The 55,004-nt window shown below is 70.2% G+C and carries 56 protein-coding genes and 1 pseudogene (1 of these 57 only partly in view); 33 read left to right on the forward strand and 24 right to left on the reverse strand.

All coding sequences use genetic code 11. The features are described from left to right. The first annotated feature begins 307 nt into the window (after positions 1-307). The 4 genes from AB0E02_RS01855 to AB0E02_RS01870 all read left to right on the forward strand — a co-directional run bounded on the left by AB0E02_RS01855 (position 308) and on the right by AB0E02_RS01870 (position 5,150). Positions 308-721, forward strand: a complete 414-nt coding sequence (locus AB0E02_RS01855) for a hypothetical protein (RefSeq protein WP_362134866.1) — start codon at positions 308-310, stop codon at positions 719-721. Positions 722-766: 45 nt separating this feature from the next. After that, positions 767-2,608 (forward strand): peroxidase family protein, encoded by a 1,842-nt coding sequence (locus tag AB0E02_RS01860; RefSeq protein WP_362134868.1) that lies wholly within the window; start codon positions 767-769, stop codon positions 2,606-2,608. A 215-nt stretch (positions 2,609-2,823) separates the two neighbouring features. Further along, positions 2,824-3,588, forward strand: coding sequence for an alpha/beta hydrolase (locus tag AB0E02_RS01865; protein WP_362134870.1), 765 nt, complete (start codon positions 2,824-2,826; stop codon positions 3,586-3,588). 95 nt (positions 3,589-3,683) lie between these two features. Beyond that, positions 3,684-5,150 (forward strand): membrane-associated oxidoreductase, encoded by a 1,467-nt coding sequence (locus AB0E02_RS01870; RefSeq protein ID WP_362134872.1) that lies wholly within the window; start codon positions 3,684-3,686, stop codon positions 5,148-5,150. 49 nt (positions 5,151-5,199) lie between these two features. Here AB0E02_RS01870 and AB0E02_RS01875 read toward each other — a convergent pair whose 3' ends face one another. Next, on the reverse strand, positions 5,200-6,063 hold the full coding sequence (locus AB0E02_RS01875) for a helix-turn-helix transcriptional regulator (protein WP_362134874.1): 864 nt from the start codon (positions 6,061-6,063) through the stop codon (positions 5,200-5,202). 237 nt (positions 6,064-6,300) lie between these two features. On the opposite strand from AB0E02_RS01875, the gene AB0E02_RS01880 reads away from it, so the two are divergent. Together AB0E02_RS01880 and AB0E02_RS01885 are read left to right on the forward strand one after the other, a co-directional pair. Beyond that, a complete protein-coding gene (locus tag AB0E02_RS01880) occupies positions 6,301-7,395 on the forward strand; it encodes an aldo/keto reductase (protein ID WP_362134876.1) in 1,095 nt (364 codons plus the stop codon). 31 nt (positions 7,396-7,426) lie between these two features. Beyond that, complete coding sequence (locus AB0E02_RS01885) at positions 7,427-7,723, forward strand: putative quinol monooxygenase (protein WP_362134878.1); 297 nt, start codon at positions 7,427-7,429, stop codon at positions 7,721-7,723. Positions 7,724-7,860: 137 nt separating this feature from the next. Here the strand turns inward: AB0E02_RS01885 and AB0E02_RS01890 are convergent, their stop codons facing one another. After that, complete coding sequence (locus AB0E02_RS01890; protein WP_362134880.1) at positions 7,861-8,454, reverse strand: hypothetical protein; 594 nt, start codon at positions 8,452-8,454, stop codon at positions 7,861-7,863. A gap of 223 nt (positions 8,455-8,677) precedes the next feature. Between AB0E02_RS01890 and AB0E02_RS01895 the strand changes: the two genes are divergently transcribed. Continuing rightward, positions 8,678-9,436, forward strand: coding sequence for a dienelactone hydrolase family protein (locus AB0E02_RS01895; RefSeq protein ID WP_362134882.1), 759 nt, complete (start codon positions 8,678-8,680; stop codon positions 9,434-9,436). Between the two features lie 188 nt (positions 9,437-9,624). Here AB0E02_RS01895 and AB0E02_RS01900 read toward each other — a convergent pair whose 3' ends face one another. Further along, positions 9,625-10,236, reverse strand: coding sequence for a hypothetical protein (locus tag AB0E02_RS01900; protein WP_362134884.1), 612 nt, complete (start codon positions 10,234-10,236; stop codon positions 9,625-9,627). 244 nt (positions 10,237-10,480) lie between these two features. On the opposite strand from AB0E02_RS01900, the gene AB0E02_RS01905 reads away from it, so the two are divergent. Both AB0E02_RS01905 and AB0E02_RS01910 read left to right on the forward strand, forming a co-directional pair. Continuing rightward, entirely contained in the window at positions 10,481-10,831 is a 351-nt protein-coding gene (locus tag AB0E02_RS01905) for a hypothetical protein (RefSeq protein WP_362134886.1), read from the forward strand. A gap of 439 nt (positions 10,832-11,270) precedes the next feature. After that, positions 11,271-13,178 carry a GAF domain-containing sensor histidine kinase gene (locus AB0E02_RS01910; RefSeq protein WP_362135542.1) on the forward strand — a complete coding sequence of 636 codons (1,908 nt, stop codon included), beginning with the start codon at positions 11,271-11,273 and terminating at the stop codon, positions 13,176-13,178. Between the two features lie 296 nt (positions 13,179-13,474). On the opposite strand, the gene AB0E02_RS01915 is transcribed toward AB0E02_RS01910, so the two are convergent. Continuing rightward, positions 13,475-14,221, reverse strand: coding sequence for a response regulator transcription factor (locus AB0E02_RS01915; protein ID WP_362134888.1), 747 nt, complete (start codon positions 14,219-14,221; stop codon positions 13,475-13,477). Between the two features lie 448 nt (positions 14,222-14,669). Here AB0E02_RS01915 and AB0E02_RS01920 point away from each other — a divergent pair, with 448 nt between their 5' ends. Together AB0E02_RS01920 and AB0E02_RS01925 are read left to right on the forward strand one after the other, a co-directional pair. Then, positions 14,670-15,962 carry a globin domain-containing protein gene (locus AB0E02_RS01920; RefSeq protein WP_362135545.1) on the forward strand — a complete coding sequence of 431 codons (1,293 nt, stop codon included), beginning with the start codon at positions 14,670-14,672 and terminating at the stop codon, positions 15,960-15,962. A gap of 513 nt (positions 15,963-16,475) precedes the next feature. Further along, entirely contained in the window at positions 16,476-16,916 is a 441-nt protein-coding gene (locus AB0E02_RS01925) for a pyridoxamine 5'-phosphate oxidase family protein (RefSeq protein ID WP_362135547.1), read from the forward strand. A gap of 196 nt (positions 16,917-17,112) precedes the next feature. Here AB0E02_RS01925 and AB0E02_RS01930 read toward each other — a convergent pair whose 3' ends face one another. After that, positions 17,113-17,385, reverse strand: coding sequence for a hypothetical protein (locus AB0E02_RS01930; protein WP_362134890.1), 273 nt, complete (start codon positions 17,383-17,385; stop codon positions 17,113-17,115). A 1,211-nt stretch (positions 17,386-18,596) separates the two neighbouring features. Here AB0E02_RS01930 and AB0E02_RS01935 point away from each other — a divergent pair. Beyond that, a complete protein-coding gene (locus tag AB0E02_RS01935; RefSeq protein ID WP_362134892.1) occupies positions 18,597-19,382 on the forward strand; it encodes a serine protease in 786 nt (261 codons plus the stop codon). A 280-nt stretch (positions 19,383-19,662) separates the two neighbouring features. Here the strand turns inward: AB0E02_RS01935 and AB0E02_RS01940 are convergent, their stop codons facing one another. The 4 genes from AB0E02_RS01940 to AB0E02_RS01955 all read right to left on the reverse strand — a co-directional run bounded on the left by AB0E02_RS01940 (position 19,663) and on the right by AB0E02_RS01955 (position 23,932). Then, positions 19,663-20,418, reverse strand: a complete 756-nt coding sequence (locus tag AB0E02_RS01940) for a (2Fe-2S)-binding protein (protein WP_362134894.1) — start codon at positions 20,416-20,418, stop codon at positions 19,663-19,665. A 335-nt stretch (positions 20,419-20,753) separates the two neighbouring features. Next, positions 20,754-22,046: a HAMP domain-containing sensor histidine kinase gene (locus tag AB0E02_RS01945; RefSeq protein ID WP_362134896.1), complete on the reverse strand. Its 1,293-nt coding sequence runs from the start codon at positions 22,044-22,046 to the stop codon at positions 20,754-20,756. Next, complete coding sequence (locus AB0E02_RS01950) at positions 22,043-22,708, reverse strand: hypothetical protein (protein ID WP_362134898.1); 666 nt, start codon at positions 22,706-22,708, stop codon at positions 22,043-22,045. The genes AB0E02_RS01945 and AB0E02_RS01950 overlap by 4 nt, the downstream gene beginning before the upstream one ends. A gap of 804 nt (positions 22,709-23,512) precedes the next feature. Next, on the reverse strand, positions 23,513-23,932 hold the full coding sequence (locus AB0E02_RS01955) for an ester cyclase (protein WP_362134900.1): 420 nt from the start codon (positions 23,930-23,932) through the stop codon (positions 23,513-23,515). 106 nt (positions 23,933-24,038) lie between these two features. On the opposite strand from AB0E02_RS01955, the gene AB0E02_RS01960 reads away from it, so the two are divergent. Continuing rightward, a complete protein-coding gene (locus tag AB0E02_RS01960; protein ID WP_362134902.1) occupies positions 24,039-24,710 on the forward strand; it encodes a TetR/AcrR family transcriptional regulator C-terminal domain-containing protein in 672 nt (223 codons plus the stop codon). Between the two features lie 395 nt (positions 24,711-25,105). Next, the gene (locus tag AB0E02_RS01965) at positions 25,106-25,513 is read left to right on the forward strand and encodes an SgcJ/EcaC family oxidoreductase (protein ID WP_362134904.1); all 408 of its coding nucleotides are present in this window, start codon (positions 25,106-25,108) and stop codon (positions 25,511-25,513) included. Between the two features lie 197 nt (positions 25,514-25,710). Here the strand turns inward: AB0E02_RS01965 and AB0E02_RS01970 are convergent, their stop codons facing one another. Both AB0E02_RS01970 and AB0E02_RS01975 read right to left on the reverse strand, forming a co-directional pair. Then, entirely contained in the window at positions 25,711-25,905 is a 195-nt protein-coding gene (locus AB0E02_RS01970) for a hypothetical protein (RefSeq protein ID WP_362134906.1), read from the reverse strand. A gap of 335 nt (positions 25,906-26,240) precedes the next feature. Beyond that, positions 26,241-26,711 carry a hypothetical protein gene (locus tag AB0E02_RS01975; protein WP_362134908.1) on the reverse strand — a complete coding sequence of 157 codons (471 nt, stop codon included), beginning with the start codon at positions 26,709-26,711 and terminating at the stop codon, positions 26,241-26,243. A gap of 34 nt (positions 26,712-26,745) precedes the next feature. On the opposite strand from AB0E02_RS01975, the gene AB0E02_RS01980 reads away from it, so the two are divergent. Together AB0E02_RS01980 and AB0E02_RS01985 are read left to right on the forward strand one after the other, a co-directional pair. Beyond that, positions 26,746-26,955 (forward strand): hypothetical protein, encoded by a 210-nt coding sequence (locus AB0E02_RS01980; RefSeq protein WP_362134910.1) that lies wholly within the window; start codon positions 26,746-26,748, stop codon positions 26,953-26,955. A gap of 449 nt (positions 26,956-27,404) precedes the next feature. Beyond that, on the forward strand, positions 27,405-28,319 hold the full coding sequence (locus AB0E02_RS01985) for a GNAT family N-acetyltransferase (RefSeq protein WP_362134912.1): 915 nt from the start codon (positions 27,405-27,407) through the stop codon (positions 28,317-28,319). Between the two features lie 209 nt (positions 28,320-28,528). Here AB0E02_RS01985 and AB0E02_RS01990 read toward each other — a convergent pair whose 3' ends face one another. Beyond that, positions 28,529-29,224 carry a haloacid dehalogenase type II gene (locus tag AB0E02_RS01990; protein WP_362134914.1) on the reverse strand — a complete coding sequence of 232 codons (696 nt, stop codon included), beginning with the start codon at positions 29,222-29,224 and terminating at the stop codon, positions 28,529-28,531. Between the two features lie 85 nt (positions 29,225-29,309). Between AB0E02_RS01990 and AB0E02_RS01995 the strand changes: the two genes are divergently transcribed. Next, positions 29,310-29,867, forward strand: a complete 558-nt coding sequence (locus AB0E02_RS01995; RefSeq protein ID WP_362134916.1) for a CGNR zinc finger domain-containing protein — start codon at positions 29,310-29,312, stop codon at positions 29,865-29,867. A 142-nt stretch (positions 29,868-30,009) separates the two neighbouring features. On the opposite strand, the gene AB0E02_RS02000 is transcribed toward AB0E02_RS01995, so the two are convergent. After that, entirely contained in the window at positions 30,010-30,588 is a 579-nt protein-coding gene (locus tag AB0E02_RS02000; RefSeq protein WP_362134919.1) for an SRPBCC domain-containing protein, read from the reverse strand. Positions 30,589-30,735: 147 nt separating this feature from the next. Here AB0E02_RS02000 and AB0E02_RS02005 point away from each other — a divergent pair, with 147 nt between their 5' ends. Next, entirely contained in the window at positions 30,736-31,143 is a 408-nt protein-coding gene (locus AB0E02_RS02005; RefSeq protein WP_362134921.1) for a helix-turn-helix domain-containing protein, read from the forward strand. A 179-nt stretch (positions 31,144-31,322) separates the two neighbouring features. Here AB0E02_RS02005 and AB0E02_RS02010 read toward each other — a convergent pair whose 3' ends face one another. Then, complete coding sequence (locus AB0E02_RS02010; RefSeq protein ID WP_362134923.1) at positions 31,323-31,847, reverse strand: hypothetical protein; 525 nt, start codon at positions 31,845-31,847, stop codon at positions 31,323-31,325. A gap of 223 nt (positions 31,848-32,070) precedes the next feature. On the opposite strand from AB0E02_RS02010, the pseudogene AB0E02_RS02015 reads away from it, so the two are divergent. The 4 genes and pseudogenes from AB0E02_RS02015 to AB0E02_RS02030 all read left to right on the forward strand — a co-directional run. Beyond that, a pseudogene (locus AB0E02_RS02015) lies at positions 32,071-32,196 on the forward strand (DNA-binding response regulator); the annotation flags it as partial. Positions 32,197-32,357: 161 nt separating this feature from the next. Further along, on the forward strand, positions 32,358-33,503 hold the full coding sequence (locus AB0E02_RS02020) for a DUF4185 domain-containing protein (RefSeq protein ID WP_362134925.1): 1,146 nt from the start codon (positions 32,358-32,360) through the stop codon (positions 33,501-33,503). A gap of 188 nt (positions 33,504-33,691) precedes the next feature. Next, a complete protein-coding gene (locus tag AB0E02_RS02025; protein WP_362134927.1) occupies positions 33,692-34,300 on the forward strand; it encodes a TetR/AcrR family transcriptional regulator in 609 nt (202 codons plus the stop codon). Next, positions 34,297-35,355: an EamA family transporter gene (locus AB0E02_RS02030; RefSeq protein WP_362134929.1), complete on the forward strand. Its 1,059-nt coding sequence runs from the start codon at positions 34,297-34,299 to the stop codon at positions 35,353-35,355. The genes AB0E02_RS02025 and AB0E02_RS02030 overlap by 4 nt, the downstream gene beginning before the upstream one ends. Before the next feature lie 69 nt (positions 35,356-35,424). Here AB0E02_RS02030 and AB0E02_RS02035 read toward each other — a convergent pair whose 3' ends face one another. Further along, positions 35,425-36,249, reverse strand: a complete 825-nt coding sequence (locus AB0E02_RS02035; RefSeq protein WP_362134931.1) for an ABC transporter permease — start codon at positions 36,247-36,249, stop codon at positions 35,425-35,427. Then, on the reverse strand, positions 36,246-37,166 hold the full coding sequence (locus tag AB0E02_RS02040) for an ATP-binding cassette domain-containing protein (protein WP_362134933.1): 921 nt from the start codon (positions 37,164-37,166) through the stop codon (positions 36,246-36,248). The genes AB0E02_RS02035 and AB0E02_RS02040 overlap by 4 nt, the downstream gene beginning before the upstream one ends. 208 nt (positions 37,167-37,374) lie before the next feature. Between AB0E02_RS02040 and AB0E02_RS02045 the strand changes: the two genes are divergently transcribed. Further along, entirely contained in the window at positions 37,375-38,550 is a 1,176-nt protein-coding gene (locus AB0E02_RS02045) for a sensor histidine kinase (RefSeq protein WP_362134935.1), read from the forward strand. Continuing rightward, on the forward strand, positions 38,547-39,212 hold the full coding sequence (locus AB0E02_RS02050) for a response regulator transcription factor (protein ID WP_362134937.1): 666 nt from the start codon (positions 38,547-38,549) through the stop codon (positions 39,210-39,212). Before AB0E02_RS02045 ends, AB0E02_RS02050 begins: the two co-directional genes overlap by 4 nt. A 114-nt stretch (positions 39,213-39,326) precedes the next feature. Here the strand turns inward: AB0E02_RS02050 and AB0E02_RS02055 are convergent, their stop codons facing one another. Further along, positions 39,327-40,154 (reverse strand): LysR family transcriptional regulator, encoded by an 828-nt coding sequence (locus AB0E02_RS02055; RefSeq protein WP_362134939.1) that lies wholly within the window; start codon positions 40,152-40,154, stop codon positions 39,327-39,329. 156 nt (positions 40,155-40,310) lie between these two features. Here AB0E02_RS02055 and AB0E02_RS02060 point away from each other — a divergent pair, with 156 nt between their 5' ends. Together AB0E02_RS02060 and AB0E02_RS02065 are read left to right on the forward strand one after the other, a co-directional pair. Next, positions 40,311-40,805, forward strand: coding sequence for a hypothetical protein (locus AB0E02_RS02060; RefSeq protein ID WP_362134942.1), 495 nt, complete (start codon positions 40,311-40,313; stop codon positions 40,803-40,805). Then, positions 40,798-42,513, forward strand: coding sequence for a multicopper oxidase family protein (locus tag AB0E02_RS02065; RefSeq protein ID WP_362134944.1), 1,716 nt, complete (start codon positions 40,798-40,800; stop codon positions 42,511-42,513). The genes AB0E02_RS02060 and AB0E02_RS02065 overlap by 8 nt, the downstream gene beginning before the upstream one ends. Before the next feature lie 65 nt (positions 42,514-42,578). Here AB0E02_RS02065 and AB0E02_RS02070 read toward each other — a convergent pair whose 3' ends face one another. After that, positions 42,579-43,073 (reverse strand): GNAT family N-acetyltransferase, encoded by a 495-nt coding sequence (locus AB0E02_RS02070; RefSeq protein ID WP_362134946.1) that lies wholly within the window; start codon positions 43,071-43,073, stop codon positions 42,579-42,581. A gap of 96 nt (positions 43,074-43,169) precedes the next feature. Between AB0E02_RS02070 and AB0E02_RS02075 the strand changes: the two genes are divergently transcribed. Next, a complete protein-coding gene (locus tag AB0E02_RS02075) occupies positions 43,170-43,787 on the forward strand; it encodes a TOPRIM nucleotidyl transferase/hydrolase domain-containing protein (RefSeq protein ID WP_362134948.1) in 618 nt (205 codons plus the stop codon). A gap of 51 nt (positions 43,788-43,838) precedes the next feature. Here AB0E02_RS02075 and AB0E02_RS02080 read toward each other — a convergent pair whose 3' ends face one another. Beyond that, entirely contained in the window at positions 43,839-44,843 is a 1,005-nt protein-coding gene (locus tag AB0E02_RS02080; protein WP_362134951.1) for a helix-turn-helix domain-containing protein, read from the reverse strand. A gap of 101 nt (positions 44,844-44,944) precedes the next feature. Between AB0E02_RS02080 and AB0E02_RS02085 the strand changes: the two genes are divergently transcribed. Further along, entirely contained in the window at positions 44,945-45,988 is a 1,044-nt protein-coding gene (locus tag AB0E02_RS02085; protein WP_362134953.1) for an NAD(P)H-binding protein, read from the forward strand. Between the two features lie 107 nt (positions 45,989-46,095). After that, positions 46,096-46,935: a patatin-like phospholipase family protein gene (locus AB0E02_RS02090; protein WP_362135549.1), complete on the forward strand. Its 840-nt coding sequence runs from the start codon at positions 46,096-46,098 to the stop codon at positions 46,933-46,935. A gap of 40 nt (positions 46,936-46,975) precedes the next feature. On the opposite strand, the gene AB0E02_RS02095 is transcribed toward AB0E02_RS02090, so the two are convergent. Continuing rightward, positions 46,976-47,314 carry an STAS domain-containing protein gene (locus AB0E02_RS02095; protein WP_362134955.1) on the reverse strand — a complete coding sequence of 113 codons (339 nt, stop codon included), beginning with the start codon at positions 47,312-47,314 and terminating at the stop codon, positions 46,976-46,978. Positions 47,315-47,533: 219 nt separating this feature from the next. Between AB0E02_RS02095 and AB0E02_RS02100 the strand changes: the two genes are divergently transcribed. Beyond that, complete coding sequence (locus AB0E02_RS02100; RefSeq protein WP_362134957.1) at positions 47,534-47,878, forward strand: helix-turn-helix domain-containing protein; 345 nt, start codon at positions 47,534-47,536, stop codon at positions 47,876-47,878. 38 nt (positions 47,879-47,916) lie between these two features. Here the strand turns inward: AB0E02_RS02100 and AB0E02_RS02105 are convergent, their stop codons facing one another. The 4 genes from AB0E02_RS02105 to AB0E02_RS02120 form a co-directional block, all read right to left on the reverse strand. Continuing rightward, a complete protein-coding gene (locus AB0E02_RS02105) occupies positions 47,917-48,990 on the reverse strand; it encodes an acyl-CoA dehydrogenase family protein (RefSeq protein WP_362134959.1) in 1,074 nt (357 codons plus the stop codon). Between the two features lie 111 nt (positions 48,991-49,101). After that, positions 49,102-50,154 carry an acyl-CoA dehydrogenase family protein gene (locus AB0E02_RS02110; RefSeq protein ID WP_362135551.1) on the reverse strand — a complete coding sequence of 351 codons (1,053 nt, stop codon included), beginning with the start codon at positions 50,152-50,154 and terminating at the stop codon, positions 49,102-49,104. Next, entirely contained in the window at positions 50,154-51,332 is a 1,179-nt protein-coding gene (locus AB0E02_RS02115; protein ID WP_362134961.1) for an acyl-CoA dehydrogenase family protein, read from the reverse strand. The genes AB0E02_RS02110 and AB0E02_RS02115 overlap by 1 nt, the downstream gene beginning before the upstream one ends. After that, positions 51,332-52,222, reverse strand: coding sequence for an enoyl-CoA hydratase (locus tag AB0E02_RS02120; RefSeq protein WP_362134963.1), 891 nt, complete (start codon positions 52,220-52,222; stop codon positions 51,332-51,334). The genes AB0E02_RS02115 and AB0E02_RS02120 overlap by 1 nt, the downstream gene beginning before the upstream one ends. 110 nt (positions 52,223-52,332) lie before the next feature. Between AB0E02_RS02120 and AB0E02_RS02125 the strand changes: the two genes are divergently transcribed. The 3 genes from AB0E02_RS02125 to AB0E02_RS02135 form a co-directional block, all read left to right on the forward strand. After that, positions 52,333-53,508 carry an acyl-CoA dehydrogenase family protein gene (locus AB0E02_RS02125; protein WP_362134965.1) on the forward strand — a complete coding sequence of 392 codons (1,176 nt, stop codon included), beginning with the start codon at positions 52,333-52,335 and terminating at the stop codon, positions 53,506-53,508. An 82-nt stretch (positions 53,509-53,590) separates the two neighbouring features. Next, a complete protein-coding gene (locus tag AB0E02_RS02130) occupies positions 53,591-54,376 on the forward strand; it encodes an SDR family oxidoreductase (protein ID WP_362134967.1) in 786 nt (261 codons plus the stop codon). Positions 54,377-54,426: 50 nt separating this feature from the next. After that, on the forward strand, positions 54,427-55,004 hold the 5' portion of the coding sequence (locus tag AB0E02_RS02135; protein ID WP_362134969.1) for a TetR/AcrR family transcriptional regulator. It continues 10 nt past the right edge of the window; only the first 578 of its 588 coding nucleotides appear in the window; its start codon is at positions 54,427-54,429; the stop codon falls past the right edge of the window.

Here is a 55,004-nt window from a genome sequence, read left to right on the forward strand (position 1 = left end):
CGAGGGACGGTTCGGCGCGGGTCCGGTGCAGCGCTGCCTGTGGACGTCATCAGGGCTGCCTGTGGACGCCCTCGGTGACGGCCTCCTGATGCAGTTCAATCCGGAATCAACTTCCTTGCCCGGCCTTCGAGGTGCGCGCATATGACCGCCCCCATACGCTGGCATCAACGGCACATCGATGTGCAGGTCGCTGTCGCATCGAGGTGTATGTCCGGATGCTGAGTGTGGCTCCGCTGCCGGCTCTCGTGCCCGGCAGTCGCCGAAGCCACGGCGTCCCCCAGCCACGGCGTCCCGCAGGGAGATCCCCATGGCCAAGAGATGCACCCCGGCCAAGCGACCGGCCCACCGCCCGGCCTCGGTCCACGCACTGGCCGGAATCCGGCTCTTCAACGGAATCACCGGCCTGCTCACGCCGTCCGTGCTCATCCTGCGCCTCGACCCGGACCACGAGCCCAGCCCCGCGGCCGTCTACGCCTTCCGGCTCTTCGGGATCCGCACGGTCCTGCTCGGGCTCGCTCTGCTGACCCACGACGGCGACCGGCTGCGCGAGGACCTGCGCGAGGGGGTCCTCATCCACGGCAGCGACACCCTGACCGCCGCGATGCTCGGCATCCGCGGCCAGGTGCCTGCGCGCACCGCCGTCCTGACCACGCTCATCTCGGCCACCAACACGGTCCTGGCCGCCACCGGCGGGTGCGCCGGGAAGAGCGAGCGGAAGTGACCAAGGGGCAGGCCTCCTGACCAGTACCGAGCAAGGAGCACTGCGATGGGTATGCAACGACGCACCACCTCCCGGCGACCGTCCGCCGGATACCGAAACTCCCTCCCGTGGCGGGTCGTCACCGGCATCTCCACCGTCGTCGACCGACGCATCGGCTGGGACAAACTGCCCGTCCTCCCGGGCCTGTTGACGCTTTTCGGGCTACGCGTCAAGCTCCGCCAGAAGAACCTGCACGACACCACCGCACTGCCGTCCGTCCATCGCCCCGACCCCGCACCACCGGCACCGAGCCACCGGGTCAACCGAACCGCCGACGGCAGCCACAACGACCTCGGCGAGCCGCGCATGGGCATGGCCGGGAGCCGCTTCGGCCGCAACATCCCGCTGGACCGCATCGCGCCGGCCACGGCCGAGTCCGTCCTCTCCCGGCCGAACCCGCGAGAGGTCAGCCGGGCACTCCTCACCCGCCACGAAATGACCCCCGCCGACTCGGTCAACTCCCTGGTCACCGCCTGGCTCCAGTTCATGATCCGCGACTGGTTCAGCCACGGTACGAGCCCGACGGAACGCCCCTGGGAAGTGCCGCTCGTGGACGACGACCCCTGGCCGGAGCGCCCGATGCGGATCATGCGGACACCGGACGACCCGACCCGGGACCCCCAGGCCCCCGCCGGGACACCCGACACCCGCGTCAACGTCTCCTCCCACTGGTGGGACGCCTCGCAGATCTACGGGTCCAGCGCGGAGGAGCAACGGAGGCTGCGCACCGGCCAGTTGGGCAAGCTGCACCTCTGGAACAACGGCAAGTCCCCTTCATCCCTGGACCCGGCCACCGACCCGTCGCTCGTTCCCGGCTTCTGGCTGGGCCTCGCCATGATGCAGAACCTCTTCGCCCACGAGCACAACGCGATCTGCGACCATCTGCACGCCACCTATCCGTCGTGGGGTGACGAGGAGCTGTTCCAGCGTGCCCGGCTCGTCAACGCCGCGCTGCTCGCCAAGATCCACACCGTGGAGTGGACGCCTGCCGTGATCAGCCACCCCACCACCGTCAAGGCGCTGCGGGCGAACTGGTGGGGCCTCGCCGACGAGCGCGTTCACGACCTCTTCGGCCGGATCAGCGACAGCGAGGTCATCAGCGGCATCCCCGGCGGCCGGACCGACCACTACGGCGTCCCGTACGCGCTCACCGAGGAGTTCGTGGCCGTCTACCGGATGCACCCCCTCGTCCGGGACGAATGGCATCTGCGCTCCGCCACGGACGACGCCACTCTGGGCGAGCGGACCTTCCGGGAGATCGCCGGCCCGGAGGCGCTGAAGGTCCTGGAAACCGTGCCCATGGCCGATCTCCTCTACAGCTTCGGAACGCTCCACCCCGGCCTGGTGACCCTGCACAACTTCCCGAAGTTCCTGCAGGAATACGAGCGTCCCGACGGGCATCTGCAGGACCTGGCCGCCACCGACATCCTGCGCAGCCGGGAACTGGGCGTCCCCCGCTACAACGAGTTCCGCCGGCTGCTGCGGTTGAAGCCCGTGGAGAGCTTCGAGGAGCTGACGGACAACCCGGAGTGGGCCAGGGAGATCAAGCAGGTCTACGGGGACGACATCGAAAAGGTCGACCTGACGATCGGCATGTATGCGGAGAAGCTCCCCAAGGGATTCGCCTTCAGCGACACGGCATTCCGCATCTTCATCCTGATGGCCTCCCGCCGGCTGAACAGCGACCGCTTCTTCACCGAGTACTACACGCCCGAGGTGTACTCCAAGGCCGGTATGGCCTGGATCGACGACAATTCCATGGTCACCGTCCTGCTGCGCCACCACCCGGAACTGCGCACCGCCCTCGCAGGCCTGAACAACGCATTCGTCCCCTGGCACACGGCCTGACTCCGCGCCGCCTCGCAGAGACCGGCTCGGAAAACGGGTTGGACGGCGTGAGGTCGGTTGGTAGCGTGCGGCAGACCGTGACACCGTCCGAGGAGGTGAGACCCATGAACGCTGTATCGACGTGGGTGCTCCCCCTCTCCGTCACGGTCGGGCGATAGACGTAGGTGTCGCCGGGAGTGCCCCCACACCAAGGCACTCCCGAAAGGCAACACCTCATGAATTCACTACAGTTCACCGCGGAAAAGACGTCGAACGGCGTCGTCGAACGCGACTTCACCGTCGGCGACATCCCCGGCGTGCTCTGGTCGCCCGCATCCGGCGCCGAGCGCGCGCCCCTGGTATTGCTGGGCCACGGCGGCGGCACGCACAAGAAATGGCCGGCGATGACGGGCCGCGCACACCTCCTCGTGACCCGCTGCGGCTTCCACGTCGCCTGCATCGACGCGCCCGGTCACGGCGACCGGCTGCGTACCGCGCAGGACGAGCAAGAGATCGCCGCGATGCTGGCGGCGCGGGCGGCGGGCGAGCCGGAAGGCCCCATCGTCGTCCGCTACAACGCCCACCTGGCGGAGCGTGCCGTGCCCGAGTGGCAGGCGACCCTGGACGCCCTCCAGGACCTTCCGGAAATCGGCGCCGAAGGACCGGTCGGCTACTTCGGCCTCAACATGGGCACCGCGATCGGGGTGCCGTTCGTGGCGGCCGATCCCAGGATCACCGCCGCGGTCTTCGGCCTCCACTGGCCCGATGCCCTGGCCGAGACGGCGGAGCAGATCACCGTCCCGGTCGAGTTCGCCATGCAGTGGGACGACGAGCACATCCCGCGCGAGTCAGGTCTGGCACTGTTCGACGCCTTCGCCTCGACGGAGAAGACGCTGCACGTCAACCCGGGCAAGCACAAGGAACTGCCCCGGTTCGAGGCCGACAGCGCGGTCCGCTTCTTCGCCCGGCACCTCGGCCGAGCGGTCACTTCGGTGGCCTGAGGTGAGCGGTATCGGCGTCCGGCCCGTCGGCCGGGCGCCGATACCGGCCCCGTACGGCAGTTGACAGCCCGAACACCCCACGTCAGAGTCCCGACGTGAGCCAGACCAACGATCTGACGCCGCCCGAGGAACGTATATGGCGGGCCTTTCCGCGCGGCGGGTCCGTCGACTTCCGTGCCGCCGAGAACGAGGATCCGGCCCTCGGCGACACCTGGGGCGCCGAGCGGAGCGTACGGGCGAGTGTGCTGCGGGCGCTGCTGCTCAAGGCCCCGCGGGAGGACGGGGAAATAGCCGCGCTCAAGATCAAGGGAGCACGGATCACCGGCGTACTGGACCTGAAGTACGCCACGATCGACGCCGCCGTCCGGCTGAGCCACTGTCACTTCGACGGCGTTCCCGACCTGTACGGAGCCCAGCTGCGGCAGCTCAATCTGAGCAAGTCCGTGCTGCCGGGCCTGACCTCGGCGGCCTTGCGGGTCGAGGGCGTCCTGCGGATGACGGGCTGCCGTATGCGGGGGCCGGTGCGGCTCGGTGGGGTGCAGATCACCGGGGCGCTGTTCCTGGAACGGGCGGAATTCACCGCACCGGACGACTCCGAACCGGTCCTACAGCTCAACCAGGCCACGATCGGGGACGACTTGTGGGCACCGGAGATGCGCGCGCACGGCCAGGTACGGCTCACCGGCGCCTCCGTCGCCGGACGGATCAACCTGCAGGACGCCGAGTTCACCACCCCCGACGGCACCGCGCTGGACGCGCAGAACCTCAACGTGGGAGGCCATGTACGGGCGCGGTGTCTACGCGCGCAGGGCCGCGTCGAGCTCCGCGGCTCCCGCATCTCGGGCCGTCTCGACCTGCTCCACGCCCACCTGTCGCATCCGGGCGACACGGCACTGCGGGCGAGCAGTTGTGTCATCGGTGAACTCTGGCTGCGCAGGGGCGACCGCATCGAGGGCGCCCTGAATCTACGGCGTTCTCATATAGAGATCCTGACCCTGGAACCGGAGATGCTGCCGGACCAGGTGTTTCTCAGCAATCTCCGGTACACCGTCCTCGCCCCGCACGAGCCCGCCGAACGCCGACTGCCGATGCTGGAGCGGGACGGCGAGCGCTACGACCCGCACGGCTACGAGCAGTTGATGGCCGCCTACCGCCACGTCGGTGACGACGACGCGGCCCGGCTCGTCCAACTCGCCAAGCAGCGCCGCCGACGCACCACGCTCATCTGGTACGGACGGCTGTGGGGATACGTCCAGGACGCCACCGTCGGCTACGGCTTCCGCCCCTTGCGCGCGGCGGTCTGGCTGCTGTCCCTCATGGCCATCGGATCGATCGCGTACGGCCTGGACCATCCACGCCCCGTCAAGGCGGACGAGGCCCCCGACTTCAACCCCGTCTTCTACACCCTCGACCTGCTCCTGCCGATCATCAACTTCGGCCAGGAGTCGGCGTTCGCCCCTGCCGGCTGGCACCAGTGGCTGTCGTACGCCCTGATCATCACCGGATGGATCCTGGCGACGACGATCGTCGCAGGCGTGACCCGCACGGTCAGCCGCCAATGACCCCTATCGGCCGAGGTGCCTCAGCATTCCGACGCTTCCCGATCGCGGTTCAACGCACCGGTGCACTTTCCCGAGCCCACGCGGACAGCAGGTGGAGGGCGGTCTCCGAGGGAGAGCCCTCGTCCACCGTGTGGGCAATCAGGGCCTGGTCCGGGTCGTCGGGAAGGCGCAGGGTTTCGAAGCCGAGATCCAGCTTGCCGACCACGGGGTGGAGGTAGGTGTACCGCCCGTGGGTCTTGTCCTTGAGCTGGTGCTCCGCCCACGCTTCCCGGAACTCGGGGCTGGCGGCGGAGAGTTCGTCCAGCAGGCCCACCGTGCGCGGGTCATCCGGATGGCGTCCGGCATCAAGTCGAAGATAGGCGGCCACATCGCTGGCCTTGCCGCGCCAGTCGGCGTACAGGCTGCGCATCCCCTCGTCCAGGAACACCAGGCGGGCCAGGTTCCGCTGCCGCGGTGGCAGGGCTCCGAAATCGGTGATCAGCGCTGCGGCAAGGCGGTTCCAGGCCAGGACATCGGTGTTCCGGCCGACGATGTAGGCCGGCACATCGCCTGCCGAATCCAGCAACCGGCGCAGCCCGGGCCGGACCTGCTGGGGCTGGGCGGCCGCTTCCGTACGGTCCGATGCGGACCAGGGGCGTGCCAGTCGGTAGAGGTGCTCGCGCTCCACGGTCTCCAGGCGCAGGGCGCGTGCGACCGCGTCCAGGACCGCCTCGGAGAAGTGCAGGGTCCGGCCCTGTTCCAGCCGGACGTAGTGGTCCACGCTCACCCCGGCCAGCTGGGCCAGTTCCTCCCTGCGCAGCCCGGGGACCCGGCGACGGCCTCCGTAGTGCGGCAGTCCCAGGTCCTCCGGTTGCAGCCGGGCGCGGCGGGATCGCAGGAACTCGCCGAGTTCGGCACGTCTGTCCAATGGCATGGGGCAAGTATCCCCGCACCGCCCTCGCCGGCAGCCCTTCAAGCCTGGTCATGCCGTGCCCAGGCACCGGCCGGCCCTGGGTGGGGCGCCCGCGGACGACCACAGTGGTGAGCACCGGAAGGGTTCCGGTCCACCGAGTGCTCAGGGCACCCGGTGATCCGCTCTCACGGGAAGTTCTCCGACATGCCAGCCCACAGCGACATGACAACCCACAGTGACATGACAACCCACAGTGACATGACAACCCACAGCGACATGACGACCCACAAGGACATGCCAACGCCCAACGACCTGCCGACCGTTCCCCTCGGCAGCACGGGCATGGACATCACCCGCCTCGGCTTCGGCTCCTGGGCGGTGGCGGGCTCCGGATGGCACTTCGGCTGGGGCGCCACCGACGACGCCGAGTCGATCACCGCGATCCGCCACGCGATCGATTCCGGTGTCAATTGGATAGACACCGCCGCCGTGTACGGACTCGGTCATGCCGAGGAACTGGTCGGCAAGGCCGTCGCCGGCCTGCCCGAGGCCGAGCGCCCGTACCTCTTCACCAAGGTCGGGCTGGTCTGGGACCCGGCCGCCCCGCAGGCCGCACCCCGCCGGACCATGCAGCCCGACAGCGTGCGCCGTGAGGTCGAGGACTCGCTGCGCCGCCTCGGCGTCGAGCGCATCGACCTGTACCAGGTGCACTGGCCGGACACCGGCGAGTCCCTGGAGTACGCCGGTGACGGCAGCGGCGCCGTCTCGCCGAACGCCACACCGTTGGAGGAGTACTGGCAGGTCATGGCCGATCTCAAGGCCGAGGGCAAGGTCCGCGCGATCGGACTGTCCAACCACTCGCCCGAGCAGCTTCAGGCAGCCGAACAGATCGCCCACGTCGACGTCATCCAACCGCCGTTCTCGGCCATCAACCGCTCGGCCGCACCCGAGATTGCCTGGGCCCGCGCCCACGACACCGGCGTGATCGTCTACTCCCCGCTCCAGTCGGGGCTGCTCACCGGCGCTTTTTCCGCCGAGCGTGCCGCGAACCTGGCCGCCGATGACTGGCGCTCCGCCCACCACGACTTCACCACGGGGCTGGCAGCCAACCTCCGTCTGGCCGATGCCCTCCGTCCCGTCGCCGAGCGGCACGGCGCCACGGTCGCCGAGGTGGCCCTCGCCTGGGTCCTGGCCTGGCCCGGGATCACCGGCGCCATTGTCGGTGCCCGCAAGCCCGGCCAGGTCGACGGCTGGGTCGGCGCAGGCGCCGTGCGTCTGTCCCGGGCCGACCTCGACGAGATCACCGACGCGATCACCCGCTCCGGCGCGGGAACCGGCCCCGCCCGCCCGTAACCGTCCACCGCACGCAAGGAGACAACCCACCATGTCCCTCATCGTCGTCGCAGAGTGCCTGGCCGAGCCCGGCCAGGAGGACCGACTGCGCACCGCCTTGGAAGCAATGATCGAACCCTCTCTGGAGGAACCCGGCTGCCTCGCCTACCGGCCCTACACCGACCTCAACCAGCCCGCGCGCATGGTGATCGTCGAGGAATGGACGGGCCCCCAGGCCCTCGCCGAACACTTCACCACCCCGCACTTCCACCACGTGAAGCAAGTGCTGGACCTGATCCTCGCCGAGCCGATGAGCATCCGGAAGCTGACCACCGCCGCTGGCGAATGACGTGCTGCCGGGCATGGGGGTCATGCCCGGCTGGGCGCGGAGCGTGGCGGAACCTTCGGCGCGGCCGACTGCCCACACCACCGTGCGCCGGTGCCGTCCGTCCGGGCTCACGCCCGCCGCCACCCCCGCCACCCCCATCACCCGACGGCCTCCTCCTCGCCCTCGTCCCCTTCCCCGTCCTGATGCATGTCCATGTCCACGTCCATGCGGCGGAACTCCTCATACACAGCCGTCCCCGGCTCCGCCACGTACACGTCGAAGCCCGACCAGTCGGTGTCGTAGAACTCGCGGAAGAACAGGTTGGCGATGCTGTCGTTGATCTCGACACCGGTCACCTGGAGGGCCGGTATCCGGAACGGCTTCTCACGCGGCCAAGGCTCGTCGCCCTCGTCGTCCAGGTGGATGTCGATGCCGAGCAACGGAAGGTCGTCCGAGGCGAAGGTTTCGGCGTCGGCCAGATAGAGGTGGTCGTAAGGCAGGTCGTGGCCGGTGTAGGGAGCCGCAGCGAGCACCAAGTCAGGAAGCAGGCCGCGGTACTTCTCCTTATCGACCGGAGTGACGTACGAGACGGCACGGTCGTAGGCGCAGACGTCCTCCGAGCCTTCCTCGTGGGTGACCGGCGTCTCCAGGGCCCGCAACAGCCGATCCCAGCCGGCGGGGTCGGTGAAGTCGGTCCGGAGAACGGGTGCGGCATCCGTGCGCGGCAGCTTCGGCATGTGATGAGGCTTCATGTGGTGGACCATAAGGCGGGGCACTGACAGTGCGGGGGGCGCGCGACCCGGCCTGGCGCCGCCGCAGGGCGCGTGATGATCATTGTGATACCTTCGGCGTCGCCGTGCACCACTGCACATTTGAGGAGGTGAGTCCGATCAACACTGTGACACGTCGGGACTCCCTCCTTCGCATGGCCTAGGGAGCGCCCGCGCCAGGCATCCCGAAAGGCTTGAAACGCTGATGCGCTTCACCTCCCAGACGTCGTCGGACGGCGTCACCGAACAGTTCTTCACCCTCGACGAGATCCCTGGCGTGCTGTGGACGCCGGAAGCCGCCCGCGGTGCTCGTCCCCGCCCCCGCCCCCTGATCCTGCTGGGCCACGGCGGCAGGCAGCACAAGACCGCCCCTGGCACCGTGACTCGCGCCCGCCACTACGCCGCCGCGGGTTTCGCCGTCGTCGCGATCGACGCACCCCACCACGGCGACCGGCCCAAGAACGAGCAGTTCGGCCGGATCGCGGCCAGGATGCGGGCCGGTATGGCCGCCGGTGAGGATCCGGGCGCGCTGGTCGCCGGCATGCACAGCTATCTGGCCGGTCAGGCCGTCGCGGACTGGCAGGCGGTCCTGACTGCGGTCCAGCGCCTCGACCAGGTCGGCGACGGCCCGGTGGGCTACTGCGGCATGTCGATGGGCTGCGGACTGGGCATCCCGCTCATCGCCGCGGAACCGCGGATAGGCGCCGCGGTGTTGGGCTTGCTCGGCGTGCAAGGACTGGCCGAGGACGCCGCGCGGATCACCGTGCCGGTGCAGTTCCTCGTCCAGTGGGACGACCAGATGGTGCCGCGGAACCAGAGTCTGGCGTTGTTCGAGGCCTTGGCCTCGGCCGAGAAGACGCTGCACGCGAACCCCGGCAAGCACGGTGAGGTGCCGTCGTTCGAAGTCGACGGCTCGCTGCGGTTCTTCGCACGGCACCTGAGCGGTTCTTCGCACGGCACCTGAACTGACACGAGGCCGTAGTGCTCGACGCGCCGGCCGGAGCTCGTCCCCGGCCGGCCGGCACGTCCGGTCGGCCGGGACCGTTCGCCACCACCAGCAGCGACCGTCATCACCGACAGGGACCGTCATCACCGATAGGGATCGCCATCACCGATAGGGATCGGGATCGCCATCCCTTGGCAGGAGCCCCCTCACTGGTAGGGGCCGCCCCGGTAGAACCTGCTCCCGGCCGAACGCGGCCGGTCGTCTCTGCGATGCGCGGCGTCGGAGCGCCCATCCGGCGTCGAGCGTGCGGCAAGAGCGCGCAACCGCCCCAATCCGGCCAGGACTTCGGGGCGGTTGTCGGCCCGCTTCAGCCACACAGGGAGCCGGGGGAACATCGCCATCGTCGGCGAAGCGGTGTGTTGCCGCAGCACGGCGGCGACGTAGGCGGCCAGCTCATCGATGTGCTCCTCGTTGTACGCCCACAGGATGTGCCCGACACAACGGGTCTGCAGCCACAGCGGCTGCCGGAAGAACGGATCCTCGGTGCCCCCGAGCGCCGCGCCGACGAGCGCGGAGCCCTGCACCTCGGCTTCCCATTCACCGGTGGCCCCGCATGCCGCGCACACGAGACGGCGCGGCATGAACATCAGCTCACTGAAGTACCGAGGTGCCTCAAGGTCCGGTCGGAGTACGACGATTGCACGGCCGCCGCACCGCGGACACACCACCAGAATCCGGCCGGCGAACTGCGCCAGCCACCGTCCCGTATCGATGTGACGTGCCGGACCGCTCGACTCAGACTCCATGCCGAGCACCATGGCACATCCCCCAGCAGTCCATTTGGCCGGCCACCTGTCCTGATGGCCTGATGGCCTGATGGTCAGGTCAGGGCAGGTCAGGTCAGGGCAGGTCAGGCAGGTTCAGGTCAGGTCAGCAGGTGGCCGGATCCGGGTATGCGTCCGGGGGCAGATTGTGGAGCACGGAAGCATTGAGTACGTGCGCTCTTCGACTTGAGTAGGAGCCACCATGTCCGGGTGGCGCGGGCGGGCCAGGATGGCGACCATGACCGCACCCGACCCCCATGCCACTGACGCACCCGTTGCGGCGCCTGACCCGTTCGCGCCGTCCACATCGGCAGTGCGCGTGTTCGCCGCCCTCGGCCTCCTGCTGCTCGTCGTTGCCTACGGGGCGTTCTTCATCATCGTGATGAACCAGGCCTACAGCGGCGACGGGGCAAGCGGGCCCCTGGTGGGTCTCGCCCAGGGGGCGATGGGCCTGTCCGCAGTCGTGGGGTTGTTGGCGCTTGCTCTGCCCAGCGAGGGGATGAGCTACGCGGCGCGACGAGGAGCCGTTTGTCTGCAGTACGCGCTGGCCTTCGCAGGTCCCGCGCTGGCTGCTGTCGACTTCGCCTAGGTGTATTGATCAAACCGAGCGGCTGTTAACAACGCTCGTGATCAATCCACCTAGGGCAACGAACGGTCGGTGCCGGGAAGGGCCATGGACACGGGGGAGACCGGCCCTTCCCGACACATACATCTTCAGTCGGGGACCCTTACTGCCTCCAGGGCCGAACGGCCCACCTGCGCCCCGCAACCGGCCCTCGGCGGCGGGGCGTTCGGCCCCCATTGCGGGGCCCAGTGCGGCCCCCATTGCAGCCGCATTACGGAGCCCCGTTGCGGGCCCCTCCGGATGGCCGGTCGGCGCCGGTGCCCGGCGGTGCTGCCGTGCTGATCACGTACGCTGCCGCGCAGACGTACGGGATCTTTGGAGCAGCACGGTCATGTCGGAATCGCAGCAGTACGCACCGGTCGCGAGCAGTCCGCGCGGGCCCTGGCTCCACGAGCCGGACCGGATGCGCAGCCTGCTCGACGCCGTGATGGGCCTGGGCCGGGGGCTCGAACTCCCGCAGGTGCTCAGGGGCATCGTGGAGGCGGCGGTCACCCTCACCGACGCGGAATACGGGGCGCTCGGCGTGGTCGGGGACGGTCAACTGGCGCAGTTCCTGCCCGTTGGGATGTCCGACGAGCTCATCGGGCTGATCGGCCGGGCGCCGTGCGGCCGCGGCATCCTCGGGGAGCTGATCCGCAACCCGTCGCCGCTGCGGCTCACCGACCTCACCAGACATCCGCACAGCTATGGGTTTCCGGCCAACCATCCGCCGATGCGGACCTTCCTCGGGGTGCCGGTCCGGGTCCGCGACGAGGTGTTCGGCAATCTCTACCTCACGGAGAAGCGGGGCGGCGGATCGTTCGACGCGGATGACGAGGCGGTATTGACCACGCTGTCCACCGCGGCGGGAGTGGCGATCGACAACGCCCGCATGTACCACGAGAGCCGCCGCCGCGAACGGTGGCTGGAGGCGCTGGGCGAGATCACCCGCAGTCTGCTGTCCGGCACCGACGCCGACGAGGTGTTGCGACTGATCGCGGAGCGCGCGCAGGAGGTCGCCGGCGCGGACAGCGCGGCGGTCCTGCTGCCGGTTTCCCCTCCCTCGCCCTCGCCCTCGTCCCCTCCTTCGCCCTCGGAGCTGGTCCCGCCCTCGTCCTCGTCCTCGCCTTCTTCCGCTCCTCCGCTCTCGTCCCCTCCCTTGCCCTCGGAGTTGGTCCCGCCCTCGCCCTCGCCCGCGTCCTCGTCCGTGGACCAGCTGACGGTGGCGGTGGCGTGTGGAACGGGGGCGAGCCGGATCCTTGGGTTGCCCGTGCCGGTTGACGGTTCGCTGCCTGGGGCGGCCGTCCGCAGCGGCCGGCCGGTGGTCACTGCCGACCTGCGGGCCGACCCCCGGGCGTACCCGCTCGGCCGGGGCCCTGTCGGGAACGGGGCGGTGCAGGCGTCCGCGGGGGAGGTGACGCCCGTAGGGGAGGAGACGCCCGTGGCTGCGGAGGCGTCCAAGCGCGAGGAGGCGTCCAAAGGTGAGGAGACGTCCAAAGGCGAGGAGCTGAACGGCGGGGCCCTGAGCAGGGAGCCCGCAGAGGTGGACGGGCCGGCGGTCGCCGTCCCGCTCCAGGTGGATACCGGCCGGGGTGCACTCCGGCTGAGCCGCCTGGCCGGGCGGCCCGCCTTCGACGACGCCGAGGTCACCCTGATATCGGGCTTTGCCGACCAGGCCGAGATCGCTCTGGAACTCGCCCGCCGACGGGCCGAGTCGGTGGAACTGACGGTCCTCCACGACCGTGACCGGATCGCCCGAGATCTGCACGACCTCGCCATTCAGCGGTTGTTCGCCACCGGCATCACGCTGCAGAGCGCGACCCGACTGATCGACCGCCCGGAGGCCGCCGAACGGGTCGGCCGCGCGGTCAACGACCTGGACACCACCATCAAGATCATCCGGTCCACCATCTTCGGATTGCGTACCACTGGGGAGGCCACGGACGGCCGTGGTCTGCGTCGCGATCTGACCGAGACCGTGCAGCGGGCGGCCGGTCCCCTCGGCTTCACCCCGGCGCTGCGGATCGACGGTCCGGTGGACGCAGCGGTCCCCGAGGACCTGACCGGCCACCTCGTGGCAGTGGCCGCCGAGGCCCTCAGCAACGCCGCCCGGCACGCCCAGGCCCGCCACCTGGACGTGCTGTTGTCGGTGACGGCGGGCACGGTGACGCTGGTGGTGACGGACGACGGGGTGGGCGTCGGCGACGCACCGCACACCGGAGGGCTGGCCAACATGCGGTCCCGAGCCGAGATGCACGGAGGCCGGCTGACTGTCGAACGGCCGGAGGGCGGCGGCACCCGCATCGTCTGGCGGGTACCGCTGCCCGCCTGAGCCGATCCGTTTCCGCTGTCGCTCCGAACGGGCCGATCCGTTCCCCTCGCCGGTCCGACCGAGCCGATTCCGTTCCCCTCGTCGGTCCGACCGAGCCGGTCGGGGCCTGCCGTCGGCCCGAGTGGGCCGATTCGTTCCCGTTGCCGGTCCGTTCCCCTCGCCGGTCCGCCTGAGCCGGTCGGGTCCTGCCGTCAGTCCGACTGAGCCGATCCGTTCCCGTTGTCGTCCCGATGGAGCCGATCTGGCCCCGTTGCCGGTCCGGCTGAGCGCCCCGGCCCCGCCGTCCGGTGCCGCGGTTACGGTCGCGGTGCCCTCAGCCGTTCGACGACCATCGCCGCCTGGACCCGGCGGCCCACCCCCAGCTTGGAGAGGATCGCGGACACCCGGTTCTTGACCGTCTTCTCCGACAGGAACAGCCGGTCGGCGATCTGGCGGTTCGTCAGCCCGAGGCCGATCAGGTCCAGCACTTCCCGTTCGCGCGGCGAGAGCCGGTCGAGTTCGGACGCCTCCGTCCCCCTCCCCGTCACCGTTCCTGTCCCCGTCTCCGCGCCGGCCGACTGGCTCCGGCCCGGGGCGCGTAGTCGCTCCATCACCCGCTTCGCGGTACGCGGATCCAGCATCGACTGCCCCGCCGCCACCGTACGGACCGCGTGCACCAGCGCAGGGCCGTCGATCTGCTTGAGCACATAGCCGGCCGCCCCGGCCATGATGGCGTCGAACAGTGCCTCGTCGTCGTCGAAGGACGTCAGCATCAGGCAGGCAAGATCAGGGACGCGGGCCCGTAACTCCCGGCAGACTTCGATGCCTTCGTGGTCGCTGGCGGGCCCGTCGGTGCCGCCCAGCCGGACGTCGAGGACGGCCACCTGCGGCCGGACCGCCGGCACCCGGGCGAGGGCCTGCCGGGCGTCCCCCGCCTCCCCGACAACCACGATGTCGTCCTCCGCCTCCAGCAGGTCCCGCACACCGCGGCGGACGACCTCGTGGTCGTCGAGGATGAAGACGCGCAGCGGCGCCTCCGGTGCGCTGACGGGCGTGGCGGTCACAGGGGCGGGGACGGTGGGGGCGGGCGTAGCGGTGACAGGGGTGGTGTGGGCAGGCGTGGTGGGAGCAGGGTGAAGGGGCTGCTGGTTCATGCGCTCTCGCTCTGTGGTTCTCGCGGATCGGCGGGACACGGGATCGGCGGGGCACGAGGGTCCCGACCACGAGGTTCGTCGGGCCCGGTGGCCGGCGCAAGGGCCGAACGACCCTGGGGAGCGGGGCGCTTCGGGCACAGCACCGCGTTGCGATACTGACGCCCCCGTTCAGGAGGTCGATCCCATGCCGCAGTCCTACCAGCCCGCGCGCCCCGCTCCGTCCGCGCGTCCCGCTCCGTCCGCCCGTCCCGCTCCGTCCGCCCGTCCCGTTCCGTCCGCCTCGTCCGGACGGTCAGCCCTAGGTACGGTGGGTACCGTCGGCGGCGAGTACCACGCCCTGCTCGCCCGGCACGACGCGATGCGGCTGCGGCGGCGCATCCTCGGTCAGGGCCGGGCACCTGCGCACGACTTAACGCCCGCCTCCTACGACGGTGCCGCGGACCAGCGGCTGATCACCCAGTACCTCGATCTGGTCACACCCTTCGGCGACCTGATCGCCCGCCTCTACGACGAAATGTTCGCCCGGTGGCCCTACTTGCGGTCGCTGTTCCCGGCGTCCATGGACTTCCAGCGTGCGCATCTGGCCCGCGCCTTCTGGTACTTGATCGAGAATCTGCACCGTCCCGCCGAGGCGGCCGCCTACTTCCGGCAGCTCGGCCATGACCACCGCAAGCTCGGGGTGCGCCCGGCGCACTACGAGGCGTTCGAGACCGCGCTGTGTGTGGCGCTGCGGCGCACCGCCGGGCCCCGCTGGATCGAGGCGGTGGAGGAGGCGTGGGTGCGGATGGTGCGGTTCGCCGTGGCGTCGATGGTCGAGGGCGCCGACGCCGCACTTGCCGAACCCCCGTCTTGGCACGGCACGGTGATCGCCCACGAGCGGCGCCGCCCGGACCTCGCGGTACTGTGGGTCCGACTGCACGAGCCGTACCCGTACCGGGCCGGCCAGTTCGCGGCGGTCGAGTCCCCGCTGAGGCCGCAGGCGTGGCGACACTATTCCTTCGCGTCGGCGCCGGGGCTCGACGGCGAGGTGGTCTTCCACGTCCGGCGGACCGGCCCCGGCGGGGTCAGTGAGGCGCTGGTCGACGGCACCCGGGTCGGTGACACCCTGCGCCTGGGCCCGGCGCACGGCACGATGACGCTCCAGGACGAGGACCGATCCCGGGATCTGCTGATGGTGGCGGGCGGCACCGGCTGGGCGCCGATCAAGGCCCTGCTGGAGGAGTGGGCGGGCCGTCGCCGCGGGGCCGACGGTCTTCCGCCGCGCCCGGCCGGCCGGGTCCACCTCTTCGTGGGCGCCCGTAGTCGCGCCGAGCTCTATGACGCCGCGGCGCTGAACCGATGGGCGGCACGGTACGACCGGCTGCGGGTGGTTCGGGTGCTGGACGAGGACGTCGTTGTTCCGGGCAACGAAGGCTCGCTGGCCGGGTACGGCCCGACCCCGCACGAGCACGCCGTCCCGGGGAGCGCCGATCCGTCGGCCGGGTACGGCCCGCTGGCCGAGGCGGTGGCGCGGGACGGGCAGTGGTCGCCTCACCTCGCCTTCGTCAGCGGTCCGGCGGCCATGGTCGGCGCCACCGTCGCGCGGCTGACCGCGGCCGGTATGTCGGCCGACCACATCCGCCACGACCCGGTGCCGGATCGCATCCGTTGACCCAGCCGCCCGGCCGCTGCGCGTCGTACCCGGGCAGCTGCAGAGGGGCAGTGAGCGGAGCGGCAGACGGGCGGCGAGCGGAGCGGCAGAGGGTCGTTGACTGGAGCGGCAGAGGGACCGGTGACTGGAACGGCAGACGGAACGGTGACTGGAGCGGCGGGGCGACGCCAATCGATGGACGCCAATCGGAGTGATGCCAACCGGGGGTGATGCCAACCGGGGTGATGCCAAGCGGACCGGAGAGTCGCGCGCTCCCGAGACGGGCCGAACGGCCCCTGGCGGGCGGCCGCCGGGAGCCTTCTACTGGCCGGCAGCCCACTGCATCAGCAGCGTCAAAAGGAGAGGGAACACGCCGTGACCAACATCCCGGCCCGGCACACCGCCGGGACCGCCACCGACTCTGACTTCGGGCCAGCTGTCGCCTCCGCGGGGCTTCTCACCGACTCCGCGGGAGCTGTCACTGACTTCGCGGGCACTGTCACCGCCTCTGCGGGAGCCGTCACTGACTCCGCGCTGCTGGCCTGGGCCGATCGCGAGGCGTCCCGCTGCAGCACAGAACTGGACCGTGCCGAGGCCCTCCGCCTGTTGGGCAGCGTGTCGCTGGGGAGGATCGTCTTCACCCAGGACGCATTGCCGGCCATCCGCCCCGTCAACCACCTCCTCCATCACGGTGAGGTGATCATCCGCACTCACGCGGGTGCGGCGCTGACCAGCCTGACCGAGCATGCGGCAGACGAGGGGGTGGTCGTCGCCTACGAGGCCGACGCCATCGACCCGGCCACGCACTGCGGCTGGAGCGTGGTGGTGACCGGCTACTGCCACCTTGTGACCGATCCCGACGACCTGGCGCACTACCAGGCGTTGCTGCATCCGTGGGCCGACCACCGGATGTCCTATGCGCTGCGAATCCGTCCGGACTTGGTCACGGGGTTGCGACTGTCCCCGAGGACTTGACCGGGCGATGCCGGTACGGCCGGCGAGCCTGCCGTACCGGCGGTCGTCCACGAGGGCCAGACCTTGGACTGGACGAGAATCCGAAAGAACCCGAACAACCCAAAGAATCCAGAGGACTTAAAGAATCTCGAGAACCCAAAGAACCCCAACAATCCAACACGCTGAGGCTGGCGCGATCGCGGAGGGGCCGGTCCGGTCAGCTGGCGTGGTTGACGGGCCAGCTGGTCAGGGATTCCTGCTCGCCACAGTCCTTGGTGTCCTTGTCACCGCGGCATATGAAGACCGAGCCAGTGGTGGTGAAGGTGTAGCTGGCCAGGCTCAAGTCCACCGACTTGGTGCCCTTACCGCACAGGGTCGCTTGCTTGACGGGCGGCCGGGGAACCAGGTCATAGGTCCACTGGGTCCACACCGAATAGCAGTCGTTACCGGTGTTCTTGAAGTCGCCCTTGATGACGAGCTTGGAGGACACGGAACCGTCCTTGGGCTGCACCGACCTGGTGCCGGATGCCGTGGCCGTGCCGTACGTGGCCTTCCACGGGACGGGCGCACCTGCCGCCTTGACTCCGGCTGCCGTCGCGGAGGACTGCCCCAGGGTAAGGAGGACAGCGGCGGAAGCCAGAACAGCGGCTCCCGACGTGAAAATGCGACTGGATTTCACTGAGTTTCCTTTCCAGAGTTGTGTAGATGTGTGCAGAGTTTGCACTCAGCAGTTGTGCAGAGTGGTGATCAGCGCATCTGGGTTCTTCGCGGACAGGAGGCCCCTGGCCCGTCCTCTGCTGATCTGTCCGACACCCTTTCCCCGCCGGCCTTTCCCTGCCCGTGGTACCAACGGCGGCGCACGCAACAGGCCGAATGCGCGGCGGTGCACGGGGCACTGGCGACGGAGACTGTCGTGCTCACCTGGGAAGGTGGGGAAGGTGTCGTCGTCCTCGTACGAGAAGTGACCGTACGCCCGTCGGTACCTATCGGTACTCGCCGAAACCTGCTGCCACCGAATTCGATCCGCTCATCGAGCCACAGCGAACGGCCGGTGAATCCCGGGTGCATTCCTTGGTCGGGTGCATTGCTTGGTGCTTGAGGTTGGCCACTCGCCTTCCCGTGGAGGGTAGGCCGTATCGACCACCATGAAAGCGGCGACGGTGGTTGCCTGTATCTCGTGCTGAGCTACCCAACGTGGAATTCCCCCCTGCTGTGATGCTGCACTGCACCCCGCCACCCGTCGAACGAGTGCACTCGTTTCTAGCACGGGAAGCGGATGCTAAAGAAAGTCGTTATTTGGGTGGTTGAGCGTTCGTCGACTGGATGTGAGCGCGTGCGGTGAGCGAGATCCCCGCCCGCCACCTGCCCGTGTTGCGCCTCACCCCGCCCGGCCACCCCTGAGAGACGTCAGGGTCCGATCAGCCTGCAGGACGACGGTTGACGCGACCGTGGTCTGACGATCTCGCCAAGCCGCGTCGCTACGTTCGGTCGTTGAGCAAAGATCCATTTCGGAATGCGAGAGGTGCGGGTCGATATGAACAGCGAACTGGCGGATGCGGTGGGCGGGATGGGCGTGATGGACGAGGTGGGCGCGGTGGGGACGGTGGGACGGTGACCCCACGGCTACGGTCGGGGCGTGGCCGGCGAACGCATACCGGGGCGGTCTTCGGTGCGGCGGTGGTGGTCGGGATGGCCGCGGTCATGAGCACGGCCGGTGCGGCACAGGCCATGTCGGGTGGCACGCAGCTACCGCAGCGCGGGGCGGCACCCTGGCTGGCGACGCTCGCGGTGAAGGGCGACGCCCCGTTGCTGAACCGCGCCTCGTGCGGCGGGGCACTCATTGCCCCGGACCGGGTGCTCACCGCCGCCCACTGCCTCGACGGCCAGGACTTCCGGCGGGCGGAGGTGCACATCGGCTCGTCGGTCCTGTCCCGCGATCCCGGCACGGTGCGCGACATCCGCGCGGTCACCCTGCATCCCCGGTACGAGCTGCTGCCCTCACCCGCCGATCCCCATAACCCCGCTCTGTCGTCGGCGGCATCCGACCTGGCGGAGATCCGTCTCAGCGCCCCGGTACGCGGTGTCACACCGCTCCGGATCGCCCCGCATCGGCCGCGCCCCGGCACCCACGTGTCGATCTTCAGTCACGGCACCACGGCGGCACCGGACCCCTCCCGGCCGGGCCAGGAAATCCGCGGTGATGTCCTGCGGCGCGGTGATCTCACCGTTCGCACCCACGCGCAATGCGCCGCCCAGACACCGGCTGTCGTGGACGAGGCGTCGGTCTTCTGCGCCCGTGATGTGCCCAGTGGGCGGACGACCATGTGCTTCGGGGACAGCGGCAGCCCACTGGTCGTCCGGGGCCGGCGCGGCCCGGAGCTGGTCGGGGTGTTCAGCTTCGCCGGTGAGACGGCGGGCAAGGTCTGCGGACAGCCGGCCGACGCCGGTTTCGCCGATGTCCCGGCGCTCATAGGCGAGTTGGGCTGACGGGCGCCAAACGGGAAGGGCGACGCTGTCGACCGCGTCCAAGCCCGACTTGCTGACGAAGGCGGAGAAACTTCGAGTCTGCGCGGCGCACGACCAGTTGCCTCCGCGCCTGGGGAAGCCCCTCCTGGCTGCCGACCGTGCATGCACGGCGCGGATGGGCGGAGAGATGTGCTGGCAGATGGCCGACAGACGGGCCGACAGATGGACCAACCGACGGAGGCCCTATGCCCTGTGTCTGTGTCTGCGCCTGTGACTGTGCCCTATTGCCCGGACCACCCCGTCACGTCCTCCTCAGCACGCAGTCTCCGCACAGCCCACCGCCCGGCACGCGGTAGTACAGGCAGCAGCTGCGTCGTGAGAACGCCGGGACGTTGGGATCCAGTGTTCCGCAGTCGCGTAGTGGCGTGGCGTTCAGAAGGGAGGCGGTCAGTGCCACGGCTCGTTCTGCGGCTTCCCCGTGCCCTGTGCTGCGGCACCAGCCGTGCAGCACCCGGAGGGTGCCGACCAGCGCCGAGGCGGCATTGCCCCACAGCACCTTGGGGGAGATCGCGGTCGTCGCGCTGATGGCGTGGTGCAGCGGCACCAAATGGTCACGCAGAACCGCTGCCCGTAGCCGGCTTGCGAGGTCTTCTACGGGAGGCAACGGCAGGGGAGAGGGGGAGGGAGAAAGGGAAGGACTGGGGGAGGGCAGCCAGAGGTCATCGGGTGCGCTCCGCTCCGGATGCCACCACAGAGCGTCGCTGCTGAGGTCGGGGACGCGGCCGGCCAGCACCGCCGGTCCGAGAGCGATCGACCACAGGCGCCCGGCGAGTCCCTGATGGACGAGGGATGCGGCGACCCGTGCCTCCGCTGTGCCGAGCCGAGTGGCAACCGTCTCCAGGCGATTGCGCAGTGCCGGTGAGACGCCCTGCCCGTAAAGCTCCGCAAGGGGAAGAAAGCCCTGGTCGCGTGGTGCTCCGGCGCTGGTCCGCACGGAGAAGAACGGCCCCACGGCGGCGGCGCGGCCGAGCACTGCGGTCATTGGCTCCTGGGACACCTGTCCTCCTCGCTCCCCACTCAGGCGGGGTTGCCCGGCCCGGATCGTAACGGCCGGGCCGGATCGCGGGACGCCCGGGCGGCGCACGGCGATGAGTTCCGGTAGCCGTACACGGTGGCCGGCCCGTGATCGACTTCATCTGCGCCCCATCGACCGTCCAGGCTGCCAGCGCCCCGTGGACGGTCATGACCTCGCGGCGGACCTCCATCGGTTCAGTAACCGGTCGTGGTCCGTGTCCGCGGCGCCACCGGTCGACTGACGCTGGGCGGCGGCCTCCCTCCGGACGGTTCCGGCTGCGCACGCATGCATCCCGGGGCCGTCTGACCAGTTTCGATTCAATCCTGTGGTCGCTGTTGGCCCTTCAGCAGGCGGAGGGTGGCGAGTGCGCCGCCGTCGGGGGCGTTGGTGAAGTGCAGGGTGGCGCCGAGGACCCGGGTCTGGCCGGTGGCGATGGTCAGGCCCAGGCCGTGGCCGCTCTTCCGGCCGCTTCCCGAGCGGGTCTTGAACCGTTGGGGGCCGTGGTCGAGGAGGTCGTCCGGATAGCCGTCGCCGTGGTCCCGCACGGTGACGACCGGGCCGTCAACGGTCAGCACCACCGGCGCGCGGCCGTGCTTGTGGGCATTGGTGATCAGGTTGCCCAGAACGCGTTCGAGACGGCGCCGGTCGGTCTGCACCCGGGCGTCCCGTACGACGTCGACGTCGGCAGCCAGGCCGGTGGCCTGCACTGCGCGCTCGGCCAACGGCCCCAGTTGGTGGACGGCGAGGTCGGCCTGCTCGACCCGGGCGTCCAGCCGGGAGATCTCCAGCAGGTCCTCGGTCAGCCGGCGCATGGTCTGGATGCGTTCCTGGACCATTTCCGTCGGACGGCCGGGCGGCAGCAGTTCGGCCGCCGCGTGCAGCCCGGTGAGCGGGGTGCGCAGTTCGTGGGAGACGTCCGCGGTGAAGCGCTGTTCACTGTGCAGCTTGGTCTGCAGGGTGGCGGCCATGGTGTCGAGCGCGGCGGCCACCGCTGCCGCCTCGTCCTGCGCCAGGTCGGGGCGCAGGGCGCGGGGGTCGCGCACCCGGGCGTCGAGGTCGCCGGTACTGATCCGACGGGCGACGCGGGCGGTGCGGTGCAGTCGACGGGTGATGCGGGAGACCGCGAAGAGGCCGACGAGCAGGGTGACGCCGATCGCCGCGGCGGAGGAGCCGATGATGGCCCGGTCCAGCCCGTGGAGGGAGGCGGCCCGGTCGGTGTAGTCCACGCGCACGGCCAGCACCCGGCCGCCGTCGGCGGGGGCGACGGCCCACATCGTCGGCCGGCCCTGGTGGTCCGCGAGCTGGGTGCCGTGTTCCCTGTGGCGCACGGCCAATTCGCGGAGGTTGTGGGGGAGGTCGGGCGGATCCACCGAGGCGCTGCGGCCGAGTGGTTCGCCGGCGACGTAGGTGGCCACCGCGTCGTCGAGTGCGTCCAGGGCGGCGCCGCGCGCCTGATCCTCGGTCTGCTTGCCGACCAGGGTGTGCACCAGGATGCCGAGCAGCGCGGCAAGGGTGCAGCACATGACGGTGATGAAGACGGCGAACTTCCAGTAGAGGGACGCCGTCCAGGAAGGCAGCCGCAGCGCGGCCCGCTGCCGTGCGCCGCTCATGTCGTGTGGCCCGGTGACGGGGTGCGTTGCGATGAGGGGGTGCGTTGCGGTGAAGGGGTACGTTCCGGTGCGGGCGTACGTTCTGGTGCGCGTGTGCGTTCCGAAGCGGGGGAGGAGACCTTCTGGTCGAACTCCATCGTCCGGATCTCCATGGTCTGCCGTCGCTCGTCCCACGCGTGTACGGTGCGCATCTCGTAGCCCGGCGAGCCGGTGGGCTCCCGCATGATCACATCGCCGTCGGAGACTTCCACGGACAGCGGGGTGCCGGCGGTGTCCAGGATGCGGTTCACCACCCCGCCCTTGAGCATGTAGGCCCAGACGGCCAGGGTGTGCTCGGCCCCCTCGATACCGACGATCAGCTCGTCCTTCCCGTCGTGCGTCAGGTCCTGGTACTCGGGGGCCCGCACGGGACAGCGCTGCGGCTTGTCGCCGCACTGCTGAATCCTCCGCTCGGTGGCCTTGTCGAAGGCCGGCGCGTCGTGCCGTGCGTCGTCGGCGATCTGCGCTGTGACCACGTCCAGCGGGTCCAGCCTGCGGATATTGCCGGACGGCACCCGGGGCAGCCCGGGGAGGGGTGAGGGTCCGTCCTGGCCGCTCTTGTCCGGGGGCGGCTGTGGGGCAGGCGCCCGGTCGGGCCAGAGGCGGGCCGGCGCCGACGCCACGGGGGCGGCTCCGGCACTGCGAGGTTCCCCGGTCGCCCCTGTACACCCCGCCGCCACCAGTGTCATCGCGGTTGTCGCGCCCACCGTCGCAAGGGCGAAGGCAACGCTCCGTGCCCGGCGGGGGAGCGGCAGGGAACGGCGGAGGGGCACAGGACTTCCAGGGAGCACGGGACGGCAGCGTATGGGGACAATGATGTTTGCTGACCTGCATGACGGCAATCCCACGGTTGTGTAACGGCGGCCCATAGATGGGCCCACAGCGACCAGTGAAAACGGTGACAAGTGACCGGTGCCCAGTGAGCAGTGACCGGTGACCGGTGACCGGTGACCAATAATCAGTGAGCAGTTGACTCGATCGATTCGGCCTCCCAGTTGAGTGGTGTGTTTTGCGGTGCGCGTCCGTCCGCTGCGCCGGCGGCACCGTGCGGCGGGGGCAAGCCCGAGTACGGGCAGGGCGACGGGCTCGGCGAGGCGGAATCGGGCAATGGCATTGCTGCTCCGGTCGTACACCGGGCGCCATCGTGTGTCGGCACGTAGACAGCCGTCGTGTCTCGGCATGAACGCAGCGATTGTGTGTCGGTACGAAGGCAGTCGTCGCGTCTCGGCAGGAACACACCCGTTGTCTGCTGGTGGCCGGATGGGCGTGGGAATCGGCGCTCTGGTGCTGTCGGACCTCGTCATCGAGGTCCCTTCCAGGCCCGACCAGGCCGACCCGCCCCGCCCCGCCAGCCGTTCCAAGCCCAACGCGGCATCCACTTCAGGCTCCGCGCGGCATCCACTTCAGGCTCCGCGCGGCAACCGTGCTCAGTCGGCCGTCGGCCAAGGCCAGCCGAGTTGGAGGAACATGCCGAGGCGGTCGCTGACGGCGCGTATCTCCGAGATCTTGCCGTCGGTGACGGTGAACCACCAGATCTGCTCGACCTCAAAGGGGCGGTTGGTGGGCTCGGGCATGCGCGGGTGGTAGCCGGTATGTGTACCGGTGACGGTCAATCGGGCGACTACGGTGTCGTCCTCGGCGACCAGGGCGTCGGGCCGCATCACGCCTTCACCGAAGGCATCGAGCTGCTGGCGGAAGCCGTCGAAGGCCGCGCCGGGCTCGTCCGCCTCGCCAAAAATGATCTTGTTGTGGTCGATCACGTCCAGTGCCATGTGTTGCGGCAGATCGTCGAGTCGCCGCTCGTTGATCGCTCGGAAGAAGTCCGCGACGACCTGCTTGTTCGCCATCGGTGACAGCATGGAAGACCCCCCAAAACTTACGACGTAAGAAAGCTTACGTGCACCACGGTAGACTTACGGCGTAAGAAAAACAAGGGCGGTCGGAGGAGTCACAGTGGGAAAGCGAACTCGCGGCGAGCGGGCGGGTCTCTCGCGGACGCAGGTACTGGACGCTGCGCTGGCTCTGGTGGACCGAGAGGGAGCCGGCGCGTTGACGATGCGTCGCCTGGGGGGCGAGCTGGATGTCGAGGCGATGACGCTCTATCACTATGTCCCCAACAAGGACGCCCTGCTGGACGGCCTGGTGGAGCGGCTGTTCGCCCAGGCGCTGCCCTCCGCCGATGAGAACGCGGAGGCGGAGACGGGCGCGGAGAGCGCCGACTGGCGCGCGCTGCTGCGGACGTACGCGGTCTCGCTGCGCCAAGCGCTGCTGCGCCACCCAGGTGTGCTCTCCTTTGCAGTGAGCCGCCCGGCGGTGACCCCGGCAACGCTCGATGCGGTGGAACGTGGTTTGGCAGCCCTGACGGCGTCGGGATTTCCGCTGGGGGCGGCAGTGCACGCCCTCAACACCCTGTCGCTCTTCGTCGTCGGCCACACCGCAGCCGAGGCCGCCCAGCCCACCCAGGCCGACGCGCCCGGTTCCCCCGCCTGGCTGGGCGAGCTGGACGCGGCCCGCTATCCGCTACTCACCGAGGCTGCCCGCAGCGGAGCAGGAACAGACGACGCCGAACGGTTCGACTTCGCCATCAATGCACTGGTCAACGGCTTTGGCGCCGCGCTCGACTAGGCACTGAGCCGGCCGCGGCGGCCGCGTAGGCCCGCACGAAGCTGTCGGCGTCGCGCGCGAGACCGGCCGTGCCTCCAGCTCCCCAGTTGCGTAGCCGTCCTCACTCGTCCCCTTCACGTCGAACGCCTGGGCCACACAAGGCTGTTTGCATGGTGTCGGGTGACAAGGTCGTCTTCGATCGTGAGGTGCAGAGCGAACCGAGCGCGACGGGTGCATAAGGTGAGCAGGTGGTCGAAGGTGCGGCTGACGACACGACATCTTTCCGATCCAACTTCCGTGCAGGTGCGCTCAATCTCTCTCGCGGAGCGCGCGGTGGAGGACCTTGACGTACGGTTGCACGGGAAATTGCCTGCGGTGTGCTTGCTGCCTGCCTCTCCCCGGAATGGAGCCCGTCCATGACCGCTGCCACTCGTGAGGTGTTCGAGCGATACCACGCCTGCTGGGAGGCCCGCGACCCAGACCGGATTGCTGAACTCCACGCGGTCGACTCGGTGTTCCATCTGCACTCGGGTCAGGCTCCTGTGCGGGGGCGGGAGGCCATTCGTGAGGCGGCGGCCGGGATGTTCGCTCTCGTTCCGGACTTGGCCTTCAAGTTCGTCTCGCTCCGCACCGGTGAGGATTTCTGGGTCGTCCAGTGGAGGTTGACCGGGACGTCCGTGTCCGGTGCTGCGATTGACGTCGACTTGATGGACTTCGTTGTGGTCGAGGACGGTGCGGTGAAGGAGAAGCACTCCTACGTGGACGGAGTGGCGATGCAGGCCGCGCTCGCGTCTCCCGAGGCAGCCGAAGGGGCGGCTCGCTGAGGACGGCCACACCTCGCGAGGAAGCCCCTGGAGGTGGTGATACGACCAAGAACCACCGTGCTGTCCAGGGGCTTCGCGTGGTTGGCGGCCCGTCGGCCATCGTGCTGTCCACCGTGGGCCTGCGTGACGCCGTTCGGTTGTGAACCCGGACTGGGGCTGCACGTCCGCGCCGAAGTTGCCGCGGGCGTGCAGCATGGTCACCACATCCAGTGCTGGAACCAGGCGGTGAGCAGAGTGATGGCGCTGCCGCCGATGGCGTACAGGGCGCCCCGCAGCGACTCCTGCCACAGGGGGCGTGTGCGCTGGTCGGAGTGTTCGCGCTGGGAACGCTGGTGGGGGGTCCCAGCCTCGTCGGGGCGGCCCACCGGTTCGGTGGTACCGTCGTTTTCCATAGGTGTGCCTCCAGAGAATCGGGTCTTCGCGGTCCTGAGCTGCGTGGTGCATCGCTGGGAGAGCCCTCTCGACGCCCGGGCCTAGGAATCCGGTCGAGGTTGGGCTCTCTCTTGCGTTGTCACGATGGTAGCGAGCGATAAGAGGAACGCCTTCTGAGTGGAGGCTAGTTGGGCGGCGCTTCCACGGTGCCCTGTTGGTCGTGTGTGCTCCGTGGAGAGTGGTACTGACGAAGTGCCTTGCCTCTACTCCCAACCCGTCGCCGACCTGCGCACCAACGCAAAGCCTGTGCCGGTCGTCACGCCCACGTAGACGTGCACGAGGGTGAACAGGGGCGTCAGTGACCCGATGATGAAGGCCCCACAGCGGTGCGCAAGGACTCGTCGACGAGGACGATGAACGGCCGTGGCGCCGGTCCGCGCGGGACGACCGAACGGCATGCCGCCCTCGGTGGCAACGTAGTTGCCGCGGCACTGACCAGGGAACTCGTTGGTGACCGAGTGACCGAGTGACGCGTGACCGAGTCGATCAGGAACGGCATGTCGTCGGTGACGACCTCGACGACGGAGTGGCTGCAGGTCCGGCCGGCAGCCGTTCTTCTCGACGGTTGGCGCAGGCGGCTCTGTGCCGTTGGTTGGTTCGTGCGGGGTCCTGCCTGACGTTGTGCCTGACGTTGCCCTTCCGCTTCGAGAGCTGGTGTGTACAGCGAGTGAAGGGTGAGGTGTTTGATCCACCAGGCTCGACCGAAGCGTGCAGTCTGGCACGTGCGGGGGTCATTCAAGAGTTCCCGCTGCAGTGCGCCATGCATTGCGACCTACCATGAGAGAAGGACGCTCATCATCATGAGCAACACCTCCGGCATTGAGACCCGTGAGATAGCCGACGACGAGCTCGACGGCGTCGCGGGTGGCCTCTCCGTCAGTGGCTCCGTGGAAGGCCTGACTGCCACGTTCGCCCCGGGCCCCAACGGCGTGCCCATTCTGACCGGTGGCTCCGTGAAGTCCCTCAGCCTCACTGTTTCGGACATCCCTCTGGGGCCGATCAACAGCTGAGCCACACCTTCGGCACGGTGCTGACCCACCGGATGCCGGAGCCACCCCGGGGCGTTGTGAAGTAACTCGGGGTCCTGGCTGACGTCGGCCTTCAAGACCTGGCTGTGGTCTTGAAGGCCGACTTTGCGGGGGGAGCACAGGCAGCCATTGAAGCGCTCAAGTCCGATGGTGATCCCCGGGGATTTCGCTGTGTTGTGCAGGAAGGCCGGCAACTCTCCGACGACATCATGGTCCTGGCCACCGCCGAACAGCGTGAGGGGCTTCGCCAACACCTCGGTATCGCGTTCCAACGTTCTTGGCGCTGACCGGATGAGGCCTGGACGAGGCTGGGCGGGGTCTGGAAAGGACTAGGTCTGGAACGGGCCTGAAGGTCCCTGGGCGAGGCGGGGATGATGCCTGATCGCCATGAGGTCTGGACCGTCAAATCGCCGTGCGGCTAAGGTCCGTTGATGTCCTTGATTGTTCCTTCGCTGCCGTCCGGCTACCGTTCGCGGTCCGCGAGCGTCCATGACGTCGCGGCGATCCACACCTTGGTCATGGCCTGCGAGAGGGAGGTGTACGGGCGGGTGCGGACCGATGCCGGGGGCATCGCCGCCGATCTCGCACGGCCGGGACTGCTGCCGGAGTCGGACACCGTGCTCGTTCATGACCGGGCCGGGCGTCTGGTGGCTCGGGCCTGGGTGGACCGGCGTTCCGAGATCGATGTGCATCCGCAGCACAGAGGGCAGGGTCTGGGAGTCGCGTTGCTCGATTGGGCGCAGGCGCGGGCGCGGCAGGCCGGCAGCGACGGCATCGTGCAGACGGTGCCGGACGCGGACTTGGGTGCGGTCGCGCTGCTGCGCTCGCGCGGATACGAGTCGCTGGTGACGTCGTGGCTGCTGGAGTTCGCCATGCCGGACGAACCTGCCGTGGCCGAGCCGCCGACGGGTGTCACGGTGCGGCCCTTCCGTGCCGGTGACGGGCCCGCCGCGCACGTGCTCGTTCAGGATGCGTTCGACGAGTGGCAGGAGCGGCGGCAGGCATACGAGGAGTGGGCCGCGCATACCGTTGAGCGGTGTGCCTTCGCCCCGACGCTGTCGGCCCTGGCCTTCGCCGACGATCAACTGGTCGGTGCCGCCCTGGCGTTGGAGGTGCCGGGCACGGACGAGGGCTACTTGGAGCAGGTCGCCGTACGCCGTGACCATCGAGGGCGGGGGATCGCCCGGCTGCTGCTGCGCCACACGTTCCGCGCCTTTCACCGGACGGGCCGCCGTTCCTGCACGCTGTGGACGCATTCGGACACCGGCGCGCTCGACCTCTATCTACGCGTGGGCATGACGGTCCGGCACAGCTCCACGGTCTTCCGCAAGGAACTCCGTTGTTAGGGGCGTGAGCGACGCGACCTTTACGTCACACCGGCGCGGTGGAGTGCGGATGCGGGGGAGTGCGGAGGCAGTGGAGTGCGGATGCTATGAGGGCGGATGCGGGGGAGTGCTGAGGCGATGGAGTGCGGATCCGCGGGAGGCGGATGCGGCGGAGTGCGAATGTGGGGGAGTGCGGATGAGGGGGCGGGCGGAGTGTTGGTGGGGCCTGGCTACCCTTCTTTCGTGAGTGCGGTGACCAGTTCGTCCAGTCCGTTGAAGTGCCGGTCGAAGACGTCGGAACTCGTCGGCGGGTCCCCGGCCGGTCGGTGGACGTAAGCGGCCCGCATGCCCCTTGCCTGGGCTCCGCGGAGGTCCCAGGCGTGGGCGGCCACCATGAGTACGCGGTGTGGTGGGCATCCGGCGGTGTCGATGGCGAGTTGGTAGATCTCCGGCGCGGGCTTGTAGGCCAGGACGGTTTCGGCGGACAGGGCTTGGTGCCAGCGCAGCCCGGCGTGTGTGTTGAGGCGCAGGAGGGCGGTGCGGCTGGCGTTGGAGAGCCCCAGCACGGGGAACCGCTGGGCGAGCCGTTCGAGACCGGCGACCGAGTCACCCCACGGGGGCAGGCGCTGACCTGCTGTGGCCAGTCGGGCGATGGTCGCCGGATCGGTGAGGCCGACATGGTGGGCCACCCGTTGTGCGGCCTCGCCATCGATGATCTCGCTGTTGGCGTACGCGCGTTGCCCTTGCTCGATGCGTTGCTGTTCGTGCTCCACATGCTTCTGCCACACGGTGAGCAGCTCGTCGATGGTCACGTCGTCGGACGCGGGCACCGCCTCGCGGATGGCGGCTCGCAGGCCGCGGGGTTCGTCGACCAGGGTTCCCAGGACATCGAAGACCACGGCGTTGATGTTGCAGAGCTCGGCCATGCGTTCTCCTCTTCGCCTTGCGCGTCACCGTTTCAGTAGGTGACGGATCTTGCCGAAGGGTCCCGTCACCGGTCAAGATGGTGACGTGGATTTCGCATTCGTGAGCGGCAACCCGGCCCTCGATCTGGCCGGCACCGTGAGGTCCCGTCGCGACGGGCCCAGCGACCTCCTGGCCGCGCCCGCAGATCTCGCGCGGTGGGTGGCCGCATGCGACGAACTCCCCGACCGCGTCAGCGCCGACGCCGCAACCTTCGAGTCCGCGCTGTCACTACGAGAGGCGATCTACCAACTCGCGCTGGATCGCGTGCTCGATCGGCCCTTCGATCCGGGCAGCCTCGACATCGTCAACGCCGCGGCCGCCGGACCCGTGCCCACGATCAAGCTCAGTGACGCCGGGCTGCAGGTGTCGGGAGACCTCGTCGCGGTGCTTTCTCACCTGGCCAGAAGCGGTATTGCCGTGCTCGCCGATCCTCATGCCTGTCTCAAGGAGTGCGGCCGTCCTGGCTGCACTCGCCTCTACCTCGACCGCTCGCGTGGCGCCCGGCGCACCTGGTGCGGGATGGACGAGTGCGGCAACCGCGTCAAGGCCGCGGCCTACCGAGCTCGCAGACGCGCCTCGACGATGGGCGAGGGGGCCTCCTGACGTCCTACGGGTCAACTCCTCGGGTGTGGACGGGTGCCGGCCGCCCGCCCCGTGGTCGCAGAGCCCGCCCCGTGGCCGTCACCAATCGCCGCCCCGCAGCCGTCGAACCTCTCCTTCCGCCGTCAAATCCGTACCGCCGTCGTCAAACTTGCCGTGCGGCCGTCAAAGCCACCGCGAGTCCGTTCAATCGCAGGCGGGTGGCGCCGCGCAGGTGGGGGAAGTCGTGGTCGGGCTCCGCGGAAGGGGTGAGGAAGGCTGCTTGTTCGGTCCACCGCAGGTGGGTGCCGTCGGCCTCCGGGTGCAGTTCGACGGTCACCAGCGAGGTCCAGCGCGGCACGTCGTCCACGCGGGACGTGTACGCGTAGACGATCCTCGACCCCGATGCGATGTCGAGGTAACGGGATTGGAAAGCGAGCCGTTCCGGCGGTGCGTCTGGAACCGCGGAGAAGACACTGGTCGCTGACTCGCCGCCGTTCACGGTGAAGTCGTGGCGGTACGACACCTGGCGTCCGGGCAGCTTGAACCACCGGCGCCGGACCGGAGTGTCGGCGAAGGCCTCGAACACCGCGCTCGGAGGCGCGGGCAGATGGGATCCGACCGTGAAGGTGTCGTGCCGCACCCCTGGGACCGCGCTGCTGACCTGCCCGCCGGCGGCTGCGTCGGCTGCGTCGGAGGCACCGGTTCCGGCGGCGTTGGTGGCCATCTTTTCCTCACCTGGCATCGCGTTTTCTCACCTGGCATCGTGACGAGTCGGGCGAGCGCCCATTAGTTACTATCCGTATGTAACGGGGTGTGGACGATGCGATCAAGGCCTCGCTCTTACGCACTTTCATGTCAGCTACGCACTCGGAGGGAAGGGAAGAGACACATGGATGCCGGACTGCGTGCCCGGCTGACGACCGCCGGGGTCACGCCGGAGTGCGCGGCGACCATCGAGCTCGTGCGCGACGTGCTCGCCCGCGTCGGAGACAAGTGGACCGTCCTGGTCATCACCACGCTCGCGGACGGACCGCTGCGCTTCACGACCCTGCACGAGCGGATCGCCGGGGTCTCCCAGCGGATGCTGAGCCAGACGCTCCGCTCGCTGACCCGCGACGGACTGATCACGCGGACTGCCTACGCCGAAGTGCCGCCGCGGGTCGAATACGCGCTCACCCCGCTGGGTCGATCGCTCAGCGACACCGTCACGCATGTGGTGCGCTGGGTGCAGGAGCACCAGACCGAAATCGTCCGTAACCGCGAGGAGTTCGACGGATCCGGCTCTGCGACGCGGTGAGGCAGCGGGTAATCCCGCCTCGTGTCCCGTTTGGAGCGGCTGATCTGTCCGTTGAAGGTCTCTCGGGCCGGGCCATGCGTTTCGACAACAGAGCGTAGGTTTTTCACGGCACCGTGACCGTCGCGGCCATTGGACTGCGGCTCCACGCATGACCCGCCAGAGAGAATGTGGTGCCTATGTCATGTGCGGCGGCGGTAGGAGTCGGCGGCGAGGTACAGGCCGATGCCCCACACCAGGAATTGGGGGATGCCGTAGACGACGATCCAGGGGCTGAAGATGCCCTCCTCGTTGAAGTCTTGGATCGTCTGTGCGGCGGCCCAGACCGTGTAGAGGAGGAGGAAGGCCGAGACGGTGAAGGCCGTGGCGGCCAGCGTCCGGCGCGGAACTCGGCGCCCGGCGAGGAACGGAGTCCAGCTCGGGAACACCACACCCCACGGCCGGACCAGGCTCAACGCCAGGATGCCCGCCAGCAGGGCCAGGCCGCTGAGTACGAAGAGGTACGGACCGCCACCGCCCGCGTACCACTCCCGGAACTTGTTCTCGTCCGCCCACAAGGGAATTCCCAGCGCCCAGACCGCGTGCAGCGGGATGAACCCGACGGTCGCGGAGAGCGCCGAGGCATAGCCGGCTCGGACGGCCCACCGGGGCGGCGGCGGAACTTCACCAATTTTGATTCTTGGACTGCGGACGGTGCTTTCGGACATGGCCCGGGTCTCCTGTTGAGAGGGAAGACTTCTGAACGAGAGTCACGTTTCCACGGGCCCGCTTTCGAGGGCGTCGAGCCCAGGACTGACGATCACTCATCCTCTGCGGTGACCGAGGCACCGAGCCTTTCCCCCGCGTGGGGGAGCCGGTCTCATCCTCGTCCATCCGGGAGAACTTGCCACCAGACAGGGCCAGTTAGTTCCCGCCGTGCGGCTTCCCGCAGAGCTCCTGGATGCCTTGGAGCGGGTCCATGCGCGCGGCGCCGCCATCGACCCCGAGGTGGTGCGGCACCTGGTCGTCCGCACCACGCACGCCGACCCACTGGCGCGTCTCACCCCGCGCGAACGCAGTAAGGCCGGATGGGGTCACCCCGCTCGCGAAGGACGGGATCCTGTTCCCTGCGTTCGTGCGTTCCATGTATTCCATGTGTTCCATGACCCGCGCCAAGGGCAGCACTACCGAGGGAAAAAATCTGGCGCAAGTGTCAACTCTGAAAGGGCATCGGCAAAATGACGCGTTTATCGGGCGAGAAGGACGAGAAGGACGCGACGACCGGTGGATACTCCCGCCGTAAGCTCCTCAAGATCGGGATCGGTGTCGCCGTGGGGGCAGGGGTCGTCGGTTCGGGTACCGGGGTGGCGGTGGCCGGCGGGCCGGACGATCCGTCCAGCCCGACCTTGGCGACCAAGGTGAAAAATCTGAGTGGCCCGGCCGAGACCGGCCCGTTCGCGTCGCCGTGGACCGACCTCGGCATCCCCGTGCGGTGTCCGGACGGCACCATGCTGTTCGTCGGCGGCGACACCTTCAACGGCGACCATGTGCCGCAGCCGGGCGAGGGCGCCGACGACTGGCGCGCCCCGGTCGGCCTGCGCTCCAGCAGCGCGGATCTGAACGACCTGCGCATCGACGGCAGTGTCGGCGGGGATCATGCGATCAGCCTGGTCGACGAGCCGCACAACCCGGTCGGCGACAAGGCCACGACGGCGATCCCGTCCGATGTGTTCGTCGTCGACGGCGTCATGTACATGCATCTCATGCGGGGCGTCATCTACGACACCCACCACACGGACCTCTGGCGCTCCACCGACAACGGCGAGACCTGGGAGTACCTGTGTCAGTGGCCGGGTGACCTGCACGGCGGCCAGTTCCAGCAGAAGACCTACGCCGTGGCCGAGGGTGACTACTGCTACGTCCTGTCCACGGTCTTCAATCGCGAAGGCGCCTCCGGGATGCTGCTGCACCGGGTGCGGAAGGACAGCCTCGGCAATCCGGACGCCTATGAGCCGTGGGGCTACGCGGACGGCGACTGGCGGTGGGGCGCGCCGCCGACGACCGTCTTCGGCACCCGCAAATGGGGCGAGATCTGCTTCCGGGCCATGGACGGCAAGTACGTCCTGACGTGGCTGAACATGAATCCGCTGTCGATCCGGGCGATGGTCTTCCCGCTCCCGACATCGGACCTGACCAGGACGCTGGAGCAGACGATGATCCTGCCCGGCAACCCGGGGCAGGAGGCGGCCAACTTCGTCGCCAGCCCGTACGGCGGATTTGTGATCCCCGGCTCGACCTTCGGCAACTTCCACATCGTCGTCAGCCAGTGGTACGACCCCTGGAACTACCGGTTCATGCAGTACAAGATCAACATGCTGTCTTGAGGCGGCGCATCGCACCGTCGGGTGCCGTCGCGAGGAGGCGGCGGCGCCCGGTCACCTCCCCCGCAATTGCCCAGGTCAGGGACGGGCCCGCCCGCCCCGAGCATGCGCATGACTGCCTTGCCCGCAGGCGCGGCGCCTCTTGACACTACTAGGTAGACTGACCTACCTAGTAGTTGAGAGGGATTGCGATGAGTACATCCGGCACCGAGGCGGCCCAGCCCAGGAGGCGGCGAGGGGCCGCGCGCGAGCGCCTGCTCAGCGCCGCATCGCGCCGCTTCTACGCGGACGGCGTCTCAGCGACAGGGATCGACACGATCACCGCCGAGGCGGGCGTGGCGAAGATGAGCCTCTACAACAACTTCTCCTCCAAGGCCGACCTGGTGAGGGCCTATCTCGATGCGCGGCACGAGGAATGGATGGGCCTGTACCGGCGGCGCCTGGACGAGGCCCCGGACGCGCGCGGGGGCGTGCTCGCGGTCTTCGACGCGTACGCCGATCACGCGGCCTTCGCCTATGAGCACGGCTTTCGGGGGTGCGGTCTGCTCAATGCCGCCGCCGAACTGCCCGTCGGGGACGAGGGGCGGGCCGTGGTGCGCCGGCACAAGGAGGAGGTCGAGTCCCTGCTCGCCGGGCATCTGGAGGAATTGCTGCCCGGGCGGTCGGCGGAGGCTCGGGCGGTGGCGGAGCATCTGGCGTTCCTGCTGGAAGGCGCGATGGCGCGCGCCGGGCTGGAGGGCGGGGGTACGCGTCTGGAGCATGCGCGGACGATGGCGGCGGACCTGCTGGACCGGCTGTGAAGCGGCCCACCGGACACCCGGCCGGCTCGGTGGCCGCGGGGTCGCTGTGTGTGCTCGTCGCGTCGGCGCTGTGGGGCACCACGGGCACCGCGGCGACCTTCGCCCCCACCGTCGGCCCGCTCGCGATCGGGGCCGTGGCCATGGGCCTGGGCGGACTGCTGCAGGCCCTGATCGCCGCCCCTCGAATCGCCCGGGAAGTGCCCCGTCTGCGTGCGCAGCGCGGGGTGGTGCTGCTCGGGGCGCTGGCCGTGGCGCTCTACCCCTTGGCGTTCTACAGCTCCATGCACCTTGCCGGGGTCGCTGCCGGGACGGTCGTGTCGATCGGCTCGGCCCCGCTGGCTTCGGCCCTGATCGAGCGCGTCGTGGACGGGCGCCGGCTGACGCGCCGCTGGATGCTCGGCGCCGCCCTGGGGATGTCGGGGACGGTACTGCTGTGTGTGGCAGAAGCGGCCAAGCCGCACTCCCTGTCCGCGGCCGGGTCCGTGCGGATGACCGTGCTCGGTGTGGGGTTGGGAGTGGTGGCCGGGCTCACCTACGCGCTGTATTCCTGGGCGGCACACCGGCTGATCGGCCGCGGTGTCTCCTCCGGCGCGGCCATGGGTACCGTCTTCGGAATCGGCGGGGTGCTGCTCCTGCCCGTACTGCTGGCCACCGGCGCCCCGCTGCTCAGCTCTTGGTCGAACGCGGCCGTCGGCGCCTACATGGCCCTGGTCCCCATGCTCATCGGCTACGTCCTGTTCGGCTGGGGCCTGGCGCATGTCCCCGCGAGCACCGCGACCACGCTCTCACTGCTGGAACCCGCCGTCGCGGCCGTCCTGGCCGTGCTGATCGTCGGTGAACGTCTGCCCCTGCTGGGATGGATCGGCATCGCCGCGGTCGTCGGCTGCCTGGCCGTGCTCACCACGTCGCAACGGACGGCCCGGCGGCCGCGAGCGATCACCACGAGGACCACCACCGGCGCCGGGGGCCCTGCCACCTCGCGGCCCGGCGGTGCTTCGGTCCACGTCACCGCACCCTCCGTGCCCATCGGGCGCGGACCGGGTTCCACGCACTGAGTCCGTGGCCGAACGCGGCGCTCCCCGAGCGTAGTTCCAGGGCGCGAGGTGCGCGCCCTGGAGGGGCGTTCACACGTCGCGGCGCCGCACGACGAACACGGCGAGTGCGACCGTGATCAGCGGCCAGAGCACGTACACGACCCAGGAGCCGGGGACCGTGGCGGAGTAGCCGAGGGAGTGGGGATCGGGCTCCCAGCTCTCGATCAGGCGGGTCCAGGCGGCCGACACCATCGCGTGTTTGATGTCCGCCGACCAACGATTGCTGTTCGAGAACATGGTGGGCAGCATCAGCAGGGCGAAGACGCTGGTGATCATGGTCGCGGCGGCGTGCCGGAGCAGCACGCCGAGGCCCAGGCCCACGAGTGCACAGACCGGGGCCAGCAACGCGGTGGCCACCAGCGGCCGGAACACCCCGGGGTGGGTGATCGGCACCCCGGCGTGCCGCCCGTTCAACATGGCCTGGGAGACCAGGAAGCAACCGGTGGAGACGGCCGTGCCGATCGCGGTCCACAGCGCGGCGGTGACGGCCGCCTTGGCCAGGACGACCGCGCCGCGGGCGGGGACGGCCACGGTGGTGGTGCGGATCAGCCCGCTGCTGTACTCGCTCACCACGGTGAGGGCGCCCATGCTGCTGGCGACGAGCATCAACGTCCAGTAGCCGGCCGGCGGATAGGCGTCGAAGGGCCGGAAATCAGCGGGGCCGGAACCGGCGGCCTTGTCCGCCAGCGTGGCCACGGCGGTGGACCCGAGGATGAACAGGACGGTGAGGGCGATCGTCCACGGAGTGGAGCGCAGGGACCGCATCTTCAGCCACTCGGAGGCGAGCAGATCGCGGAAGCGGACGGGCGGTGCGGCGACGGGGGTGGGGCGGGGGACGGAAGTGAGTGTGGTCATCGGGGCTGTCCTGCCAGGTATTCGGTGCTGTCGGCGGTGAGTTCCATGAAGGCCGCCTCCAGCGAGGCGGTGCGGGTGGTCAGCTCGTTCAACTGGATGGCGTTCTCGAAGGCGAGTGCTCCGATGCGGTCCGCCGGGAGTCCGGTCACGGCGAGCCTCTCGGCGCCGGCCGAGCCCTCCGGCTCGACCGAGGCGCCCGCCGCGGTCAGCACGGCTGCCAGTTCGGCGGCCTGCGGTGTCGCGACCACGACGCAGCGACGGGTGCCGCGGGCCGCGAAGTCCCGTACGGACTCGGCGGCGATGAGGGAACCCCGGCCGATGACGACCAGATGGTCGGCGGTGTTCTCCATCTCCGACATCAGGTGGCTGGAGAGGAAGACCGTGCGCCCCTCGGCGGCCAGGCGTCGGAAGAGTCGGCGTACCCACAGCACGCCCTCCGGGTCCATGCCGTTGATCGGCTCGTCGAACATGAGCACCGGCGGGTCGCCGAGCAGGGCGGTGGCGATGCCCAGCCGCTGCTTCATGCCGAGGGAGAATCCGCCGATGCGGCGGTTCGCCGCCTCGGCCAGCCCCACCTCCTGAAGCACCTCGTCCACCCGGCGCCGCGGGATGCCGTTGCTGCGGGCCAGGGCGGCCAGATGGGCCGCGGCGCTGCGGCCGCCGTGGACCTGGCCGGCGTCCAGGAGGGCGCCGACGTGCCGCAGCCCGCGCGGGTGGTGGCGGAAGGGAACGCCGCTGACGGTGGCGGTGCCGGTGGTGGGCGCGTCCAGCCCGAGGATCATCCGCAGGGTGGTGGTCTTGCCGGCTCCGTTGGGGCCGAGGAATCCGGTGACCTGGCCGGGTCGGACGGTGAAGGACAGGTGGTCGACGGCCGTCTTGTTGCCGTAGTGCTTGGTGAGTTCGCTGACTTCGATCACGGCACCCACACTGCCGAGCGGACCGCCCGAGGGGCATGGGGCCGTGGGCGGCAATCGTGCGGCCGGATCGGCCCGTGGGCGTACGTCCCCGGGTTGATGCCGCGCGGGTGGTGACCGGTTAGTCTCGCGGCGTGAACCGCATAACGATCACTGTGCTGCCCGCGCGCATGGCGCCCCGCGGCCCGGGCCGCAAGAGGACATGCCGCCCATGACGAGAACGAAGGCCGTGGCCTGGGCGGGGGCTGCCTGCTACCTCCTCATGGTGGGTCTGCTGGTGGGGGTGGCGCCGCGGGTGTCGGGGACGGTCCATGGGGTCGGGGCACTGCTGGCCGTGAGCTTGCTGGTCGGCGTGGTGCGACGGATGCCGCTGCTGGCTCTGGCCCTGGCGCTCTTCGGATCCACTGCCGTGGTGGTGGGCACTCCGAGTTCCCTGCACAGGAGCCTGGCGGTGTCGTACCAGGGCCAGTTCCTGTCGTTTCTGGCGGTGGATCTCGTCCTGGGCTTCATCGTGGCCCACTGCGTACGACGGGCTTCGATCGTCGCCGTTTCGGTGTCCTTCGTCGTGCAGTTCCTGGTGATCGGCCTCTTCGCGCATGGGGACAGCCTGAGCGTCAATGGCCTGATCGCTCTGCTGGCGATGGCCGCCTCCTGCATCACCGGCCTGCTCCGCCGCGAGCGCCGCGAGCACGCGGTGGCGCTGCGTTCGCAGGAGGTGGCCGAGGCCGTGACCGCCGAACGGCTGCGGATCGCACGGGAGTTGCACGACATGGTCGCGCACAGCATCGGCATCATCGCCATTCAGGCCGGTGTGGGGAGCCGGGTCATCCAGACCCAGCCGGCGGAGGCCCGCGAGGCCCTGCGCGCCATCGAGGCCACCAGCAGGGAGACGCTGTCGGGGCTTCGGCGCACACTGGTCTCGCTCCGTCAGGCCGAACGGGACGTGACCGCCTCGAAGCAGTCCCCGCCCGCACCCGCGCCGGGGCTGGCGGACATCGAGCGGCTGGCGGCGGCGACCGCGGACGCGGGGGTACGCGTCGACGTGCGCCGAACCGGCGATGATCGCCCGCTGCCCGCCGACATCGGCCTGTCCGCCTACCGCATCGTGCAGGAGGCGCTGACCAACGTGGTCCGCCACGCCGGCACCGGGCGTTGCCGGGTGACGATCGACCACGGGGACGAGGAGCTGTTCGTGGAGGTCGTCGACGAGGGGCGGGGCGGCACGGGCAACGGCTCGGCCCACGGCTTCGGCCTCATCGGCATGCGCGAGCGGGTCGCCCTGCTGGGCGGCCGGCTCAGCACCGGACCGCGCCCCGAGGGCGGCTACCGGGTAGCGGCCCGGCTGCCGTTGCCGGCACCCGTCGCAGTTCCGGTGGAGGCCCGATGACCGTCCGGGTCCTGCTCGCCGACGACCAGCCGCTGGTGCGGTCCGGTCTGCGCGTGATCATGGCCGACCACCCCGACCTGGAAGTCGTCGGTGAGGCCGCCACCGGTTCCGAAGCGGTCCGGCTCGTCGGCGACCTCCGCCCCGACGTCGTGGTGATGGACATCCGGATGCCCGGCATGGACGGGATCGAGGCCACCCGCCTGATCACCGCCGGCCCGGCAACGACCCGTGTGCTGGTCCTGACCACCTTCGACGAGGACGACCATGTCTACGGCGCCCTCCGGGCCGGCGCGAGCGGCTTCGTGGTCAAGGACATGGCGCTGGACGACATCCTCACGGCGGTCCGCGTGGTCGCCGCGGGCGATGCACTGATCGCGCCGGGAGTGACGCGCCGTCTGATCGCGGACTTCGTCAAGGGCCCCGAAAAGGCCGCCCCGGAGCGCTCCCCACGGCGGGTCGAGGGCATCACCGAGCGGGAGAGGGAAGTGCTGACCCTGGTCGGGCGCGGCCGGTCGAACACCGAGATCGCGGAGGACCTCTTCATCACGGTGGCCACCGCCAAGTCCCACGTGTCACGACTGCTCACCAAGCTGCACGCCCGGGACCGGGTCCAACTGGTCATCACCGCTTACGAGTTGGGGCTCGTCGCGCCGCCCCGCTGATCGCCTGCCCGGATCCCGTGGCGCACCTCGCGACCAGGGCCAGGCACTTGGTCCGTCATGGGTTCCCCTTTGCCTGACCGCTGGTCCAGTCCCAGTTCGTGATCGTGTCGCGCATCAGGCGAGCGGCTGCGGAGAGGCGCACCGGAGAAGGGTGAGCGTGCGACGGCAGTCGGGGCTGTCGACGGCGATCCAGGCGACGGGGGCACTCATGGCGGTGCGCTGGGCGAGGGCGGGGACGAGGCCGATCCCGAGTCCTGCGCTGATCAGGTCTGCCAGCGCGCCGGCCTCGTCGCCTTCGCAGACGATTTTGGGCGTGAGCCCCCGGCCGGCGAAGAGGCGGTCGAGCAGGCGGCGCTGCCAGTGTCCTTCGCGGGTGGCGACGAAGGGCTGGCCGGCGAGTTCGTCGACGGTGACGGAGGGGCGGCCCGCAAGCGGGTGGTCGAGTGGCGTGGCCACCCCCACCGCCTCGGTGTGCAGTGGCACCGCTTCCAGGCCGTCGGCCGCGATCGGTTGGGACGCGACGCAGAGGTCGATGTCCTGGGCCCGCAGGCGGCGGGCCATTTCCTCGGCGGGCAGCTGGTGAAGCTCGACCTCGACGGAGGGATGGGCTCGCTTGTACGCGGCGAGCGGCCCGGTGAGGGTGAGCAAGGTTTCCGACGCCAGCCGCACGGTGCCGAAGCCGTCGCCGGTGGCCTCGGCGACGGCCCGTCGTCCCGCGTCGAGCTCACCGAGGGCGCGTTCGACGTGTGCGCGGAAGAGTTTCCCGGCGTCGTTGAGCCGGAGCCGGCCGGCCCGGTCGAACAGGGGGGTGTCCAGTTCGTTCTCCAACCGGGCGATGGTGCGGCTGAGTGACGGCTGGGCGACGTGGAGTTCATCGGCTGCGCGGCTGAGGTGTTCCAGCCGTGCCACCACCACGAACTGCCTGAGCGAGTGGAGATCCACGCCCTCTCCTCCTTCCTTCGCGCCCCCGACCGCGCCTGCCGCGTGGCCATACCGGCAGGGTCATAACGCCATAGCGATATTGGTCTTGGACGTGATTACTCGCAGATCATAACGTCGTGGGCGATGGGGAATGGGAAGCGAGGGAGGAGACGCCTCATGGCCACCGCAACCGACAGGTTCCGCCCGGCTGTGCCGGCCCGGTCCGCCACCACGCAGCGGACGACACCCACGGGGTGGGCCCTGCGGGCCGTCGTCAGCGCGCACGTGGCGGCGATCGTCGGTCAACCGGTGTTCGCCGGGGTGTATCTGAGCGGCGACTACGACGCCTTGCGCTGGCACGCGGTCGGCGCCAACACCGTCACCTCGCTCGGATACCTGCAGGTGATCGTGGCGCTCATGGCCTGGGTCCGGCTGCGCCACAGCCGGCCGTTTCTGGCCACGTCGGCCGTGGTGGCGGCCGAGACGGTGCAGTACTTCGCCGGGATGGCCGGCGCGCTGTGGCTGCACCTGCCGCTGGGGGTGATGACCATCGTCGCGCTCGTCGTGCAGTTCATCGATGTCTGGCGTCGGCCCCTGAGCCGGCGACCGCAGCTCCCTGGCGAACGACGGACCGCGCAGGGGCAGGAGAAGCAGGAGGCCGGCAATGAGTGAGCACGATGGGGACCGCTCCGGGGCTGCCCGCGGCCTGGCACGGCGCCAAGTGCTGGGCATCGGCGGGGCGTTGGGGTTGATGGCGGCCACCGGGCTGTCGGCGTCGGCGGCACTGTCCCGCCGCCCGTCGGTCACCGGTGCCGAACTGCGCAGCGCGGTACCGCTGCCGCCCGCGTTCCGGGTGCCGTTGCCGCTTCCCTCCGTACTGGCGCCGATCAGCACCTCGGGCGGGGTCGACCGGTACGACATCACCCAGCGCGAAGCGACCCTGGAGATCCTGCCCGGCGTCAGGACACCGCTGTGGACGTACGGCGGGACCTTCCCCGGGCCGACGATCGAGTCGCGCCGCGGTCGGCCGATCACCGTGACGCACCGCAACGACCTGCCCGTACCGACCGTCGTGCACCTGCACGGCGGAAGGACCCCGGCCGCTTCGGACGGGTACCCGACCGACCTCGTACTGCCTGCGGGTTGGCCGCACAACGCCCACGGCATGCACCCTGCCCACGGCACACACGCCACCCATGCCACACACACCGCCCATGCCACACACACCGCCCACGGCATGGACCGCGACATGAGCCATGGCATGGGGAACGTCGCGGGGCACGGCATGCACGATCCGCGAGCGGTGCTGACCCGACTGACGCGCGACTACACGTTTCCGCTCGACCAGCGGCCGGCACTGCTCTGGTACCACGACCACCGCATGGACTTCACCGCGCCCGCGATCTGGCGGGGGCTGGCCGGGCTGCAGATCGTGCGCGACGATGCCGAGGACGCTCTCGGACTGCCTGCGGGCCCGCGCGAACTGCCGTTGATGATCGCGGACCGTGCGTTCGCCGCCGACGGCAGCCTCGCCTACCCCGCCCTCGACCCGACCCTGCGGGAACAGCCGGGAGTGCGCGAGCCCTATCTCGCCGGCGTCCTCGGTGATGTGATCCTGGTCAATGGTGCGCCGTGGCCCGTGCACGAGGTCGACGCGGCCCGATACCGACTGCGCATCCTCAACGCCTCCAACGCCCGGCACTACGAACTCGAAGCGGTCGACGACGACGGACGCCGGCTCGATCTCGTCCAGATAGGCGCCGACCAGGGACTCCTCGCATCGCCGGTCACCCACCGACTCCTGCCGATCGCGCCGGCCGAACGCTACGACACCGTCATCGACTTCTCCGGTGTCCCGGTCGGCAGCCGCGTCCGGATCGTCAACCGGCTGGGCTCCGGGCGTACCCGCGACGTGATGGCCTTCCGGATCGCACGCAAAGCCCCCGACGACAGCCGCATCCCCCGCACCCTCTCCAACGATCTGCCGAGCTGGCGGCGCTCGGACGCCAGCAGGGTGCGCGAGTTCTCCTTCCGCGCCGGGCGCATGCACGGCGATCACGGATGGCTGATCGGCGGGCTTCCCTTCGACCCTGCACGCTCCGATGTCACCGTCCGTTTCGGTGATGTCGAGGTGTGGCGGCTGGTCGCCGATGTCCACCACCCCGTCCATCTGCATCTGGTCGGCTTCCGGGTGCTCTCACGAAGCGGTCACCGGCCGCTGCCCCACGATGCGGGCCTGAAGGACACCATCTCCCTGCGGCCGGGTGAATCGGCGGAGATCATCACCCGTTTCGACGGCCACCGCGGCCGCTACCTCTTCCACTGCCACAACGCCGAACACGAAGACATGGGAATGATGGCGAACCTCGAAGTCGTCTGACGGCGATGGTGGGGTGGCTGGTGTCCGACCGGAGCCGGAGCCTGAGCCGCTGCCTGGGAGACGCGTCACCGTGGGCTGAGCCTTTTGACCATGACATGCTCCCGGCGTCCGTCCGGCAGCAGCTCACCGACCGGCCCGGTATCGTGAAATCCGTTGCGCCGGTAGAGCGCGAGGGCGTTCTCGTTGCCGGGCCTGACCGCGAGCTGCAAGGCTTCGGCTCGCGTCTGCTGTGCCCACTGTTCGACCGCCCGCAGCAGATGGTCTCCCACGCCCTGCCCCCGCGCGTCCTTGCTGACCCACATCGAGATCAGCTCGACGACACCACTGTCCGACCCCGGGACACCACTGAGCATCCCGACCGGCTTGCCCCCGAGCACCGCGGCAAAATGGCGTGAGCCGGGGATGGCCAGGCGACCGCGCCACCGCTCCTCGCGGTCACCCTCGCCCTGCCAGTCCGCGAGCCGGGATCCGAACGCATCAGGCGCGTCCGTGAGCGCGGCGAGCCGCAACTCCCGCCACACGGTCCAGTCGTCCGCCGTCAGCACCTGCAACTCGATCATGCACGGAGACTGCCGCCCGGATGCGGCCGATGGCAACTCCCTTTCGGGCTCGGAAATTCCCTACCGCGGCGGCCGGGAAGGGCGGAGACTCGTCCCATGGCTGATATGGGGTCGTTTCAGGAGGCGGTCACCGCGTGGGCGGCCGGTGGCCCCGGCGACCCCGCGCGCGAGCTGGCCGCGCGGCTGCCCGTACGGGCAGTGGTCCTGCTGGAAGGGCTGAGCGATGCCGCAGCGGTCAGCGCGCTGGCCGCGCGCCGCGGCCGGGACCTGGCGGCCGAAGGAATCTGCGTCCTGCCGATGGGCGGTGCGATGAGCGTCGGTCGTTTCGCCCGCCTCCTCGGGCCCGCCGGCCTGGACCTCCGCCTCACGGGACTGTGCGACGAGGCGGAACGCCGTTATTATGACCGCGCCTTCGGGCAGGCGGGTGCAGCCCAGCAAGGGTTCTTCGTCTGTGCGGCGGATCTGGAGGACGAGCTCATCCGCGCACTGGGCGTGACTCGGGTGGCGGAGCTCGTCCGGGCCGAGGGCGACCTGCGTGCCCTGCAGACCTTCCTGCGTCAGCCCGCTCAGCAGGGCCGCACCTCACAGCAGCAGTTGCGGCGCTTCCTCGGCACGAAGAAGGGCCGCAAGATCCGCTACGGCCGCGTCCTCGTCGAGGCCCTCGACCCCGACCGCGTACCCGCACCGCTCGACGGCCTGCTCGCCGGCCTCTGACCGCCGGGCGGGTTCACGCTCGGTGGCAGTGCCTCGGTAGGGGCGCCGGCGTCACGGGAGCCGCCGGGGCGACGCTGCCTGTCGTGTCGTGTCATGGCGCTGGCGGAAGGTGCGTCGGTAGGTGTCCGGAGGTACGCCGAGCGTGCGGTTGAAGTGCCGGCGCAGTGAGGCGGTGGTGCCCATGCCGGTGACTGTGGCGATGGCGTCGATGCTGTCGTCGGAGTTTTCCAGGAGTTCTTGGGCGCGGTGGATGCGTTGGGTGTGCAACCACCGTAGTGGCGTGGTGCCGGTGACCGCGTGGAAGTGCCGGGCGAGGTTGCGTGGGCTCATGTTCGTCTGACGGGCGAGGTCCTGGACCGTCAGTGGCTGGTCGAGGCGGGCCAGGACCCAGGGGAACAGGGTAGCGAGCGGGTGGGGGCGAGGGTCGGGGAGGGGCGTGGTGACGAACTGTGCCTGGCCCCCGGGGCGGTGGGGTGGCACGACCAGGTTGCGGGCCACTGCGTTGGCGATCGCGGAGCCGTGGTCGAGGCGGACCAGATGCAGGCACAGATCCATGGCGGCGGCCTTGCCCGCGGAGGTGAGCACATTGCCGTCGTCGACGTAGAGCACGTCCGGATCGACGTGCACGGCGGGGTAGCGGGTGGCCAGCGCCTTGGCATGGGCCCAGTGTGTGGTGGCGCGCCGTCCGTCCAGCAGGCCCGCGGCGGCCAGGACGAACGCCCCGGTGCACAGCGAGACCACCCGGGCACCGGCCTGGTGTGCCGCGCGGACCGCGTCGATCAGTTCGCCCGGCGGTTCCTCGTCGATCCGTGCGTAGGCGGGGACGATCACGGTCCGGGCGTCCGGCAGCCGGTCCAGCCCTTGGTCGGGTTCGAGCCGGAAGTGTCCACCGACCCGGGCGCCGGACGGCCCGCAGACCGTCAACGCGTACCAGGGATCGGCTATGTCGGACCAGTCGACGCCGAACACCTCGCAGGGCGCGGCGAGTTCGAAGTGGCGCACCCCGTCCGTGACGGCGAGCGCGACCGTGTGCGTGGCCGGGGCGACGGTAGTCATGTCCGGAACTGTACGAGGCATGGCATTCCTGCCGCTCGTCGTCCCGCTCCGCCGCAGGCACGCTGTCCGCGAGAGATCACTCGGTGACGACAGGAGGACATATGCGATCCCATCCCCAGGTGGCGGTCTTCGGCGCCTATGGCCACACCGGACGCTTCGTAGTGGCGGAGCTCCTCGAACGCGGCTTGCGCCCGGTCCTGACCGGACGCGACGCCGCACGATTGCAGGAACTCGCCCGGGCCCACCCCGGCCTCGACGTGCGGCCGGCTTCCGTCGAAGACCCCGGCTCCCTCGACCGCGCGCTGGCCGGCACGGCGGCCGTGATCAACTGCGCCGGCCCCTTCGCCACCACGGCCGCCCCCGTGATCGAGGCGGCACTGGCCGCCCGGATCCCGTACGCGGACGTCGCAGGCGAAGTGGAGGCCGTCGCCGACGTCTTCGCGCACTACACCGAGTCGGCGCGGGCCGCCGGCCTCCCCGTCATCCCCGCGATGGCGTTCTTCGGTGCCCTCGGCGATCTGCTGACCACCGCCGCACTGGGGGATTGGCCCTCGGCCGACGAGGTGTCCCTGGCCTACGCATTGAGCAGTTGGCACCCCACGGCCGGGACCCGCGCCTCCAGCCAGGTCTCCCGACAGCGCCGCAACGGCCGCCGCCTCGTCCACACCAACGGCCGCCTCGAATTGCGGACCGACCAGGCGCCGACCACCGAATGGGCCTTTCCCCCTCCGCTGGGCAAGCAGACCGTGGTCGCCGAGTTCACCACGGCGGACAGCATCACCATCTCCCGCCACCTCCCCGTCCGGCACCTCCACACGTACATGACGACCGCTGCGGTCACGGACGTCCTGGCCCCGGATGCCGAACCTCCCGTCCCCATCGACGCCAAGGGGCGCTCCCAGCAGACCTTCCTGGTCGAGGTGGTCGCACGCGCCGGCGACACCGAACGGCGCGCCACCGCCCGCGGCCAGGACATCTACCACGTCAGCGCGCCCCTGGTGGTCGAAGCGGTCCGCCGCATTCTCGACGGGCGCGTCAGAACCGCCGGGGCCGCAGCACCCGGCGAGATCTTCGACGCCGCTGACTTCCTCCGCGCGTTGGCGCCCCACCTCACGGTCGAGTTCGACCCGTCCCCGGACCAGTAGCCGGCGGCCGCCTTCGCATGCTCGCCCCCCAACCCATCTCACGGATCATGGAGTTGCGACACTTCGTGGTCAGGTACGAATTTTTTTCCACCAAGGGGGAGAGGGCAATGCACTCATTCGACCGGGGTCTGGTCCTGGGCAGTGGAGGTCCCGTAGGCACGGCCTGGATGGCGGGGCTGGCCTGCGGGTTGCAGCGCGAGGGGGTGGACCTGGGGCAGGCCGACCTGTTCGTCGGCACATCGGCCGGCGCGATCGTTGCTGCGCTGCTCGCCACGGGGCAGGACCTCGGGCGGGTCGCGACCGTTCCGGCTCGTCCGGCCGGTCGTCCGCCCGAGGTCGATCCTGGGCGGATGGGCGCGGTGTTCGCGGTGCTCGGTGACCGTGGCCTGGAGCCCGGCGAGGCGAGGCGCCGAGTGGGCCGGCTCGCGCTCGACAGCGCCGACGAGGAGGCCGAGGAAGCGCTGATCGCGGGGCGGGGCGCCCTGATCGGTGCGCATGTGTGGCCGGACCGTCGGCTGCTGATCACCGCGGTGGACGCCACCACCGGTGAGCCCGTGGTGTGGGACCGCGACAGCGGTGTGCCGTTGGTGCACGCCGTGGCGGCGAGCAGCGCCTTCCCCGGGGCGGCGCCGCCGGTTGCCATCAACGGCCGGCGGTACATGGACGGTGCGCTGCGGTCGGGCACCAACGCCGATCTCGCGGTCGGAGCCCGCACACTGGTCGTGCTGGAGCCGATGGCGCACCTGTATCCCCGAGCCTTGCTCGACCAGGAATTGGCGCTCGTGGGGGCAGAAACCGTGCTGACCGTCGGTCCCGATCCGGCCTCCGTGCGTGCTTTCGGCCCGGACCTGAATGACCGGGCTGCCTGGGGACCGGCGTATCAGGCGGGCCTTCGCCAGGCGGGCGACGTCGGTGGGCAGTTCCGATCCGGGTGGGGGAGAGGCTGACGGGGGCTGATCGCCGTGTCAGGGCGCGGGACCCAATGGGTCACGCCGACGGATGCGGGACGCGGGGGACAGCACCCGTGCTCGTGGTGAAGAGCTGCAGGGTCTCGGTCAGTTCGAGTACGCGGTGCGCAATGGGGCTGGCCGCCAGGAGGGAGACGGTCTTGCCGTGCTGCAGCGCCAGCTGACGGACGGCGAGGAGGACCTTCACGCTGGAGCAGGCCCAGAAGGAGACCTTGCTGAGGTCGATCGCGATTCCGTGGTCGGAGCAGCGCAATGCGCTGGTGAGGGAGGTTTCGAGGGTCTCCTCGCAGCCGTGGTCGATCTCGCCGCGCAGTGCCACCACGGTCTCATCGGTGTGGGGATCGCTGTAGATCCGCACGAGACACGGCGAACTCGCCGGGTCGCTGACCGACTTCTCGGGTTGCGTGAAGGGTGGCGTCCTCCCGGCGCGACCTGTCGCAACCGCCTCTTCCCGAGCATCCACCTCGTAGCCCTCCTTCGGAGACCTGCCGACGCCGGAACATCAACACACGCAACGCAGTACACGAAATATATGTCATGTATTCAGTGTCGGCCAAGGGCGCCTTAAGATTGGCTCATGGGAGTGCCTGACCCTCACAACGGATGGACGTTCATCACCAACCACGCGCGCGTGCTGGCGGCCATCGCGGATGACCCGAACGCCCGCATCCGCGACATCGCCGCGCACTGTCGGCTCACCGAGCGCGCCGTCCAACGGATCATTGCTGACCTTGAGCAAAACGGTTACTTGTCCCACAAGCGCGAAGGACGCACGAACACCTACCGGATCGAGGCAGAGAAGGTACTGCGGCACCCGGCGGAAGCCGGCCTCACCGTCGCCTCCCTCCTCTCACTCCTGGTCCAGGACGAAGCCCGCCGCAGCGGTGAGCCGACCGAGCCGACCTCGCGGGCCGAGCTGTAGGGCCGACCACCCGCGTGCGGTGGAGGAGATGTTTCGGGTCAGGCCACGGTCAACCCGAGGTCGGCGGACAGCCGGTGGCGGTGCCAGGCCGGGGGACCGAAGAGCTGGGCCGCGCTGTGTGCGCGCTTGAGGAAGCGGTGGGCGTCGTGCTCCCAGGTGATGCCGATGCCGCCGTGCAGTTGGACCATCTCGCCCGCCACCGCCGAAAACGCCTCGGAGCAGGCGGACTTGGCGACGGCCGCGTAGCGGGTCAGCTCCGGTGAGCCCCCGGCGGCCGCGAAGGCGGCACCGAGTGCGGCCGAGCGCGCCGACTCCACGAGCACGTACGCATCCGCCAGCCGGTGCTTGACCGCCTGGAAGGAGCCGATGGGCCGGCCGAACTGGATGCGCTCCTTGGCGTAGGCGACCGTGCGCTCCAGGGCCCGCTCGGCCGCGCCGACCTGCTCGGCGGCGAGCGCCGTGCAGGCCAGGTTCAGGACGTGCGCCAGGATGCGGTCGCCGTCGCCGTCCGTGCCGATGAGCCGGCCCTCGGCGGCGTCGAGCAGCACGCATGCCTGGGCCCTGGTTCGGTCCATGGTGACCACGGCGTCGCGGCGGAGTCCCGTGCTGGCCACGGCCACTTCGAAGAGCGAGACCCCGGCGGCTGTACGGGCCGCCACGAGCAGCACGTCGGCCTCGGCCCCGTCCAGCACGTGCTCCTTGGCCCCGGTGATCCACCAGGCCCCGTCGGGCCTGGGGGCGGCCTCGGCGCGGATCGCCGCCGGGTCCCAGGAACCCTGCTCGGCCCACGCCAGGCTCCCCACCGTGCGGCCCTCGGCGAGACGCGGCAGCAGCCGCGCGCAGGCCGTCTTGTCGCCGGAGGCGAGCAGCGCCTGCACCGTGAGCACCGCGGAGCCGAGGTAGGGCACGGGACTCAGCGTTCGCCCCAACTCCTCCAGCACGGCGTGGACCTCCCGGGCCCCGCAGCCCGCGCCACCGTACTCCTCGGGGACGGCGAGACCTGCGACGCCGATCTGCTCGGTCAGGGGCCGCCAGGCCGCCGGACCCTCGTGACGTGCGAGCAGCGAACGCACGGCGGACCGCAGTTCTTCCTGTTCCTCCGTCAGCCTCACTCGTCTGCTCCTTTCCGTGCGGCGCGCCGCCCCGGTCACCCGGTGCGCCTTTGTTGAAGTCCGGTGCTCCGCCCTTACGCACCTGGGGCGGGGGCGGGGGAATCAGGGACATCAGGGCGCGAGGACGCGGGCGCGGCAGGCGGCCGGGGTGCCCCAGGCGCCACGCAGTGCGCGGGCCTTGCGGATCCAGAGGGAGAGGTCCAGCTCCTCGGTGTAGCCGAGGGCGCCGTGCAGATGGAGGGCGGTGCGGGCGGCGGAACAGGCGGCCTCGCAGGCGGACACCTTGGCGGCCGCGATCTCGGCGCCCGCCGACTCCGCGTGCGCGGACAGTGCCAGGGCCGCGGCGTGCACCAGTGGCTCGGCGAACTCCAGGGCGATCAGCGCGTCGGCCAGACGGTGCTTCACGGCCTGGAACGAGCCGATCGGGACTCCGAACTGGGTGCGCTGCCGGGCGTAGGCCACCGTCCGGGCCAGCAGCGCCCGGCCCAGCCCGAGGGCCTGCGCCGCCGTCGCCAGGGCCGCGACCTCGGCGGCGTGCGCGGCCGCGGCGGACACCTGTGGACCGCGCGCCAGTACGGTGCCGCCGCGCGGCCGGGACAGCCGGCGCGCGGGGTCGGCGGACGGCTGCACCGGTCCGGCTGCCTCGGTCAGGCGGACGGTGTCGCCGTCGACGACGAAGACCGCGTCGGCGGAGTCGGCGTCCAGGGCGTACGGGCTGGCGCCGGATCCGGAGGCGGACCCAGAGCCAGGTCCAGAGCCAGGTCCAGAGCCGGGCCCGGAGATCAGGCACAGCGAGGCGGCGGTCTTGCCGGAGGCGATGCCCGGCAGCCAGGTGGCGGCCGTCGCCTCGTCGCCGAGTGTGCCGAGCCGGTCCAGCAGGGCCGCCGCGGCGACCGTCTCCACCACGGGGCCCGGCACCACGTGGCGGCCCAACTCGATGAAGGCCACCACGAGTTCGGTGGGCAGCGGGCCGAGCCCGTCGTGCCGTTCCGGTACGGCCAGGGCGAACACGCCGGCCTCGGCCAGCCGGGCCCGGACGGCGCGGCCGGGCGCGGGGTCCCCGGCGGCCCAGGCCCGTACGACTGCCGGGATGTCCGCGGCCGTGAGCATGGCGTCGAGTGAGCGGGCGAAATCCCGCTGCTCCTCGTCGAGGAGGAACCGCATCACCGGCGTCCCTTCGGAAGACCGAGCAGCCGCTCGGCGATGATGTCGCGCTGGATCTCGTTGGTGCCGGCGTAGATCGGCCCGGCGAGGGAGAACGTGTAGCCCTCGGACCAGCTGCCGTGCGCGGGTGCCTCCTCGGCCTCGTCCGACAGCTCGCCGTAGGGGCCGAGCAGGTCGAGTGCGGTCTCGTGGAGGGCGATGTCGAGTTCCGACCAGAAGACCTTGTTGAGGCTCGACTCGGCGCCGATGGCACTTCCCGTGGCGATCCTTGATGCGTTGGCGTAGGTGAAGAGCTGGTACGCGCGGGCGCGGATCACCGCGTCGGCGACCCGGTCGCGTATCGCGGTGTCCGCCGGGTCGGCGTGGTCGCGCCACAGTGCGGTCAGCCGCTCGGCGGCGGCCGTGAAGCGGCCCGGGCTGCGCAGCGTCAGCCCGCGCTCGTTGCCCGCCGTGCTCATCGCGACCCGCCAGCCCTGGCCCGGCTCGCCGATCACGTCCTCGTCCGGCACGAAGACGTCCGAGAGGAACAGTTCGGCGAAGGCGGGCTTGCCGTCGAGGCGGCCGATGGGGCGTACGGTCACGCCGTCCGCGTCCAGCGGGAACATCAGATACGTCAGCCCCCGGTGCGGCTTGCCCGTCGCCAGGCCGCCCTGGTCGCTGCGGAAGAGACCGAAGGCCCGGTCGGCGAAGGCGGCCCGGGACGACCAGGTCTTCTGGCCGTTCAGCAGCCAGCCGCCGTCGGTGCGCACGGCCGTGGAACGCAGCGAGGCGAGGTCGGAGCCGGACTCCGGCTCGGACCAGGCCTGGGCCCAGATCACCTCGCCGCTCGCCATGGGCGGCAGGATCCGGGCCCGCTGCTCCGGTGTGCCGTGCTCGAAGAGGGTGGGTGCGAGGAGGTTGATGCCGTTCTGGCTGACCCGGCCGGGCGCGCCGGCCGCGTAGTACTCCTCCTCGAAGACCAGCCACTGAAGGATCGACGCGCCCCGGCCGCCGTACTCCGCGGGCCAGGAGACCACCGACCAGCGGTCCGCGCACAGTGTGTGCTCCCACTCCCGGTGTGCGGCGAAACCCTCGGCGGTCTCCAGGGAGGGCAGGGGTACCGGCGGCACATGGGCCGCGAGCCAGGCGCGAGCCTCGTCGCGGAACGCGTCCTCCGCCGGCGTGAAGTCCAGGTCCATCAGCCGGACGCCTTTCCGGGGGAGGAGGGGCGCCCCTCGGCATGGTGCCGCATGGCGCGGATGTCCATGCCGCCCAGCGAGTCCCGGGCGACCTCGGCGTTGTGAGCGTGCGCCACGTGGTGCAGTCCGAAGACGGAGTCCAGCCCGGTGTGCAGGCCCTGCAGATCCTCGGCCTGGTTGACCGCGCGCTTGGTCAGTGCCAGTCCGAGCCGCGGCATCTCGGCGATGCGCAGCGCCAACTCACGTACGGCGTCGTTGAGTTGCTCACGCGGGACGACCCGGTTGACCATGCCCACCTCGTACGCCCGGCGGGCGCTCATCCGGTCGCCGGTGAAGAGGAACTCCTTGGCGATGCGCGGTGGCATCACCCACGGGTGGGCGAAGTACTCCACACCCGGAATGCCCATCCGCACCACCGGGTCCGCGAAGAAGGCGTCCTCGGTGGCGACGATCAGGTCGCAGACCCAGGCGAGCATCAACCCGCCCGCCACGCAGGCGCCTTGGACGGCGGCGATGACCGGTTTGGGCAGCTCGCGCCAGCGGCGGCACATGCCGAGATAGACCTCGGACTCGCGTGCGTAGCGGCTCTCGGCGCCCTCCTTGTCCGAGTGGTCCCACCAGAGGCCGGCCTTGCGGTCGAACGGCAGATGGGCGTCCCGCTCCGGGGTGCCGATGTCATGGCCGGCCGAGAAGTGCTTGCCCGCCCCGGCGAGCACCACGACCTTCACCTCGTCGTCGTCGGCCGCGCGGTAGAAGGCCCGGTCCAGGGCGTAGGTCATCGTGGAGTTCTGGGCGTTGCGGTAGTCGGGCCGGTCCATCGTGACCAGGGCGACGGGCCCCTGGCGTTCGTAGCGGACGGGCCCTGAGGACGCGTTGCGGGCAGCGGACATCCGCCCCTCCTTCCCTAACAATTGTTTGGTAGGTTAACGTACGGGCCCTCGGCCGTCGAGAAGTCGATCCGCCGGGACGCCCGTCCCACGAGAGTCGTCCGGAGCCGCCCATGAGCAGCAGCGTCGAGGAGTTCCGCTCCGGGTTCCGCGCCTGGTTGCGGGCCAATCTCACCGGGGAGTTCGCGGGCCTGCGCGGACGCGGCGGCCCCGGCCGGGAACACGAGGCGTTCGCCGAACGCCTCGCCTGGGAACGGCACATGGCCGCCGCGGGCTGGACCTGCGTCGGCTGGCCGGAGGAGTACGGCGGGCGGGGCGCCACCCTCGAACAACAGGTGGCCTGCCACGAGGAGTACGCCCTCGCCGACGCCCCCGCCCGGGTGGGCCACCTCGGCGAACAACTCCTCGGCCCCACCCTGATGGCCTTCGGCACTCCCGAGCAGCGGGAGCGTTTCCTCCCCCGGATCGTCGCCGTCGACGAGCTGTGGTGCCAGGGCTACAGCGAGCCGGACGCCGGATCGGACCTGGCGAACGTACGCACCCGGGCCGAGCTCGACCACGAAGCGGGCGAGTGGGTGGTCACCGGTCAGAAGGTCTGGACCTCACTCGCCCACGAATCCGACTGGTGCTTCGTCGTCGCCCGCACCGAACCCGGCTCCACCCGCCACCACGGCCTGTCCTACCTGCTGGTCCCGCTCGACCAGCCGGGCGTGGAGATACGGCCGATCACCCAGCTCACCGGCACCTCCGAGTTCAACGAGGTGTTCTTCGACGGCGCCCGCACCGCCGCCGGGAACATCGTCGGAGCGCCCGGCGAGGGCTGGCAGGTCGCCATGGCCACCCTCGGCTTCGAACGCGGTGTGTCCACCCTCGGCCAGCAGGTCGGCTTCCGCCGCGAACTCGAATCCCTCATCGAGCTGGCGAGACGCAACGGCGCCGCCCGGGACCCGCTGATCCGCGACCGCATCGCCCGGGCCTGGACCGGCCTGGAGATCATCCGCTGCAACGCCCTGCGCATGCTCGACGGCGTCGCGGCCGGCGCCCCCGGCCCCGAGGCGTCCATCGGCAAGATCTTCTGGGCCACCTGGCACCGCGACCTGGGCGAACTCGCCATGGATGTGCGCGGCGCCGACGGCATGACGGCCGTCGGAGCGCCGTACGACCTCGACGACTGGCAGCGGCTGTTCCTCTTCTCCCGCGCCGACACGATCTACGCCGGCTCGAACGAGATCCAGCGCAACATCATCGCCGAGCGCGTGCTCGGCCTGCCGAAGGAGGTTCGCCCATGAGGAGGCTGCCGAGCACCGGCCGGGGGTACGGGGGGCGTCCCCCGGGGGACTGCAGCCTCGGCCTGCCGAAGGAGGTACGGCCATGAGTGCCCCGCCCCCGTATGTGCCCGGCCACCAGTTGCTCGCGGGACGGACCGCCGTCGTCACCGCCGCCGCGGGTGCCGGAATCGGCGGCGCCACCGCCCGGCGCCTCCTCGAAGAGGGCGCGAGCGTCGTCCTCTCCGACGCCCATGCCCGCCGCCTCAAGGAGTCCGAGGCGGAGCTGGCCGCCGGGTTCGGCGCCGACCGCGTCGCCGCCCTGCCCTGCGACGTCACCGAGGAGGCCCAGGTCGCGGCCCTCTTCGAGCTGGCCGAGGAGCGCCACGGCCGGCTCGACATCGTCGTCAACAACGCCGGGCTCGGCGGCACCGCCGACCTCGTCGACATGACCGACGAGCAGTGGGACAAGGTCCTCGACGTCACCCTGAACGGCACCTTCCGCTGCACCCGCGCCGCGCTGCGCCGGATGAAGGCCGCGGGCAGCGGCGGCGTCATCGTCAACAACGCCTCCGTCGTCGGCTGGCGGGCCCAGCAGGGCCAGTCGCACTACGCCGCCGCCAAGGCCGGCGTCATGGCCCTCACCCGCTGCGCCGCCCTGGAGGCCGCCGACTACGGAGTGCGCGTCAACGCCGTCTCGCCGAGCCTGGCCATGCACCCCCATCTGGCGAAGGTCACCACCCCCGAGCTGCTGGAGGAGCTGACCGCCCGCGAGGCGTTCGGCCGCTACGCCGAGCCCTGGGAGGTGGCCAACGTCATCGTCTTCCTCGCCAGCGGCTACTCCTCGTACCTCACCGGGGAGGTCCTGTCGGTCAGCAGCCAGCACCCGTGAGGCGACCGTGGACAGGCCCGCGAGCAGGCACCAGCAGGAGGAAGACCGCGATGAGCCCGGCGCCCGAGCGGCGCGGGGAACTCCTGGCCACCGCCGCCGAGGTGTTCGCCGCGCAGGGTTACCGCGCCACCACCGTCCGCGAGATCGCGGACGCGGCGGGCATGCTCGCGGGCAGCCTCTACTACCACTTCGACTCCAAGGAGTCGATGCTCGACGAGATCCTCGCCACCTTCCTGGACGAGCTCCGGGCCCGGTACGACGCGGTACTGGCCGCCGGGCTCGGCCCCAGGGAGACCATCGAGGCCCTGGTCACCGCATCCTTCCGGGAGATCGCCCGGCACCGCGCCGCCGTCGCCATCTACCAGCAGGAGTCCCAGCACCTGCGCACCCACCCCCGCTTCGGCTACCTCACCGACGCACAGCGGAAATTCGAAAGGGCGTGGCTGGGCACGCTGGAGCGCGGAGTGGCCGCCAAGGACTTCCGCGCCGACCTCGACATCCGGCTCACCTACCGCTTCGTGCGCGACACCGTCTGGGTCGCCGCCTCGTGGTACCGGCCGGGTGGACAGCACAGCCCGGAGGAGATCGCCCGCCAGTACCTGTCCACGGTGCTGGAAGGCATCGCCGT

The organism is Streptomyces sp. NPDC048196, from assembly GCF_040652715.1.
Taxonomy (GTDB): Bacteria; Actinomycetota; Actinomycetes; order Streptomycetales; family Streptomycetaceae; genus Streptomyces; species Streptomyces siderophoricus.

Bases quoted from the DNA above. Each gene is read 5' to 3' on its own strand.
- AB0E02_RS02075 (WP_362134948.1), top strand. From the start codon at position 43,170: ATGGCTGATATGGGGTCGTTTCAGGAGGCGGTCACCGCGTGGGCGGCC.
- AB0E02_RS01885 (WP_362134878.1), top strand. From the start codon at position 7,427: ATGTCCCTCATCGTCGTCGCAGAGTGCCTGGCCGAGCCCGGCCAGGAG.
- AB0E02_RS01905 (WP_362134886.1), top strand. From the start codon at position 10,481: ATGACCGCACCCGACCCCCATGCCACTGACGCACCCGTTGCGGCGCCT.
- AB0E02_RS01860 (WP_362134868.1), top strand. From the start codon at position 767: ATGGGTATGCAACGACGCACCACCTCCCGGCGACCGTCCGCCGGATAC.
- AB0E02_RS02100 (WP_362134957.1), top strand. From the start codon at position 47,534: ATGGGAGTGCCTGACCCTCACAACGGATGGACGTTCATCACCAACCAC.
- AB0E02_RS01880 (WP_362134876.1), top strand. From the start codon at position 6,301: ATGACAACCCACAGCGACATGACGACCCACAAGGACATGCCAACGCCC.
- AB0E02_RS02110 (WP_362135551.1), bottom strand. From the start codon at position 50,154: ATGCGGTTCCTCCTCGACGAGGAGCAGCGGGATTTCGCCCGCTCACTC.
- AB0E02_RS02005 (WP_362134921.1), top strand. From the start codon at position 30,736: ATGGATGCCGGACTGCGTGCCCGGCTGACGACCGCCGGGGTCACGCCG.
- AB0E02_RS01875 (WP_362134874.1), bottom strand. From the start codon at position 6,063: ATGCCATTGGACAGACGTGCCGAACTCGGCGAGTTCCTGCGATCCCGC.
- AB0E02_RS02010 (WP_362134923.1), bottom strand. From the start codon at position 31,847: ATGTCCGAAAGCACCGTCCGCAGTCCAAGAATCAAAATTGGTGAAGTT.
- AB0E02_RS02070 (WP_362134946.1), bottom strand. From the start codon at position 43,073: ATGATCGAGTTGCAGGTGCTGACGGCGGACGACTGGACCGTGTGGCGG.
- AB0E02_RS02000 (WP_362134919.1), bottom strand. From the start codon at position 30,588: ATGCCAGGTGAGGAAAAGATGGCCACCAACGCCGCCGGAACCGGTGCC.
- AB0E02_RS02120 (WP_362134963.1), bottom strand. From the start codon at position 52,222: ATGTCCGCTGCCCGCAACGCGTCCTCAGGGCCCGTCCGCTACGAACGC.
- AB0E02_RS01890 (WP_362134880.1), bottom strand. From the start codon at position 8,454: ATGAAGCCTCATCACATGCCGAAGCTGCCGCGCACGGATGCCGCACCC.
- AB0E02_RS01855 (WP_362134866.1), top strand. From the start codon at position 308: ATGGCCAAGAGATGCACCCCGGCCAAGCGACCGGCCCACCGCCCGGCC.
- AB0E02_RS01980 (WP_362134910.1), top strand. From the start codon at position 26,746: ATGAGCAACACCTCCGGCATTGAGACCCGTGAGATAGCCGACGACGAG.
- AB0E02_RS01975 (WP_362134908.1), bottom strand. From the start codon at position 26,711: ATGCATGGCGCACTGCAGCGGGAACTCTTGAATGACCCCCGCACGTGC.
- AB0E02_RS02065 (WP_362134944.1), top strand. From the start codon at position 40,798: ATGAGTGAGCACGATGGGGACCGCTCCGGGGCTGCCCGCGGCCTGGCA.
- AB0E02_RS01965 (WP_362134904.1), top strand. From the start codon at position 25,106: ATGACCGCTGCCACTCGTGAGGTGTTCGAGCGATACCACGCCTGCTGG.
- AB0E02_RS02035 (WP_362134931.1), bottom strand. From the start codon at position 36,249: ATGACCACACTCACTTCCGTCCCCCGCCCCACCCCCGTCGCCGCACCG.
- AB0E02_RS02080 (WP_362134951.1), bottom strand. From the start codon at position 44,843: ATGACTACCGTCGCCCCGGCCACGCACACGGTCGCGCTCGCCGTCACG.
- AB0E02_RS02060 (WP_362134942.1), top strand. From the start codon at position 40,311: ATGGCCACCGCAACCGACAGGTTCCGCCCGGCTGTGCCGGCCCGGTCC.
- AB0E02_RS01900 (WP_362134884.1), bottom strand. From the start codon at position 10,236: ATGGTGCTCGGCATGGAGTCTGAGTCGAGCGGTCCGGCACGTCACATC.
- AB0E02_RS01910 (WP_362135542.1), top strand. From the start codon at position 11,271: ATGCGCAGCCTGCTCGACGCCGTGATGGGCCTGGGCCGGGGGCTCGAA.
- AB0E02_RS01970 (WP_362134906.1), bottom strand. From the start codon at position 25,905: ATGGAAAACGACGGTACCACCGAACCGGTGGGCCGCCCCGACGAGGCT.
- AB0E02_RS01955 (WP_362134900.1), bottom strand. From the start codon at position 23,932: ATGGCGAACAAGCAGGTCGTCGCGGACTTCTTCCGAGCGATCAACGAG.
- AB0E02_RS02025 (WP_362134927.1), top strand. From the start codon at position 33,692: ATGAGTACATCCGGCACCGAGGCGGCCCAGCCCAGGAGGCGGCGAGGG.
- AB0E02_RS02130 (WP_362134967.1), top strand. From the start codon at position 53,591: ATGAGTGCCCCGCCCCCGTATGTGCCCGGCCACCAGTTGCTCGCGGGA.
- AB0E02_RS02090 (WP_362135549.1), top strand. From the start codon at position 46,096: ATGCACTCATTCGACCGGGGTCTGGTCCTGGGCAGTGGAGGTCCCGTA.
- AB0E02_RS02045 (WP_362134935.1), top strand. From the start codon at position 37,375: ATGACGAGAACGAAGGCCGTGGCCTGGGCGGGGGCTGCCTGCTACCTC.
- AB0E02_RS01895 (WP_362134882.1), top strand. From the start codon at position 8,678: ATGCGCTTCACCTCCCAGACGTCGTCGGACGGCGTCACCGAACAGTTC.
- AB0E02_RS01985 (WP_362134912.1), top strand. From the start codon at position 27,405: ATGTCCTTGATTGTTCCTTCGCTGCCGTCCGGCTACCGTTCGCGGTCC.
- AB0E02_RS01945 (WP_362134896.1), bottom strand. From the start codon at position 22,046: ATGAGCGGCGCACGGCAGCGGGCCGCGCTGCGGCTGCCTTCCTGGACG.
- AB0E02_RS02050 (WP_362134937.1), top strand. From the start codon at position 38,547: ATGACCGTCCGGGTCCTGCTCGCCGACGACCAGCCGCTGGTGCGGTCC.
- AB0E02_RS02125 (WP_362134965.1), top strand. From the start codon at position 52,333: ATGAGCAGCAGCGTCGAGGAGTTCCGCTCCGGGTTCCGCGCCTGGTTG.
- AB0E02_RS01865 (WP_362134870.1), top strand. From the start codon at position 2,824: ATGAATTCACTACAGTTCACCGCGGAAAAGACGTCGAACGGCGTCGTC.
- AB0E02_RS02020 (WP_362134925.1), top strand. From the start codon at position 32,358: ATGACGCGTTTATCGGGCGAGAAGGACGAGAAGGACGCGACGACCGGT.
- AB0E02_RS02115 (WP_362134961.1), bottom strand. From the start codon at position 51,332: ATGGACCTGGACTTCACGCCGGCGGAGGACGCGTTCCGCGACGAGGCT.
- AB0E02_RS01920 (WP_362135545.1), top strand. From the start codon at position 14,670: ATGCGGCTGCGGCGGCGCATCCTCGGTCAGGGCCGGGCACCTGCGCAC.
- AB0E02_RS02085 (WP_362134953.1), top strand. From the start codon at position 44,945: ATGCGATCCCATCCCCAGGTGGCGGTCTTCGGCGCCTATGGCCACACC.
- AB0E02_RS01935 (WP_362134892.1), top strand. From the start codon at position 18,597: ATGAGCACGGCCGGTGCGGCACAGGCCATGTCGGGTGGCACGCAGCTA.
- AB0E02_RS01990 (WP_362134914.1), bottom strand. From the start codon at position 29,224: ATGGCCGAGCTCTGCAACATCAACGCCGTGGTCTTCGATGTCCTGGGA.